Source organism: Actinoplanes sp. NPDC051537 (assembly GCF_055586105.1).
Map to the genome: position 1 here is coordinate 379,675 of NZ_JBVJIU010000005.1, position 55,616 is coordinate 435,290.

54 protein-coding genes are annotated in these 55,616 nt (G+C 71.8%); 41 read left to right on the plus strand and 13 right to left on the minus strand.

Annotated elements, in window-relative coordinates; genetic code table 11:
* Positions 1 to 158 precede the first annotated feature (158 nt).
* From ACZ6TB_RS14385 to ACZ6TB_RS14395, 3 genes are read right to left on the minus strand one after another with little or no spacing between them, the layout of a single operon-like run.
* Positions 159 to 1,874, minus strand: a complete 1,716-nt coding sequence (locus ACZ6TB_RS14385) for an urease subunit alpha (protein WP_465554323.1) — start codon at positions 1,872 to 1,874, stop codon at positions 159 to 161.
* Positions 1,871 to 2,266 carry an urease subunit beta gene (locus ACZ6TB_RS14390; protein WP_465554325.1) on the minus strand — a complete coding sequence of 132 codons (396 nt, stop codon included), beginning with the start codon at positions 2,264 to 2,266 and terminating at the stop codon, positions 1,871 to 1,873. The genes ACZ6TB_RS14385 and ACZ6TB_RS14390 overlap by 4 nt, the downstream gene beginning before the upstream one ends.
* On the minus strand, positions 2,263 to 2,565 hold the full coding sequence (locus ACZ6TB_RS14395) for an urease subunit gamma (RefSeq protein ID WP_465554327.1): 303 nt from the start codon (positions 2,563 to 2,565) through the stop codon (positions 2,263 to 2,265). The genes ACZ6TB_RS14390 and ACZ6TB_RS14395 overlap by 4 nt, the downstream gene beginning before the upstream one ends.
* Before the next feature lie 198 nt (positions 2,566 to 2,763).
* On the opposite strand from ACZ6TB_RS14395, the gene ACZ6TB_RS14400 reads away from it, so the two are divergent.
* Together ACZ6TB_RS14400 and ACZ6TB_RS14405 are read left to right on the plus strand one after the other, a co-directional pair.
* Complete coding sequence (locus tag ACZ6TB_RS14400) at positions 2,764 to 3,903, plus strand: FAD-dependent monooxygenase (RefSeq protein WP_465554329.1); 1,140 nt, start codon at positions 2,764 to 2,766, stop codon at positions 3,901 to 3,903.
* A 2-nt stretch (positions 3,904 to 3,905) separates the two neighbouring features.
* A complete protein-coding gene (locus ACZ6TB_RS14405; protein ID WP_465554331.1) occupies positions 3,906 to 4,460 on the plus strand; it encodes a TetR/AcrR family transcriptional regulator in 555 nt (184 codons plus the stop codon).
* On the opposite strand, the gene ACZ6TB_RS14410 is transcribed toward ACZ6TB_RS14405, so the two are convergent.
* Positions 4,439 to 5,011: a hypothetical protein gene (locus ACZ6TB_RS14410; protein ID WP_465554333.1), complete on the minus strand. Its 573-nt coding sequence runs from the start codon at positions 5,009 to 5,011 to the stop codon at positions 4,439 to 4,441. The two genes, ACZ6TB_RS14405 and ACZ6TB_RS14410, sit on opposite strands and share 22 nt — an antisense overlap.
* 3 nt (positions 5,012 to 5,014) lie before the next feature.
* On the minus strand, positions 5,015 to 6,112 hold the full coding sequence (locus ACZ6TB_RS14415) for a hypothetical protein (RefSeq protein WP_465554335.1): 1,098 nt from the start codon (positions 6,110 to 6,112) through the stop codon (positions 5,015 to 5,017).
* A gap of 54 nt (positions 6,113 to 6,166) precedes the next feature.
* Between ACZ6TB_RS14415 and ACZ6TB_RS14420 the strand changes: the two genes are divergently transcribed.
* Entirely contained in the window at positions 6,167 to 7,087 is a 921-nt protein-coding gene (locus tag ACZ6TB_RS14420) for an AEC family transporter (protein ID WP_465554337.1), read from the plus strand.
* Positions 7,084 to 8,283 (plus strand): MFS transporter, encoded by a 1,200-nt coding sequence (locus ACZ6TB_RS14425; protein WP_465554339.1) that lies wholly within the window; start codon positions 7,084 to 7,086, stop codon positions 8,281 to 8,283. Before ACZ6TB_RS14420 ends, ACZ6TB_RS14425 begins: the two co-directional genes overlap by 4 nt.
* 140 nt (positions 8,284 to 8,423) lie before the next feature.
* On the opposite strand, the gene ACZ6TB_RS14430 is transcribed toward ACZ6TB_RS14425, so the two are convergent.
* Genes ACZ6TB_RS14430 through ACZ6TB_RS14440 form a run of 3 tightly spaced genes read right to left on the minus strand, consistent with a single transcriptional unit; the run spans position 8,424 to position 11,258 of the window.
* Positions 8,424 to 8,801, minus strand: a complete 378-nt coding sequence (locus ACZ6TB_RS14430; protein ID WP_465554341.1) for a RidA family protein — start codon at positions 8,799 to 8,801, stop codon at positions 8,424 to 8,426.
* A gap of 1 nt (position 8,802) precedes the next feature.
* Positions 8,803 to 10,014, minus strand: coding sequence for an amidohydrolase family protein (locus ACZ6TB_RS14435; RefSeq protein WP_465554343.1), 1,212 nt, complete (start codon positions 10,012 to 10,014; stop codon positions 8,803 to 8,805).
* Positions 10,011 to 11,258 carry a transcriptional regulator gene (locus ACZ6TB_RS14440; RefSeq protein WP_465554345.1) on the minus strand — a complete coding sequence of 416 codons (1,248 nt, stop codon included), beginning with the start codon at positions 11,256 to 11,258 and terminating at the stop codon, positions 10,011 to 10,013. The genes ACZ6TB_RS14435 and ACZ6TB_RS14440 overlap by 4 nt, the downstream gene beginning before the upstream one ends.
* Here ACZ6TB_RS14440 and ACZ6TB_RS14445 point away from each other — a divergent pair.
* A complete protein-coding gene (locus tag ACZ6TB_RS14445) occupies positions 11,257 to 12,903 on the plus strand; it encodes a beta-N-acetylhexosaminidase (protein WP_465554347.1) in 1,647 nt (548 codons plus the stop codon). The two genes, ACZ6TB_RS14440 and ACZ6TB_RS14445, sit on opposite strands and share 2 nt — an antisense overlap.
* On the opposite strand, the gene ACZ6TB_RS14450 is transcribed toward ACZ6TB_RS14445, so the two are convergent.
* Positions 12,896 to 13,507, minus strand: a complete 612-nt coding sequence (locus ACZ6TB_RS14450) for a TetR/AcrR family transcriptional regulator C-terminal domain-containing protein (RefSeq protein ID WP_465554349.1) — start codon at positions 13,505 to 13,507, stop codon at positions 12,896 to 12,898. The genes ACZ6TB_RS14445 and ACZ6TB_RS14450 overlap by 8 nt on opposite strands.
* A 210-nt stretch (positions 13,508 to 13,717) precedes the next feature.
* Here ACZ6TB_RS14450 and ACZ6TB_RS14455 point away from each other — a divergent pair, with 210 nt between their 5' ends.
* The 6 genes from ACZ6TB_RS14455 (at position 13,718) to ACZ6TB_RS14480 (ending at position 19,697) form a co-directional block, all read left to right on the plus strand.
* Positions 13,718 to 14,659, plus strand: a complete 942-nt coding sequence (locus tag ACZ6TB_RS14455; protein WP_465554351.1) for a quinone oxidoreductase family protein — start codon at positions 13,718 to 13,720, stop codon at positions 14,657 to 14,659.
* Between the two features lie 28 nt (positions 14,660 to 14,687).
* Positions 14,688 to 15,869: an alanine racemase gene (locus ACZ6TB_RS14460; protein ID WP_465554353.1), complete on the plus strand. Its 1,182-nt coding sequence runs from the start codon at positions 14,688 to 14,690 to the stop codon at positions 15,867 to 15,869.
* A gap of 34 nt (positions 15,870 to 15,903) precedes the next feature.
* Positions 15,904 to 16,422: a GNAT family N-acetyltransferase gene (locus ACZ6TB_RS14465; RefSeq protein WP_465554355.1), complete on the plus strand. Its 519-nt coding sequence runs from the start codon at positions 15,904 to 15,906 to the stop codon at positions 16,420 to 16,422.
* A 46-nt stretch (positions 16,423 to 16,468) separates the two neighbouring features.
* Entirely contained in the window at positions 16,469 to 17,236 is a 768-nt protein-coding gene (locus tag ACZ6TB_RS14470) for a 2-phosphosulfolactate phosphatase (protein ID WP_465554357.1), read from the plus strand.
* Positions 17,237 to 17,384: 148 nt separating this feature from the next.
* Positions 17,385 to 18,860 (plus strand): MFS transporter, encoded by a 1,476-nt coding sequence (locus tag ACZ6TB_RS14475; RefSeq protein WP_465554359.1) that lies wholly within the window; start codon positions 17,385 to 17,387, stop codon positions 18,858 to 18,860.
* 447 nt (positions 18,861 to 19,307) lie between these two features.
* On the plus strand, positions 19,308 to 19,697 hold the full coding sequence (locus tag ACZ6TB_RS14480) for a RidA family protein (protein WP_465554361.1): 390 nt from the start codon (positions 19,308 to 19,310) through the stop codon (positions 19,695 to 19,697).
* A gap of 1 nt (position 19,698) precedes the next feature.
* Here the strand turns inward: ACZ6TB_RS14480 and ACZ6TB_RS14485 are convergent, their stop codons facing one another.
* Positions 19,699 to 20,727, minus strand: coding sequence for an Lrp/AsnC family transcriptional regulator (locus ACZ6TB_RS14485; protein WP_465554362.1), 1,029 nt, complete (start codon positions 20,725 to 20,727; stop codon positions 19,699 to 19,701).
* A gap of 128 nt (positions 20,728 to 20,855) precedes the next feature.
* Here ACZ6TB_RS14485 and ACZ6TB_RS14490 point away from each other — a divergent pair, with 128 nt between their 5' ends.
* The 5 genes from ACZ6TB_RS14490 to ACZ6TB_RS14510 all read left to right on the plus strand — a co-directional run bounded on the left by ACZ6TB_RS14490 (position 20,856) and on the right by ACZ6TB_RS14510 (position 26,056).
* A complete protein-coding gene (locus tag ACZ6TB_RS14490; protein WP_465554364.1) occupies positions 20,856 to 21,590 on the plus strand; it encodes a hypothetical protein in 735 nt (244 codons plus the stop codon).
* Positions 21,591 to 21,642: 52 nt separating this feature from the next.
* On the plus strand, positions 21,643 to 23,445 hold the full coding sequence (gene aspS, locus ACZ6TB_RS14495; protein ID WP_465554366.1) for an aspartate--tRNA ligase: 1,803 nt from the start codon (positions 21,643 to 21,645) through the stop codon (positions 23,443 to 23,445).
* 81 nt (positions 23,446 to 23,526) lie between these two features.
* Positions 23,527 to 24,126, plus strand: a complete 600-nt coding sequence (locus ACZ6TB_RS14500; protein ID WP_465554368.1) for a hypothetical protein — start codon at positions 23,527 to 23,529, stop codon at positions 24,124 to 24,126.
* A 79-nt stretch (positions 24,127 to 24,205) separates the two neighbouring features.
* Positions 24,206 to 24,421, plus strand: coding sequence for a hypothetical protein (locus ACZ6TB_RS14505; RefSeq protein ID WP_465554369.1), 216 nt, complete (start codon positions 24,206 to 24,208; stop codon positions 24,419 to 24,421).
* Positions 24,422 to 24,496: 75 nt separating this feature from the next.
* A complete protein-coding gene (locus tag ACZ6TB_RS14510) occupies positions 24,497 to 26,056 on the plus strand; it encodes a replication-associated recombination protein A (protein ID WP_465554371.1) in 1,560 nt (519 codons plus the stop codon).
* Between the two features lie 955 nt (positions 26,057 to 27,011).
* Here the strand turns inward: ACZ6TB_RS14510 and ACZ6TB_RS14515 are convergent.
* The gene (locus tag ACZ6TB_RS14515) at positions 27,012 to 27,185 is read right to left on the minus strand and encodes a hypothetical protein (RefSeq protein ID WP_465554373.1); all 174 of its coding nucleotides are present in this window, start codon (positions 27,183 to 27,185) and stop codon (positions 27,012 to 27,014) included.
* Between the two features lie 2,311 nt (positions 27,186 to 29,496).
* Between ACZ6TB_RS14515 and ACZ6TB_RS14520 the strand changes: the two genes are divergently transcribed.
* The 10 genes from ACZ6TB_RS14520 (at position 29,497) to ACZ6TB_RS14565 (ending at position 38,937) form a co-directional block, all read left to right on the plus strand.
* The gene (locus tag ACZ6TB_RS14520) at positions 29,497 to 30,141 is read left to right on the plus strand and encodes a hypothetical protein (RefSeq protein ID WP_465554375.1); all 645 of its coding nucleotides are present in this window, start codon (positions 29,497 to 29,499) and stop codon (positions 30,139 to 30,141) included.
* Between the two features lie 67 nt (positions 30,142 to 30,208).
* The gene (locus tag ACZ6TB_RS14525) at positions 30,209 to 30,658 is read left to right on the plus strand and encodes a DUF948 domain-containing protein (RefSeq protein ID WP_465554377.1); all 450 of its coding nucleotides are present in this window, start codon (positions 30,209 to 30,211) and stop codon (positions 30,656 to 30,658) included.
* A gap of 13 nt (positions 30,659 to 30,671) precedes the next feature.
* Complete coding sequence (locus ACZ6TB_RS14530) at positions 30,672 to 30,935, plus strand: hypothetical protein (RefSeq protein ID WP_465554379.1); 264 nt, start codon at positions 30,672 to 30,674, stop codon at positions 30,933 to 30,935.
* Positions 30,932 to 33,616, plus strand: a complete 2,685-nt coding sequence (alaS, locus tag ACZ6TB_RS14535; RefSeq protein WP_465554381.1) for an alanine--tRNA ligase — start codon at positions 30,932 to 30,934, stop codon at positions 33,614 to 33,616. Before ACZ6TB_RS14530 ends, alaS begins: the two co-directional genes overlap by 4 nt.
* A gap of 57 nt (positions 33,617 to 33,673) precedes the next feature.
* On the plus strand, positions 33,674 to 34,132 hold the full coding sequence (ruvX, locus tag ACZ6TB_RS14540) for a Holliday junction resolvase RuvX (RefSeq protein ID WP_465554383.1): 459 nt from the start codon (positions 33,674 to 33,676) through the stop codon (positions 34,130 to 34,132).
* A complete protein-coding gene (gene mltG / locus ACZ6TB_RS14545) occupies positions 34,129 to 35,319 on the plus strand; it encodes an endolytic transglycosylase MltG (protein ID WP_465554385.1) in 1,191 nt (396 codons plus the stop codon). Before ruvX ends, mltG begins: the two co-directional genes overlap by 4 nt.
* A 22-nt stretch (positions 35,320 to 35,341) precedes the next feature.
* Complete coding sequence (locus ACZ6TB_RS14550) at positions 35,342 to 36,184, plus strand: shikimate dehydrogenase (protein ID WP_465554386.1); 843 nt, start codon at positions 35,342 to 35,344, stop codon at positions 36,182 to 36,184.
* A gap of 67 nt (positions 36,185 to 36,251) precedes the next feature.
* A complete protein-coding gene (aroC, locus tag ACZ6TB_RS14555) occupies positions 36,252 to 37,430 on the plus strand; it encodes a chorismate synthase (protein ID WP_465554388.1) in 1,179 nt (392 codons plus the stop codon).
* Positions 37,430 to 37,933: a shikimate kinase gene (locus ACZ6TB_RS14560; protein WP_465554389.1), complete on the plus strand. Its 504-nt coding sequence runs from the start codon at positions 37,430 to 37,432 to the stop codon at positions 37,931 to 37,933. The genes aroC and ACZ6TB_RS14560 overlap by 1 nt, the downstream gene beginning before the upstream one ends.
* Before the next feature lie 47 nt (positions 37,934 to 37,980).
* A complete protein-coding gene (locus ACZ6TB_RS14565) occupies positions 37,981 to 38,937 on the plus strand; it encodes an NADP-dependent oxidoreductase (RefSeq protein WP_465554391.1) in 957 nt (318 codons plus the stop codon).
* Here the strand turns inward: ACZ6TB_RS14565 and ACZ6TB_RS14570 are convergent.
* The gene (locus tag ACZ6TB_RS14570; protein WP_465554393.1) at positions 38,930 to 39,646 is read right to left on the minus strand and encodes a Clp protease N-terminal domain-containing protein; all 717 of its coding nucleotides are present in this window, start codon (positions 39,644 to 39,646) and stop codon (positions 38,930 to 38,932) included. The genes ACZ6TB_RS14565 and ACZ6TB_RS14570 overlap by 8 nt on opposite strands.
* 123 nt (positions 39,647 to 39,769) lie before the next feature.
* On the opposite strand from ACZ6TB_RS14570, the gene aroB reads away from it, so the two are divergent.
* From aroB to nusB, 4 genes are all read left to right on the plus strand, one after another.
* The gene (gene aroB, locus ACZ6TB_RS14575) at positions 39,770 to 40,843 is read left to right on the plus strand and encodes a 3-dehydroquinate synthase (RefSeq protein ID WP_465554395.1); all 1,074 of its coding nucleotides are present in this window, start codon (positions 39,770 to 39,772) and stop codon (positions 40,841 to 40,843) included.
* The gene (gene aroQ, locus ACZ6TB_RS14580; protein ID WP_465554397.1) at positions 40,840 to 41,274 is read left to right on the plus strand and encodes a type II 3-dehydroquinate dehydratase; all 435 of its coding nucleotides are present in this window, start codon (positions 40,840 to 40,842) and stop codon (positions 41,272 to 41,274) included. Before aroB ends, aroQ begins: the two co-directional genes overlap by 4 nt.
* A gap of 57 nt (positions 41,275 to 41,331) precedes the next feature.
* Positions 41,332 to 41,889, plus strand: a complete 558-nt coding sequence (efp, locus tag ACZ6TB_RS14585; RefSeq protein ID WP_465554399.1) for an elongation factor P — start codon at positions 41,332 to 41,334, stop codon at positions 41,887 to 41,889.
* A gap of 69 nt (positions 41,890 to 41,958) precedes the next feature.
* Positions 41,959 to 42,369 carry a transcription antitermination factor NusB gene (gene nusB, locus ACZ6TB_RS14590; protein WP_465554630.1) on the plus strand — a complete coding sequence of 137 codons (411 nt, stop codon included), beginning with the start codon at positions 41,959 to 41,961 and terminating at the stop codon, positions 42,367 to 42,369.
* A 281-nt stretch (positions 42,370 to 42,650) separates the two neighbouring features.
* Here the strand turns inward: nusB and bldD are convergent, their stop codons facing one another.
* Positions 42,651 to 43,139, minus strand: coding sequence for a transcriptional regulator BldD (gene bldD / locus ACZ6TB_RS14595; protein ID WP_020517563.1), 489 nt, complete (start codon positions 43,137 to 43,139; stop codon positions 42,651 to 42,653).
* 324 nt (positions 43,140 to 43,463) lie between these two features.
* On the opposite strand from bldD, the gene pyrR reads away from it, so the two are divergent.
* The 11 genes from pyrR to rpoZ all read left to right on the plus strand — a co-directional run bounded on the left by pyrR (position 43,464) and on the right by rpoZ (position 55,583).
* Positions 43,464 to 44,039 carry a bifunctional pyr operon transcriptional regulator/uracil phosphoribosyltransferase PyrR gene (gene pyrR / locus ACZ6TB_RS14600; RefSeq protein ID WP_465554401.1) on the plus strand — a complete coding sequence of 192 codons (576 nt, stop codon included), beginning with the start codon at positions 43,464 to 43,466 and terminating at the stop codon, positions 44,037 to 44,039.
* Entirely contained in the window at positions 44,036 to 44,959 is a 924-nt protein-coding gene (locus ACZ6TB_RS14605) for an aspartate carbamoyltransferase catalytic subunit (RefSeq protein WP_465554403.1), read from the plus strand. Before pyrR ends, ACZ6TB_RS14605 begins: the two co-directional genes overlap by 4 nt.
* Positions 44,956 to 46,251, plus strand: a complete 1,296-nt coding sequence (locus ACZ6TB_RS14610) for a dihydroorotase (protein WP_465554405.1) — start codon at positions 44,956 to 44,958, stop codon at positions 46,249 to 46,251. The genes ACZ6TB_RS14605 and ACZ6TB_RS14610 overlap by 4 nt, the downstream gene beginning before the upstream one ends.
* Positions 46,251 to 47,390 (plus strand): glutamine-hydrolyzing carbamoyl-phosphate synthase small subunit, encoded by a 1,140-nt coding sequence (carA, locus tag ACZ6TB_RS14615; RefSeq protein WP_465554407.1) that lies wholly within the window; start codon positions 46,251 to 46,253, stop codon positions 47,388 to 47,390. Before ACZ6TB_RS14610 ends, carA begins: the two co-directional genes overlap by 1 nt.
* A gap of 3 nt (positions 47,391 to 47,393) precedes the next feature.
* A complete protein-coding gene (carB, locus tag ACZ6TB_RS14620) occupies positions 47,394 to 50,708 on the plus strand; it encodes a carbamoyl-phosphate synthase large subunit (protein WP_465554409.1) in 3,315 nt (1,104 codons plus the stop codon).
* 64 nt (positions 50,709 to 50,772) lie between these two features.
* Positions 50,773 to 51,804: a quinone-dependent dihydroorotate dehydrogenase gene (locus ACZ6TB_RS14625; protein ID WP_465554410.1), complete on the plus strand. Its 1,032-nt coding sequence runs from the start codon at positions 50,773 to 50,775 to the stop codon at positions 51,802 to 51,804.
* On the plus strand, positions 51,801 to 53,063 hold the full coding sequence (locus tag ACZ6TB_RS14630) for an adenosylmethionine--8-amino-7-oxononanoate transaminase (protein ID WP_465554412.1): 1,263 nt from the start codon (positions 51,801 to 51,803) through the stop codon (positions 53,061 to 53,063). The genes ACZ6TB_RS14625 and ACZ6TB_RS14630 overlap by 4 nt, the downstream gene beginning before the upstream one ends.
* A gap of 278 nt (positions 53,064 to 53,341) precedes the next feature.
* On the plus strand, positions 53,342 to 54,172 hold the full coding sequence (gene pyrF / locus ACZ6TB_RS14635) for an orotidine-5'-phosphate decarboxylase (RefSeq protein ID WP_465554413.1): 831 nt from the start codon (positions 53,342 to 53,344) through the stop codon (positions 54,170 to 54,172).
* A gap of 184 nt (positions 54,173 to 54,356) precedes the next feature.
* Positions 54,357 to 54,674 carry an integration host factor, actinobacterial type gene (gene mihF / locus ACZ6TB_RS14640; protein ID WP_203735220.1) on the plus strand — a complete coding sequence of 106 codons (318 nt, stop codon included), beginning with the start codon at positions 54,357 to 54,359 and terminating at the stop codon, positions 54,672 to 54,674.
* Between the two features lie 32 nt (positions 54,675 to 54,706).
* On the plus strand, positions 54,707 to 55,306 hold the full coding sequence (gene gmk, locus ACZ6TB_RS14645; protein WP_433294942.1) for a guanylate kinase: 600 nt from the start codon (positions 54,707 to 54,709) through the stop codon (positions 55,304 to 55,306).
* Positions 55,307 to 55,319: 13 nt separating this feature from the next.
* A complete protein-coding gene (gene rpoZ, locus ACZ6TB_RS14650; protein ID WP_020517552.1) occupies positions 55,320 to 55,583 on the plus strand; it encodes a DNA-directed RNA polymerase subunit omega in 264 nt (87 codons plus the stop codon).
* The last annotated feature ends 33 nt before the right edge of the window (positions 55,584 to 55,616 follow it).

Genomic DNA, 55,616 nt, shown 5'->3' on the forward strand with positions numbered 1-55,616 from the left:
CGGCTCGGGTCGGGCTGGCGGCTCGGGCTGGGCTGGCGGCTCGGGCTGGGCTGGCGGCTCGGGCCGGGCTGGCCGTGCTCCTACTGTTCCCCACCCCAAAACTGGGTGGGGTGAGACTACGGCCGGGGTACGACAACTTCGGGGCGGTTGTCCACATGTCAGAAGAGGAAGTAGCGCTGGGCCATGGGGAGCTCGGTCACCGGGTCGGGGTCGATGGTTTCGCCGTCCACGCGGACCGTGAAAGTGTCGGCGTCGACCTCGATGTGGGGGGTGGCGTCGTTGCGTGGGAGGTCGGCCTTGCCCACCTGGCGGGTGTCGGCCACGGGGGCCAGCGCGCGCTTCACGCCGATGCGGTCGCCGAGCAGGGCGTCGATCGCGGCGGGGGCCACGAACGCGACGGACGTCTGGGCGGGGACCGCGCCGTAGGCGCCGAACATCGGGCGGGGGAGCATCGGCTGGGGGGTGGGGATGGAGGCGTTGGCGTCGCCCATTTGCGCGTACGCGATCATGCCGCCCTTGATGACCAAGGCGGGACGGACGCCGAAGAACGCCGGGTCCCACAGCACCAGGTCGGCCAGCTTTCCGGGCTCGACGGAGCCGACCTCGGCCGCCATCCCGTGCGCCACCGCCGGACAAATCGTATATTTTGCTACATAGCGTTTCGCGCGGACGTTGTCGGCGGGGCCGTCGCCGGGGAGGGAGCCGCGCCGGGCCTTCATGACGTGGGCGGTCTGCCACGTTCGCATGATGACCTCGCCGACCCGGCCCATCGCCTGCGAGTCCGAGCCGATCATCGAGATCGCGCCGAGGTCGTGCAGCAGATCCTCGGCCGCCATGGTCGACGGCCGGATGCGGCTCTCGGCGAACGCCAGGTCCTCCGGCACCGCCGAGTTCAGATGGTGGCAGACCATCAGCATGTCGAGGTGCTCGCTGAGCGTGTTCCGCGTGTAGGGCCGGGTCGGGTTCGTCGATGACGGCAGCACGTTCGGGTGCGAGGCGACGGTGATGATGTCGGGCGCGTGCCCGCCGCCGGCTCCCTCGGTGTGGTACGCGTGGATCGACCGGCCCGCGATCGCCCGCAGCGTCTCCTCGACGAAGCCGGCCTCGTTCAGCGTGTCCGTGTGGATGGCGACCTGCACCCCCGACGCGTCGGCGACGCGCAGGCAGGCGTCGATCACGGCGGGCGTCGTACCCCAGTCCTCATGCAGTTTGAATCCGCCCGCGCCGCCGCGCAGCTGCTCCCACATCGACTCCTCGGACATCGTGTTGCCCTTGCCCAGCAGCAGCACGTTGATCGGGAACGAGTCGAGCGCCTCCAGCATGCGGGCCAGGTACCACTGGTTCGGCGTGACCGTCGTGGCCTTCGTGCCCTCGGCCGGGCCGGTGCCGCCGCCGACGATCGTGGTGATGCCGGTGGCCAGCGCGGTGTCCAGAATGGTGGGGCTGATCAGGTGGACGTGGCTGTCGATCGCGCCGGCCGTGAGGATCTTCCCGTTGCCCGCGATGATCTCGGTGCCGGGCCCGATCACCAGGTCGGGGTGCACGCCGTCCATCGTGTCGGGGTTGCCGGCCTTGCCGATGGCCGCGATCCGGCCGTCCCGGATGCCGATGTCGGCCTTGATGATTCCCCAGTGGTCGAGCACGACCGCGCCGGTGATCACCGTGTCCGGCGTGCCCTCGGCCCGGGTGGCCCGGGACTGTCCCATCGACTCGCGGATCACCTTGCCGCCGCCGAAGACCACCTCGTCGCCCGGCCGCGGCCCGGCGCTGCGGTCCTCCTCGACCTCGATCAGCAGGTTCGTGTCGGCGAGCCGGATGCGGTCCCCGGCCGTCGGTCCATAGAGGGCGGCGTAGCGGCCGCGGTCCAGGATCATCGCCCGCTCCCGTTCTCCGGCAGGTGCGGCGCGGTGAAGGACGGCGCGGCGGGCGGCGCTTCCGGCGATGAGAAGCCCGGGGCGGCGTCCAACGGCCCGCCGGCCAGGCCGCGCAGGCCCGGCACGATCCGGCGCCCGGCCAGCGCCACCAGCTCGACGTCGCGCGGCATCCCCGGCTCGAAGCGCACCGACGTGCCGGCCGGCACCGCGAGCCGGTGTCCCCAGGCCGCCTGCCGGTCGAACTCGAGCGCCGCGTTGCTCTCCGCGAAGTGGAAGTGTGACCCGACCTGCACCGGCCGGTCCCCGGTGTTACGCACGGTCAGCGCGACCACGGCCCGCCCGGCGTTGATCTCGATCGGACCGTCGCCCGCGATGACCTCGCCCGGGATCATGCGATCGGCCCGTGCACGGTGACGAGCTTGGTGCCGTCCGGGAACGTGGCCTCGACCTGTACCTCGCCCAGCATCTCGGGCACGCCCTCGAGCACGTCGTCGCGGGTGAGCACGCGCCGCCCGGCGTCCATGAGCTCGGCGACCGTGCGCCCGTCGCGCGCGCCCTCGAGCAGGAACGCCGTGATGATCGCCGTGGCCTCGGGGTGGTTGAGCCGCAATCCCCGGTCCTGCCGCCGGCGCGCCACATCGGCCGCGACGTGTATGAGCAGACGCTCCTGTTCGTGCTGGCTCAGGAACAAGCGAACCTCCCTGGATTCCCGCGATGCTCGCAGCCCGACGTTTCACACGCGTTACCGCTCGCTGTGCTGATCAAACCATGGCGGCTGATGGTTCTCCGTCCACTTCGGCGATCCGAGGTTCTTGCCAACAAGTGTTTGCCAACAGCTGTTGGCATCGAGTACCGTGATGCCAACAAGCGTTGGCAAACGGAGGATGTCATGGATACCGAGGTACTGATCGTCGGAGCGGGCCCGGTCGGGCTCGCCCTGGGCGCGTCGCTCGCGGCGCGTGGCACCGAAGCGCTCGTGGTCGACAAGCAGGCGGCGGGGGCCAACACCTCGCGGGCGGCGGTCATCCACGCGCGGACACTCGAGGCGCTCGACGAGATCGGCGTCAGCGGCGAGCTGGTGAAGCGCGGGCTCGTGGTGCCGCGGTTCGTCGTGCGCGACGGCGACCGGCCCCTGCTCACGGTCGACTTCGCCGGGCTGCCCACGCCGTACCCGTACACGCTGATGTTGCCCCAGAACGACACCGAGCGGATCCTCGCCGATCGCCTGCACCAGCTCGGCGGCCCGGTCCGCCGCGGGGCCGAGGTCACCGGGATCGCCCAGGACGCCGACGGGGTGACGGCGACGCTGGCCGGCGGCGAGACCATCCGGGCGCGCTACCTGGTCGGGGCGGACGGCATGCACAGCGTCGTCCGCGAGCTGGGCGGCATCGGGTTCACCGGCGACGCGTACGCCCAATCGTTCGTGCTCGCCGACGTGCGCATGGATTGGCAGCTCCCGGACGACGAGGTGATGCTCTACTTCGCCCCGGCCGGGCTGGCCGTGATCGCGCCGCTGCCGGGCGGCCGCCACCGGATCGTCGCCACCCTCGACGACGCGCCCGAGCAGCCCGGCCTCGCCGACGTGCAGGCGCTGCTCGACGAGCGCGGCCCGCGACGGCACCCGGCCCGGGTCCGCGAGGTCGTCTGGAGCTCCCGGTTCCGGGTGCACCACCGGCTCGCCGACCACTACCGGGCCGGGCGGATCTTCCTGGCCGGGGACGCCGCGCACGTGCACAGCCCGGCCGGCGGCCAGGGCATGAACACCGGCATCCAGGACGCGATGGACCTCGCCGCGGTGCTGGCCGCCGGCGCCGACCTCGACGGGTACGAGCGTCGCCGCCGCCCGGTCGCGGCCGGTGTCGTCGCGCTGACCGACCGGATGACGAAGGTCGCCACGACCCGGTCCCGGGCGAAGCGGGCCGCCCGCAACACCGTGCTCCCGATCGTGGGCCGGATCCCGGCCGTGCGCCGGGCCTTGGCGATGAACCTCTCCGAGCTGTCTACGATCCAGCGGGGGAAGGGAGCCTGACCATGGCCGAACGGCGCTCGGACGCGACGCGGGCCGCCATCCTGGTGGCGGCGCGGGAGCGGTTCGCCAGCGACGGCTACGAGCGAGCCACGATCCGCGCGATCGCCGCCGACGCCGACATCGACCCCTCGATGGTCATGCGCTACTACGGCAACAAGGAGAAGCTGTTCGCGGCCGCCGCCGAGTTCGACCTGCGGCTGCCCGACGTGTCGGCGATCGCGCCCGGCGAGCTCGGCACCGTACTGGCCGGCCATTTCCTGCGCCGGTGGGAGGGCGACGAGACGCTGACCGCGCTGCTGCGGGCGGCCGCCACCAACGAGGCCGCCGCCGGCCGGATGCGTGACCTCTTCGGCGTCCAGCTGCTGCCGGTGGTGACCGCGGTCTGCGCCGACCCGGCCGAGGCGCCGCGCCGGGCCGCCCTGGTGGCGAGCCAGATGCTCGGGCTGGCCCTGTGCCGGTTCGTGCTGCGGCTGCCGCCGATGGTGGCGATGCCCGCGGAGGAGGCCGCCGCCTGGGTCGGCCCGACCATCCAGCGCTACTTGACGTCGCCCTCCTGAACGGGCGGCGGGAGCAGGCCGCGCACCCAGTCGGGGAACCCGGACGCCGGGTCGAGCCGCTCGATCGCGTCGGCGTCGCGTCGGGCGGCCGGCTCGTCCCCGGCGTCGGCGGCCAGCGCCGCCCGCACCGCGACCCGGGCGCACGTTCCCGGCAGCGGACCGTCCTCGCGCAGCCGCCGGAGCAGCTCGGACCGGTCGGCGAGCGGCATCCACTCGGGCAGGGCGGCGGAGAGCTCGGCCGACACCCGGGCCGCGCAGAACGGGATCTCGTCGGGGCCGCACTCGAAGGTGGACAGCACCCCCTTGACCGCACCCTCGCGCGGCAGCGGATTGCGGACCTCGCGGGACTGCCGCAGCCAGGCGAGCCAGGGGATCGTCACGACGGCGATCTCGAGGGTGAAGCGGGCGTGGAAGCTCTGCGAGCCCGGGGCCGGGCGGAGGGCGGCCACCAGCGCGTCACCCTCGGGCGAGAAGAGGCGGAAGACCCGGCCCTTGCGCGCCAGCGGCGGGGCCGTCACCAGGCGGGCCACCTCGTCGAGAACCGCGGGCATGCCTCAGAACTCCCGCCACTCGGGGGCGATGTCGCTGATGTCGAGCCGGATGCCGGTGGCGTGGTACCGCTCCTCGATGGCGGCTGCCGCCCGGCGGTACAGCCCTTGGCAGACGAGCCAGCGCAGGGCCGGCAGGTGAGGCAGGGTGCGGCCGTCCATCCCGTACGCGCCAATGATCTTGAGGTCCGCCAGGAGTGAGAGGCCCGCCATGGCCGAGGTGTCGACCAGCTCGCCGGGGGCCGACCGCCAGGTCAGACACAGCCGCCGCAGGTCGCGCAGATCGCTCAGCTCGGCCGCCGAGATGGTGCCGTCACCGGTGAGGGCGAGCTCGCGCAGGCCGCCCACCCCGCCCGGCACGTGCGCCGCGTCGGCCGTCAGCTTCAGCCACCGCCCGTCGTCGGCCGCGATCACCGAGCGCACCCGCACGTCCTCGTCGAGCTTGAGCGTCTCCAGCCCGTCCGGCAGCCCGAGCAGGTCGACCTCGGCCGTCGACAGGCGCAGCCGGGTCAGCCGGGTCGCCCCCAGATCGATCAGCGGCGGCGCGTCCACCCAGGTCAGGTCGCTGATCATCGGATGCTCGGCGAGCGCCTCGATCAGGCCGCGCTCGGGACCCGACCAGACCACCGCCGTGCAGCGGGGCATCTCGTCGAGCTCGGCCCAGTTCCCGTACGCGGCGCCGGTCAGGTCGAGCACGCTGGTCTGCGCGCCGCGCGCCGCCCGGTAGGACCGTCGCGCCTCCTTCGGCATCTCCAGATCCCACCGCCGCTGGGCCGCGATCTGCGTCGCGAGCCACGGCCACGGCGCCCGGCCGTCGATGTGCACCGGGCCGCCCTCCGGCGGTTCGAGCCGGCCCAGCCATGTCCACCAGGGCGGGGGCGGCTCGTCCCCGATGATGTTGACTTCCGTCGACTGCCCGCGCAGGGCGTGGTGGTCGAGGATCAGCGGCCCGGCCGCGGCCAGCTGCCCGAGGGTGGGCGGCTCGACCGAGAACCAGTCCAGCGCGCACGCGGTCGGCCCGTCGCCGGTGACCTGGCAGGCGCCGTAGCCGCCCCGCAGGGGGATCGCCGCCACGTCCCCCACGCCGGGCATACGATCCGTCACTACGGCAGGCTACCGCGAACTTTCATCGACGGAGAGCCACGCTAGCGTCGGGTTATGATCTCGGCTCTCTCCGGCTTCGCGCTGATCGGCGTGATCGTGCTCGCCGGGTGGATCGCCCGGCGGTGGGCCGGCCTTCCGGAGAACGCCGAGGCCGCGATCGGCCGGCTCGTGTACGCGGTGCTGAACCCCTGCCTGCTGTTCACCGGCGTGTCCGGCGCCGACCTGCACGTGCTGTTCAGCGAGCCGCTGCTGGTCTCGACCGCGGCCTGCCTGCTCACCTTCGGCCTGCACCTGCTGTTCACCCGCGGGCGGGACGCCGGCACCAAGGTGATGGGCGCGCTCGCCGCCGGCTACGTCAACGCCAACTACATCGGCATCCCGATCGCCACGTACATCCTCGGCGACGCCGCTCTCGTGGTCCCGATCATCATGCTTCAGCTGCTGATCATCACGCCGGTCGCGCTGACCCTGCTGGAGATCGCCGAGACCGGGCACGCCTCCTGGCGGTCGACCGTGACCGCGCCGTTCCGCAACCCGATGATCGTGGCGGTACTGATCGGAGTTGTCTTCTCCGTGACCGGGCTGCGGCTACCCGCCGTCATCGCCGATCCGATCACCACGATGGGTCACGCCGCCGTGCCGGTGGTGCTGATCGCGTTCGGCATGTCCCTCTCCGGCCGGCGCGTGCTCGCACCCGGTCCCGACCGCGCGGCCACGGTCGCCGCGGTCGCGCTCAAAGTCGCCGGCATGCCGGCCATCGCTTTCCTCCTGGCCGTCGTGCTCGGCCTCAATTCCCGGCAGACGTACGCGGTGAGCGTCCTCGCCGCCCTCCCGACGGCGCAGAACGTGTTTCTCTACGGGCAGCGCTTCGATCGCGGGCTCGTCCTGGCCCGCGACGCGATATTCCTGTCGACGGTGCTGTGCGCGCCCGCGATGCTGCTGATCGCGCTTCTGCACACCTGGGGGTTGGTTTGACATCTCGTCGCGCGTGGGCCGCCCTCGTCGTCCTGTCGCTGTCCGCGTTCGCGTTCGTCGCCACCGAGCTGCTGCCGATCGGCCTGCTCACGCTGATGGCCGACGACCTCGGCCGGACCCGCTCGCAGGTCGGCCTGCTGGTCGGCGGGTACGCGATCGTGGTCGTGCTGGCCAGCGTGCCGCTCACGATGCTGACCCGGCGCATTCCCCGCCGCCGGCTGCTGGGCGCGACGCTGGGCCTGTTCGCGGCGGCCAACCTCGCCGGGGCGCTGGCGCCGACGTACGAGATCCTCGCCGTCGCCCGGCTGGTCACCGCGCTCACCCAGGCCCTCTTCTGGTCGGTCGCGCCCCCGGTCGTGACCGGCCTGTTCCCGGTGGAGATCCGCGGCCGGGTCGTCGGCCTCTTCGGCGCCGGCGCCACCCTCGCGCCGGTCGTCGGCGTCCCCCTGTGCACCTGGCTGGGCCAGCAGAGCGGCTGGCGCACGGCGTTCGCCGCGATGGCCGCGGTCGGCGTGCTGGCCACGGCGGCGGTGATCGCGCTGATCCCGTCCTACCGCCCCGACGCCGGCGGCGCCGCGCTGGGCACCGCCCCCGACCGCCGGGCGTTCGCCGCCCTGCTGGTCGTCACCGGCCTCGGCATCACCGGCCTGCTGGTCTTCAACACCTACGTGACCCCGTTCCTGCTCGACGTGGCCGGCTTCCCGGCCTCGGCCCTGGCCGCCCTGTTGTTCGTCTCCGGCGCCGCGGGCACGGCCGGCACGTTCGCCGTGGCCCGCACGCTCGATTCCCACCCGATCGGTTCGTTGCTGGTCCCGCTGGCCATCGGCGCGGTCGCGCTCCTCGGCCTGTACGCGCTGGGCACCCTCCCGGCGGTGACGGTGGTCCTGCTGGCGTGCGTCGGCCTCGCCTACGCGGCGTTCGCCACCGCCGTGCAGAGCCGCATGCTGCAGGTGGCCCCGGGCTCGACGGACATGGCGTCGGCGGGGGTGAGCACCGCGTTCAATGCGGGGATCGCCGCGGGTTCGCTGCTGGGCGGCTTCCTGCTGCCGGGGTGGGGTGCGCGGTCGCTGGCCCTGGCGGGCGCGGTGCTGGTGGTGGTCGCGCTGGCGACGATGGCGGCGTCGGCTCGGGTGGGTTCGCCCGGTCGGGGTGTCGGTGCGCCGTCGGGGGACCCGGCGCGGGAGAGCTTCGGATAGGGCCGGCCGGCCGCGCACCGCCAACCGGTGACGCGCCACGGCGCCGCCCACCGATGCTTCGCGCATCCGGTCGGCGAGGCACCCACGGTCGGGGGGCGGGGAAGGTGTTGCGCGGCCCTGCGCACAACACCTTCACCGCATCAGCCCACGTACAGGATGGCGTCGATCTCGAGGTCGAAATCGTCGAGCGGCACCGGCAGCGTCGTGCGTACGGGCAAGTTGTCGCCCTTGATGTACTGCTTGTAGATGTCGTTGAACTCGGCGAAGTTGCCGAAGTCGCGCAGGTAGACGCCGACCCGGACGGCGTCGTCGAGGGAGGCGCCGGCGGCCTCGGCCACGGCCTGGAGGTTGCGGAACGTGGCGTGCGCCTGCTCGGCGAAGCTTCCCGTCACGCGGGTGCCGTCGGGCAGTGCGGGCACGGCTCCGGCCAGGTAGATCGTGTCGCCGGCGATGACGGCGTGCGAGTAGGGGCCGCCGGGAGGGGCGGCTTTGTCGGTCATGATGGCGCGCTTGGGCATGTCAGGAACTCCTGGGATCTCGTGGGAACTGGTCGGCCAGGCCCTCCGCGCCCACCAGCGGGGTGCTGAGCAGGGCGCGGAGGTCGCGGTCGCGGCGATCGAGGGCCGCGCGTTGCGCGTCGGTGAGAGGAATCCACGGGGGTACGGGTGGGGAGAGCCGCGGGGGAAGAAGGCGACCGCGCACGTACGTCGCCCGGTTGATCAGCCGGATCGGGGAGCGGCGGGCCTGGAGATGGGCGTCGGTCACCTCGTGCTCCTCCTCGCGGACCTCGAAGACGGCCAGGTCGGCGGGCGCGCCCACGTCGAGCGTCCCGGCGGGCAGGCCGAGGGCGCGGGCGGGCCGGATCGTGGCGGCCTCGATGACCTCGGTCAGGGGCAGGCCGGCCGCGAGCATCTTGGCCATGGTCGTGGGCAGGTCGAAGGCGGGACCGTGCAGCGACCGGGCGTGCAGGTCGGTCGAGATCGTGGCCGGGCGCAGTCCCAGGTCGAGCTGCCGTTCGAGGATGTCGAAGGCGAAGCCGCCCGAGCCGTGCCCGATGTCGAGCAGCACGCCCCGCCCGGCCGCGGCCACGATCGCCGGACCGAGCGGCGAGGCGATGCCGCTGGCGCAGTGCGTGACGATGTCGCCGGGCCGCAGGAGCTCCAGCACCTCGTCGACCGCCGGTGGGGCGGATCCGATGTGGACCATCACCGGTACGCCCGTCCGCTCGCCCACGGTCAGCGCCCGGCGCAGCGGCTCGACCCCGTTGGCGCCGACCGTCTCCCGGTCGATGCGCACCTTGACGCCGCGGATCAGGTCGCGATGCCGCTGCACGGTGTCGATCGCGAGCGGGACGTCGCAGTTGGTCAGGTCGCGGCTCTCCCCGGTGCGCCCGGCGAGCCCGGTGGCCGCGATGTTCAGCAGCCCGTGGATCCGGACGTCGGCGGATCGTTCCCGGTCGCGCAGCCCGCTCAGCGTGTACGCCCCCGCCGAGCCGGCGTCGACCCAGGTCGTCACCCCGGTGCGCCAGGCGATCGGGTCGGGGTCGATTCCCCAGTAGCCCGGCCCGACGTGGGTGTGGAGATCGACGAGCCCCGGCGTCACCGTGAGCCCGGAGACGTCGACGGTCGTGGCGGCGGTGCGGGGCAGGCCGGGACCGGTCGCCGCGATGAGGCCGCCGGCGACGGCGACGTCGAACGGCTCGCCCCCGAAGAGCAGCAGGTCCCACGTCATTCGGCCGCCTCCAGCGCGCTGGTGATGGCCAGCCGGTAGAGCCGCGCCGGCCGTCCCTTCCGGGCGATCTGCTCGCTGCCCCCGCCGATCACCAGGTCGGCGTCGCTGAGCTTGCGGATCAGCCGCCGCCCGCTCGGATCGGTGATGCCCAGCGCGCGGGCCAGCTCGCCGGGGGAGACCGGCCGGCCGCCGAGACCGCGCTCGACCGCCGCCAGCCGGGACAGCGTCGCCGGGCTCAGCCCCGCGCGCACGGCCAGATCCTCGAGCCCGCCGTGCTCCCGGTGCGTGTAGGTCAGCGGCGATCCGGCCGCCCCCATCGGCCCGATCGTGATGCCGTCGTCGGTGAGCAGGAATGCGGTGCCGGGCGCGGCCCGGGTGGCGGCCTGCTCGGCGAGACCGACGCTGAGCCTGGCCGACGAGGCGATCCCGAAGCCGGCCGACGCCCGGATGCCCAGGGTGTCGCGGGCCTCGGCCAGCACCGGCGCGCTCCGCCACTGCCGGGTCGCGGCCTCGAAGACGCCGGCCGGCGCGAACGCCAGCAACGCCCGGTGACCGCGCTGGTCGATCCAGGCGTCGGCGAGCTCGGGGGTCTGCCGGATCAGCCGCTGGAGGGCCGGCCGGTCGTCCCCGCCGTCCCTCTCGCCGTCCATCAGGAACAGCCCGGTGGTGAAGCGGCGGCGATCGCGGGCCCGCAACGCCAGCTCGTGCAGGCCGGCCCGGATCGTCGAGGCGGCCGGCGCCGCGTGCACCACCGCCGGGAATCGCGCGGCCACCGCCGTACGGCCGGAAATCAGGTAGGGGGTGTCGTGCGAGCGGTGGAACGCCACGATCTCGTCGACCGGCCGATCGGGGTCGAACGGCAGCACCGCGATCTCGTCCCGGGGCAGGCCGAGCGCCGCCGCCACCTCGTCGACGGTGTCGCCTTCGAACGTGTCGACCGAGACCGGCGTCGCCGGCCACCCGTTGCCGCGGGCGGTCGCGAAGGCCAGGGCGAGATCGAGGGCGGCCGGCCGGGTGACGGCGATCGGCAGGGCCGGTGGCAGGAGATCACGGCTTTTCGCGTACGGCAGAAGGCCCAGCAGCAAGCCGTCCAGTCGCGTGTCGCGCAGCAAGCCGGCAACCAGCTCGCGGATCTCCTCGTCGCGCTCGTAGACCGCCCAGGCCAGCTCGACCCCGGCGAGAGCGGCGGCGGCGCCGGCGAATCGCCGCCGATGCGCCGCGTGCACGACGAGACCGATGATCATGCGGTCCACTCTCGTTGACATCCCCGACCGGACCAACGAACTATATCCGAACCAGCTTCGCCTCCTGGGGGTGCTCGTGATCCCACGGCCGTCGTCCGCCCACTTCGGTGGGGGTTTCCGCCCGTTCCGTCCGCCGGACCTCGACGACGTCCGGTCGACCGTCGATTCCCGAAGGCCACCCGAGTCGTACGCGCTGAGCATCGCCCCCGGCGGCATCGAGATCGTCGGTGGCTCGGACGCCGGCGTGTTCTACGGCCGCCAGACGTTGCGGCAGCTCGCCGGCGATCGCGGGGTGCCGCTGGGCCGGGTCGAGGACGAGCCCCGCTTCCGCTGGCGGGGCGTGATGCTGGACGTGGCCCGCCACTTCATGCCGGTCGCGGACGTGCTGCGGTTCATCGACCTGGCCGCGCTCCACAAGCTGAACGTGCTGCACCTGCACCTGACCGACGACCAGGGGTGGCGGTTCGAGGTCCCCGGCCGGCCACGCCTGACGACCGTCGGCGCGTGGCGCTCGACGTCGATGTGGGGCGCCCGGCAGCACGGCCGGTACGACGGGCGGCCGCACGGCGGGTTCTACACCGACGACGACCTGCGCCGGATCGTGACGCATGCGGCCGCGCGCCACGTGACGGTCGTGCCCGAGGTCGACATGCCCGGTCATATGCAGGCGGCGGTCGCCGCGTACCCGTCGCTCGGGAATGGCTACGCCGGCCCGGTCCGCCCGTCGTGGGGCATCTCCACCCACGTCCTGAACATGACGCCGGAATCCGACGCCTTCTGCCGCGACGTGCTCGCCCACATCTGCTCGATCTTCCCGTCCCCCGTGATCGGCATCGGCGGCGACGAATGCCCGGTGGACGAGTGGAGGGATCGGCCGGAGGCGTCCTCGTTGCAGGCTTCGTTCACCGCTTCGATGGCTGTGTTCCTGGCTTCGCTGGGCCGCCGCGTCTTCGGCTGGGACGAGATCGTCGCCCGCGGTGCCCCGGCCGACGCCGTGATCGCCGCGTGGCGCGGTCCTGCTGCGACCGTCGCCGCCGCTCGCGCCGGGCGGGACGTCGTGGCTTGTCCCGATATTTCGTGTTATCTCGATTACCGCCAGTCGGACGACCCGGGCGAGCCGACGCCGGTGGGCACCCTGCTGACGCTGGCGGACGTCTATGCCTTCGACCCGGTGCCGCCGGGGCTGGACGCGGATCGCATCCTGGGCGGGCAGGCCAACATCTGGACCGAGCACATGGAGTCTCCGGCCCGGGTCGACTACATGGCCTTTCCCCGTCTGTGCGCCTTCGCCGAGAAGGTCTGGTCGGCGCCGTCGGACGACTACGACGGGTTTCTGGCTCGCCTTTCGGGTCATCTCCCGCTGCTGGATGCGCTCGGGGTCAACTATCGGCCGTTGTCGGGGCCGCGGCCGGCCGATGGCCGGCCCGGCGCTCCGGGGCATCCGCGGTCGATGCCGGACCGCTTGGCCGAGCTGCACGAGATGACGGCCGATTTGCGGTTGCTCTCGGAGGGGGGTTCTCGAGGTCGTCACGCTCGGGGCGGACTCGGCCGCGACGTTGCGCCGGACGCGCTCGCGCTACCTCCGGCCGGCGAGCAAGATTCTGGGCAACATCCCGCTCATCGGGCGGGTGAGCCGCTCAGGTGAGGCGCGGGCCCTCGACGGTGAGGGTGACGCACTCGCGGAACAGGTCGTCCACCGTGCGGCCCGGCTCGAAGTACTCGGTGATGCCGGCGATCACCGTCGGGTAGGCGCTGGTGAACTCGGCCATGTCGAAGTCCTTCAAGGACTCCTCGTCGGGGCGCGGGCCCTGCTCCTCCAGGACGAAACCGATCGTCACCCGCTCGACCGTCAGCACGATCACGCGCGCCTGATGCAGCGGCACGCCCTTCTCCACCAGGCTGCTCATCGCCAGCTCGGAGAGGGCGGCCATCTTCCGGGACAGCTGCGCCATCGAGACGACCCGGGCGCCGTCGGGGTGGGCCAGCAACGCCGCGCGCAAGGACGTTGCCAGGTCGATCAGCCAATCCTGCCAGCGCTCGGCCGGGGCGGGGCGCGACGTGGGCAGGGGCGCCAGGATCTCCTCGGCTATCGCGGTGATCAGGGCCGCCTTGTTCGGCACGTGCCAATACAGCGTGGGGGCCTGCACGCCCAGGCGGGCCGCGAGCTTGCGCAAGGTCACATGGTCGAGGCCCTCGGCGTCGAGCAGGGCCACGGCCTCGTGCACGACCCGGTCCCGACTCAGCGCCACACCCCCGACTCTATCAGTGTTAGAGTCCTCTAACACTGTAAGAGGCGCGCATCCCGACCCCCACCCTCTTCGGGTGGGGGTGGACTCAACCAGCGGGGTACGACGACTTTTCTCGGTTTTCCACAGGGAGTTGGTTTTCCACAGGGACTTGGTTTCGACAGGGACTTGGTTTCGACAGGGACTTGTTTCCACAGGGGAGGGGCGGCGGCGATGAAGGCGGCGGTTCTGCACGAGCGGGACGGTGTTCCGCGCTACGAGGAGTTTCCGGAGCCGGTGGCGGGCGACGGTGAAGTGATCGTCGACGTGGTGGCGGTGCCGGTCGAGAACGTCGATCGGGCGGTGGCGGCGGGCACCCACTACGCGGCCGGCGAGATGATGCCGGAGCTTCCCGCCATTCCGTGCTTCGACGGGGTCGGGACGCTGCCGGACGGGCGGCTCGTGGGGTTCGGCGGGATCCGGCCGCCGTACGGGGCTCTGGCCGAGCGGGCGGTGATCAAGGAGGGGGCGTTCGCGCCGGTTCCGGAGGGGATCGATCCGGCGGTCGCGACCGTGCTGGGCAGCGCGATCAGTGGCATGTCGATGCAGGTGGCGGCCGGTCTTCAACCGGGGGAGACGGTGCTGGTGCAGGGGGCCACCGGCGTCGCGGGGCGGCTTGCCGTGCAGGTCGCGCGCCTGCTGGGGGCGGGACGGGTCATCGCCAGCGGGCGGGACGACGCGCAACTCGGCGAGCTCGGCGCCGACGAGGTGATCAACACGAGCCTGCCCGATCAAGAGCTGATTCGCGCGTACGGGGAAATGCGCAGTGATGTTGTTGTTGATTTCCTCTGGGGCCGGCCCACCGAGCTCCTTCTGCGGGCCATGGTGCCTACCTCCTTCTCGTTCGCCCGGCCGGTTCGTCTGGTGTCGATCGGACAGTCCGCGGGCGCGGGGCTCCACCTTGCGGCCGAGAGCCTGCGGACCTCGGGGGTGGAGATCTATGGCGCCGCGAAGGGGCTCGACGGCGAGACGATCGGGGAGGCATATGGGCAGGTCGTGCGGTGGACGCTGGCCGGCGAGCTCACGTTCGGGCTTCTCAAGGCGCCGTTGAGCGACATCGAGGCGGCCTGGCAGCGGACCGATCTGCGCGGGCGGCGGCTGGTCGTGCAACCCTGATCGGGAGCAGAGCCGAGAGGGGACGGACGTGGACGTGCCGGAGGCGCGGGTCGACTGGCGCAGCAAGGGATTCTTCCTGCCCGATCGGGAGATGACGGCCGGTGAGTTCGCCGCGAGCGAGCCGGGCCTGTTCGACGGCGGCTTCACCTGGCCGGTGCTCGTGCTGCGCCGGGAGGCGGCCCTCGCGAACATCGCGACCATGGCCGAGTACAGCAAGCGGCACGATCTCGACTTCGCCCCGCATGCCAAGACCACGATGGCCCCGGGCCTGATCGCGGCCCAGTTCGCGGCCGGTGCCTGGGGCATGACCGTCGCCACCCCGAACCAGGCGCTGGTGCTGCGCCGGCTCGGCGTCGAGCGGATCCTGATCGCCAACGAGGTGCTCGACCCGGTCGCGCTGCGCTGGCTGGCCGGCCAGGAGGGCATCTACTTCCAGGTCGACTCGCTCGCCGGCGTGGCCGCGGCGGCCGCCGTGCCCGAGGGGCGCCTGCGCGTCTTCGCCGAGCTCGGGCACGCGAACGGCCGCACCGGGGTGCGCACGCTCGACGAGCTGGAGGCCGTCGCCCGGGCCGCGCACGACGCCGAGCGTCTCGAGCTGGTCGGCGTCACCGCGTACGAGGGTCAGCTGCAGACCCAGCTCGAGGTGGACGACTTCCTCGACCAGGTCGTGGCCGGGGTGGTGCGGCTGAAGGCGGCGGGGATCGCGTTTCCGCTGGTCTCGGCGGGTGGGAGCGCATGGTTCGACCGGGTGGTCGTCCGGCTGGCGGCGCTGCCCGGCGACGTGCGCGTGATCCTGCGCAGCGGCGCGTCGGTCACCCACGACGACGGTTTCTATTCCGAGCGGACGCCGTTCCGCCGGGTTCCGGCGGAGGGGCCGCTGACCGCGGCGCTGGAGATCTGGGCGCAGGTGCTGTCGGCGCCGGAGCCGGGGCTCGCGATCATCGGGATGGGCAAGCGGGACGCGCCGTTCGACGAGGGGCTGCCGGTGCCGTTCGAGGTGCGGCGTGACGGAAAGTCGCTCGAGGCGGCCGGCATCTCGGTGATCAAGCTGAACGACCACCACACGTACCTGGCCGCCGACGGGCTCACGCCGGGCGACCTGATCCGGTTCGGCATCTCGCACCCGTGCACGGCCTTCGACAAGTGGCGGCACATCCCGGTCGTCGATCGGGACCACCGGGTCGTCGACGTGCTGGAGACGTACTTCTGAGAAATTGTCGTACCCCCGGAGCAGCATGCCGGCCATGACGAACTTCTGGCTGGAGCCCTGGGACGAGCGGGGCCCGGCGCTCGAGCGCCGGGCCAACACACCCGAGATGCAGGCCTACCTCGGCGGCGTCGAGTCCGAGGAGTCGATCATGTCGCGGCATCGGCGCATCGTCGGCAACGCCCGCGACGGCACCGGCAGCATGCTGCTGATCATGGTCGACGACGAGCCCGACCCGGTCGGCTCGGTCGGCTTCTGGGATCGGGAGTGGCTCGGCCAGACCGTCTACGAGATGGGATGGAAGGTGCTGCCCGGCTTCCAGGGCCGCGGGCTGGCGGTCGGCGCCACGGTCGCGGCGGTCGGGCTGGCCGCGGCCGAGGGGCGGCACCGCTGGGCGCACGCCTATCCCAAGATGGCGCACGAGGCGTCCAACGCGATCTGCCGCAAGGCCGGGTTCGAGCTGCTCGGCGAGACCGATTTCGAGTACCCGAAAGGCCATCCGATCCGCTGCCACGACTGGCGCTTCGACCTGAAGGAGGTGGGCGGGCCCGGGTGAGAGATTCATTCGCGGCGATGCCTGCGGTGCTGGCAGACTGCGAGCCATGAGCCTCGCTGACGGGCAGGGCGGCTACCGGGTCCGGTTCGACTGGGGTCCGGTCGGCGCCGACGCGGTGTCGCCCGAGGCGGCCTACGTCGCGGTGGTCGACGTGCTGTCGTTCACCACGACCCTGACCGTGGCGATCGAGCAGGGCCTGCACGTGCTGCCGTACCGGTGGCGCGACGACTCGGCGGTCGACGTGGCCCGGCGCCACGGCGCGATGCTCGCGGTGCTGCGCAAGGAGGCCGGTCCCGGCCAGGTGACGCTCTCGCCGGAGAGCATCCTGCACGCCAACCTGCGGGCCGAGGGCATCGACCGGCTCGTGCTGCCCTCGCCGAACGGGTCGGCCATCTCGGTGCGGCTCGCCGACGCCGGGGTGACGGTGGTCGGGGTGTCGATGCGCAACGCGGCGGCGGCCGCGGCCTGGGTGCGGGAGCGGGCCGGCGACCGGCCGGTCGGCGTGGTGGCGTCGGGGGAGCGGTGGCCGGACGGGTCGCTGCGGCCCGCGATCGAAGACCTGCTCGGCGCCGGGGCGTTCCTCGACGGGTTCGCCGACGGGCCGCCGCAAGGGTTCTCGCCCGAGGCGGAGGCGGCGCTGTGGGCGTACCGCGGCGTCTCGGAGGGCCTCGGTGACGCCCTGCGCGAGTCGGTCAGCGGCCGTGAGCTGCGCGGTTTCGGCTTCTCCGGCGATGTCGAGGTGGCCGCGGCGGTCGGCGCGAGCAAGGCCGTGCCGGTGCTGCTGGACGGGTGGTTCGTCGATGGCGGTTCTTGAGCCCCTGGTCCCGTGACGCGGCGGATTCCGCGCTACCTGCGACGGCGATGACGGAATAGGCCGGATCGGCGCTGCTGGCTGGGTGTTTGCGCGGGCGGGGACCGACAGTGGGGGCGGAAATCAACCGCGTCCTAAGGAAGTACCTGCCATGCGTAAATGGTGGCCCCTGGTGACCGTGTGTCTCGGCACCTTCATGCTGCTCATCGACGTGACCATCGTGAACGTGGCGCTGCCGCAGATGGCCATCGACCTGAGCACCTCGTTCAGCTCGCTGCAGTGGGTGATCGACGGGTACGCCCTGTCGCTCGGCGTGCTGCTGCTCGGCGCCGGCGCGCTCGGCGACATGTACGGGCATCGCCGCTTCTACGTCGGCGGCCTGATCGTCTTCGCCCTCGCGTCGCTGGCCTGCGGGCTCGCCGCCGGCCCGGCGCTGCTCGTCGGGGCCCGGATCGTGCAGGGCGCCGGCGCCGCGGCGATGTTCACCACGACGTTCGCCCTGCTCAACAGCTCCTACCAGGGGCGGGACCGGGGGGTCGCGTACGGCATCTGGGGTGGCGTCTCGGGCGCGGCCTCGGCCGTCGGCCCGATCCTCGGCGGCCTGCTCACCGAGGGCCTGAGCTGGCGCTGGATCTTCCTGGTCAACCTGCCGATCTGCGTGGCCGCCGTGATCATGTGCTTCCGCACACTGGGGCACGACGGCGTGGTCCGGCGCCAGAAGTTCGATCTCTGGGGCACGGTCACCTTCACGGTCGCGGCCGGGGCGCTCACCTTCGCCGTGATCCGGGCCAACGACGAGGGCTGGTCGTCGATCAACACGTGGGGGCTGCTCGTGGTCTCGGCCGTCGCCCTCGCCGCCTTCGCGCTCATCGAGCTGCGGACGCCGTACGCCATGTTCGATCTGAAGCTTCTGAAGAACCGCTCGTTCTCCGGCATCCTGCTGGCCGGCCTGCTGGTCAACTTCGCGGCGTTCGCGGCCTTCACCTACACGTCGATCTGGCTTCAGTCGGTGGTCGGGCTGTCCCCGCTCCAGGCCGGGCTCACCGGCCTGCCGATGTCGATCTGCTCGGTGCTCGCCTCGGGCATCGCCGGCGCCCGCCTGCACGGCCGCTCCCCGCGCCTGGTCATCGGTGGCGGCATGCTGCTGATCGGCCTGGGCAGCCTGCTCTCCGGCCTGCTGGTGCACGCCGGCTCGAGCTGGCCGGCGCTGATCGCCGGGTACTCGGTCGTCGGCCTCGGCGTCGGCCTGGTGATGCCGTCGCTGGCGTCCTCGGCCATGGGCGCGGTGCCGCACGAGCGCGGCGGCATGGCGGCGGGTTCGCTGACCACGTCGCGGCAGCTCGGGTACGCGATCGGCATCGCCGTGCTGGGAACGGTCTTCGCCTCCCGCGCCGCCGACCACCTCGGGTCGGCGGAGGCGGCGCACGCCGTCGCGGGGGGCCAGGCCGCGCGGCTCGCCGATCAGATCCCGTCGTCGGTGATCCACTCGGCGGCGGCGGCCGGTCTCGACGCCGGGTTCTCCATCAGCGGGGCGGTCGGGTTGCTGTGCGCTCTGGCCGTCTTTGTGCTGGTACGTCCGGCGCCGGCGGCCCCGGTCGAGAAGCCGGAGCTGGTCGAGGTCGGTTGACCGACGCAGCGGCCCAGGCGCGCCGGCGGCTGGGCCACTGCGGCTGGGCGGCTTCGGCCCGCGGTTCATGGTCCCGGTCCCGGTGGTCGAGGGCGTGGTCGTCCTCGATGATCGGGAACGGGATCGCGGCGCTGGATGACAACAATCTCCCGTTTGGCCGGGCCGCACCCGTTCTGGGGTGTGAGCTTTCTCGTGAGTGCGAACATTCGCAGGGCAGGCGGTCCCGGGATCGGGCTGACCGGACACGGCCGAGAGGCCCCGGCCAGGTGAAGGCGCCGCGACTTCTGCGGAGGGCGTGTCGGTGCATCTCACCGAACGGGCGTCGGGGCGTCGGCTGTCGGGCGAAGGAGCGACGCGGGGTCCGGGCGACCGTGCGCCGCGGCATCGGGGCGACAGAGCGTCGCGAGGCCTGACGCGGTCCACAAAGGAGTAAGTAGCGTGAGCCGGGTGACTGAACGACAGGTGATCCTCAGCGGTTCGACGTTCGAGGAGCAGATCGGGTACGCGCGGGCGGTCGTCGACGGCGACCAGGTGCACGTGTCGGGGACGACCGGGTTCGACTACGCGACGATGACGATCTCCGGCGACGTGGTCGAGCAGGCCCGGCAGTGCCTGCGTAACATCGGGGCGGCGCTGGCCGAGGCCGGCTGCGACTTCGGGAACGTCGTCCGCGTGCGCTATCTGCTGCCCGACCGCGCCGACTTCGAGCCCTGCTGGCCGGTGCTGCGGGCCGCGTTCGGCGACATCCGGCCGGCGGCCACGATGATGGTGTGCGGCCTCGCCGACCCACGGATGAAAATCGAGATCGAGGCGTACGCCCGGAAGCCGCGGCCCTGACTCAGCGCGGTGGCTCGCCGACGCGGCCGTCGCGCATCAGGGAGTTGGACTGCTTGAGGCGGGTCAGCTGGGGCACGATCTCGACGCTCTGGATGCCTTCGATCTCGGCCACCTTGGTGGTGATGTAGCGGTACATCCCCTCGGCGTCGGCGAACAGGGCCGACGCCATCACGTTGGTCTGGCCGGTCATCGCGGCCACGAAGGCGATCTCGGGGTGGTCGGCCAGCCGGGCGCCGACGGCGGCCAGGTGGGCGGGGGCCACCGTCAACCACAGGTTCGCCACCGTGTGCATGCCGGTCGCCGCGTTGGCCACGTCCAGGTGGAAGTAGATCGCCCCGGCCGCGGTCAGCTCGTTGACCCGGTGGGCGACCTGCCGCTGGCTCCAGCCGGTCGCCGCCGCCAGCGTCGCCCAGCTCGCCCGGCCGTCGCGGCCCAGCTCGTCGAGCAGCGGCAGGTCCTCGTCGGTCAGGGCGGCGTCCGATGTCGGGTTCATCACCGGGCGGATCGTGGCCGGCACCGACGCGCCCTCGACCAGGAAGTCACGCTGCCCGGGCGACAGGTCGTGGTCGGGCGCCACCCAGTCGACCTCACCCCGGCCGGGGAAGCGGTGCATCATCTGGTGCGCCCGGAAGGTCAGCACGCTCGACGTCTTCTGCAGGTGGTGCAGCAGGCCGGTGGGCTGCCCGGAGACGACCTCGGCCTGGCAGGTGATCTCGGCGCCGCCGGCCCCGATGCTGACCCACGACGTGTCCTCGCGGCGGGCCAGGGCGTCGGCGAGCGGGCCGGCCGCGCCGGGGCGGCAACCGATGCGCAGCGTCCAGTACGAGGTGCCGGGCCGCTGGATCGGCTCGGAGCGGGCCAGGACCCGGACGACGCCGGCGCCCCGCATCCGCTGAAATCGGCGGGCGACCGTCTGCTCCGACACCTCGAGCACGGTGGCGACACGGGCGAAGGGCGCACGCGGGGCGACCTGGAGGGCGTGGAGGATCTGGCGGTCCAGGGTGTCGAGCGTGCGGGATTCGGACGCCACCCGGCGATTCTACGGCGGTGTCGCCCGCAGAGGTGAGTCGCCTCGGCGGGGGATGGGATCGAATGATCCCACTGCCTAGGGTCCCCTTTACGCCTTTTGCCGGTCGAGGGAAACTCCGGAGCTGCCATATGTCCGTGTTTCGAGCCGCCAACAATGTCAACTCACGGAACAACCCCGCGAAGACCGGCCCGGGCAACGTGGGCCCGGGTAACGCGGGCCCCCGCCACCCGTACCCGATCAATCGCCCTCGCGAGGACGGCATCGACGGTCCCACCGAGCCGATCGAGGATCATCATTCCCGGGTACGCGACCGGCTCGCCGGGCTGGCCCTGATGGTCGCCGTCTTCGCGTTGCTCACCTCCGCCGTCGCGGTGCTGGCCGGCTGGCGTGCGCTGACCGTCGCCAAGCTCGTCGCGCTGAACGGTCCGGCCGCGACGGCGACGCACGCCGGCGGCGACACGGGCTTCGATGTCACGTACGCCCAGGAGCCTTTGCGTGTGCAGGTCGGTTGCGCCGCCGTGCTCTTCCTCGACCTCGACGAACCCCGCTCGAACGCCGACGAGAAGGTCAGCGATCTGCGCTACGACAGCCGCTGCGGCCAGGACGTCCCCCGCCTCACGCTCGGCCCGGGCGCGGTGGCCGGCGCCGAGGTCAAGGACGCCGACCTCGACGCGGACGGCTGCCAGCGGGCCATCCGGACCAGCCCGATCGGGCCCGGCGGGAGCGTCCAGGTGCGCAAGGGCGCCGTGTTGTGCGTGTTGACCGCCGCCATCCCGGCCTCGATCTCGCTCGTGGAGATCACCGACGTCGGCACGACCGGCACCGCCGGCATGCGCGCCACCTCATGGAAAGTGACCGGCTGACTCCTGACAGAATGGCCGTTGCGCATTGTGACAAGTGAGGAGTCGAGTTCCCGTGATCCGTACCCATGACGCCGGCAGCCTCCGCGCGAGCGACGCCGGCACGACGGTGACGCTCGCCGGGTGGGTGGCCCGCCGGCGCGACCACGGCGGGGTCATCTTCGTCGATCTCCGTGACGCCTCCGGGGTGGTGCAGGTGGTCTTCCGCGAGGAGGACGCGCACGCCCTGCGCAACGAGTTCTGCGTGAAGGTCGCGGGCCAGGTGAACCCGCGCCCCGAGGGCAACGAGAACCCCGACCTCGCCACCGGCGCGATCGAGGTCGTCGCCAGCGAGCTGACCGTGCTCTCCGAGGCCGCGGCGCTGCCGCTGCCGGTCGACGACACGATCACCGCGGCCGACGACCTCCGCCTCAAGTATCGCTACCTCGACCTGCGCCGGTCCGGCCCGGCCGCGGCGCTGCGCCTGCGCAGCCGCGCCAACCAGATCGCCCGCGAGGTGCTGCACGCCCGCGACTTCAACGAGATCGAGACGCCGACGCTGACCCGGTCGACGCCCGAGGGCGCGCGTGACTTCCTGGTGCCGGTACGCCTGCAGCCCGGCACCTGGTACGCGTTGCCGCAGTCCCCGCAGCTGTTCAAGCAGCTGCTGATGGTCGCCGGCATGGAGCGGTACTACCAGATCGCCCGCTGCTACCGCGACGAGGACTTCCGCGCCGACCGCCAGCCCGAGTTCACCCAGCTCGACATCGAGATGTCGTTCGTGACCCAGGACGACATCATCGAGCTCGGCGAGGAGATCGTCGCCAAGCTGTGGAGCGAGCTGGCCGGCTACCAGGTGCAGCTCCCGATCCCGCGGATCACCTGGACCGACGCGATGAACCGGTACGGTTCCGACAAGCCGGATTTGCGGTATTCAGTCGAACTGACCGAATTGACGGACTATCTCCGCGGCACCGAGTTCCGGGTGTTCGCCGGCGCGATCGCGGCCGGTGGCTACGTCGGCGCGGTCGTGATGCCGGGCGGCGCCTCGCAGACCCGCAAGGAACTCGACGGATGGCAGGACTGGGCGAAGGCCCGCGGCGCTCGCGGCCTGGCCTACGTGGTGCTCGACGAGTCGACCGGCGAGGCCCGCGGACCGGTCGCGAAAAATCTGTCAGAAGCGCATTTGTCCGGCCTGGCCGACGCGGTCGGGGCCAAGCCCGGTGACGCGATCTTCTTTGCCGCGGCCAACGAGCGTCGCGAGGCCCAGGAGCTGCTCGGCGCGGCCCGCATCGAGATCGCCAAGCGGGCCAAGCTGGTCGACGAGAGCGCCTGGGCATTCTGCTGGGTCGTCGACGCCCCGATGTTCGAGAAGACTGACGAGGGCGGCTGGACCGCGGTCCACCACCCCTTCACCTCGCCCAACAACGAGTGGCTCGACCGGTTCGAGGAGGCGCCCGACCAGGCCCTCGCCTACGCGTACGACATCGTCGTGAACGGCAACGAGATCGGCGGGGGCAGCGTCCGTATCCACCGCGCCGACGTGCAGAGCCGGGTCTTCGACCTGCTCGGCATCACGCCGGAGGAGGCGCAGGACAAGTTCGGCTTCCTGCTCGAGGCGTTCAAGTACGGGCCGCCGCCGCACGCCGGCATCGCGCTCGGCTGGGACCGCACCTGCATGCTGCTGTCCGGCAACGACTCGATCCGCGAGGTCATCGCGTTCCCGAAGACCCGCGGCGGCTACGACCCGCTGACCACGGCGCCGACGCCGATCACCGCGCAGCAGCGCCTCGAGGCCGGCATCGACGCGAAGCCGAAGGCGACCGCGGGCAAGCCCGGCACCGACGGCCAGGCCGCGCCGGTCGAGCACTCGAACTGAGCGACCGAGATCGAGCCCGGCAAGCTTCCGGCCTGGCGGCGCCACACCGAGGGTGAGCGCCGCCTGCCGGTTGCCGTCGCGATGGTGGCGATCATCGCGATCCAATGGTTCCTGCCCGACCGGCTCACGCTCGGCCCGCGCTGGGTGTTCCCGCTGGTCGAGGTGGTGCTCGCGGCGGTGCTGATCGCCGCCGACCCGGGGAAGATGAAGCGGGACACCCCGGTGCTGCGGATGCTCGCACTCGGCCTGATCACGGTGGCCAGCCTCGGCACCGTGTGGTCGGTGGCGATGCTGATCCGCGACATCGTCACCGGGTACGACACCGGCAGCGCCGCCCAGCTGCTCGGCACCGGGGCCGGGATCTACCTGATGAACGTGCTCACCTTCGCGGTCTGGTTCTGGGAGCTCGATCGCGGGGGACCGGTCGCCCGGGCGCACGGCTCCGACCCGTACCCCGACTTCTTGTTCCCGCCGATGACCTCGCCGGACATGGCCCACAAAGAGTGGGAACCGCGGTTTCTCGATTACCTGTATGTCGCGTTCACCAACGCGACCGCGTTCAGCCCGACCGACACCCTGCCGATGACCCGCGGGGCGAAGAGCGGCATGGCGCTGGAGTCGGCGATCTCGCTCGCCACGGCGGCCTTGGTCATCGCGAAGGCGGTGAATGCGCTCGGGTAGATCCACGGTGGAGTTTGACGGCCACCCCCACTGGGGTATCTGCACGTCAGAAGGCTCTCAACCCCCCCGGAGGCTACCCATGCTCGCCATTGCCGCAGCCGTCGTTTTCGGCATCGCCCTCCTGCTCGACCTGTTCGACACCGACCTGGGCGCCCACGATCTGCTCAACTTCCAGACCCTGACCCTGCTCGGTCTGCTGCTCATCGCGCTCTACCTGGCCGGCGTCGGCAGCGGGCCGCGCGCGGGCTCCGGCTCGGGCCGCCGCTTCTACGGGCGTCGCCCCGGTCGCGGCTGACCGCTTTCCGTGACCGGCCCGTTCCGCGTTGTGACAATTCGGGCAACGCGGGCCGGGCCGGTACTGTCGGTGCCGATGGAAATGGACGGGCTGTTCGCGTTGAGCCAGCCGAGCGGCGCACCGGCGGCCAACTCGGCCACCGGCTTCAGCGCACCCTCCGCCGACTCGCCGCTGCCCGTCCGCATGCGCCCCGCCGGCCTCGACGAGCTGGTCGGCCAGGAGCATCTGCTCGCGCCCGGCAGCCCGCTGCGCCAGCTGGTGACCGGCGACAGCCCGATGTCGGTGATCCTCTGGGGCCCGCCCGGCACCGGCAAGACCACGATCGCGCACCTCGTCGCGGCGGCCACCAACCGCAAGTTCGTCGCCATGTCGGCGCTCACGGCCGGCGTCAAGGACGTGCGCGCGGTGATCGAGACGGCCCGGCGCGAGCGGCGCCACGGCGGCCCGCCCACCGTCCTGTTCATCGACGAGGTGCACCGCTTCAGCAAGACCCAGCAGGACTCGCTGCTCGCGGCGGTCGAGGACCGCACGGTCACGCTGCTCGCGGCGACGACGGAGAACCCGTACTTCTCCATCATTTCGCCTCTTCTGTCGCGCTGCGTGCTGCTCACCCTCCAGACGCTCGGTGACGAGGACGTCCGCCGGTTGCTGCGCCGCGCGATCACCGACGAGCGCGGGCTGGGCGGGCGGGTCACGCTTTCCGACGAGGCCGAGGACCATCTCGTACGCCTGGCGTCGGGCGACGTGCGCAAGGCGCTGACCGCCCTCGAGGCCGCCGCTTCGACGGCCGCTGCTTCGACCGCCGCTGCTTCGACCGCCGCCGGCCCGGCCGCGCCGGTCATCGACCTCGAGACCGCGGAGCGGGCCGTCGACGTGGCGGCCGTGCGCTACGACCGGGACGGCGACGCGCACTACGACGTGACCAGCGCGTTCATCAAGAGCATGCGCGGCAGCGACCCCGACGCGGCGCTCCACTACCTGGCCCGGATGCTGGTGGCGGGGGAGGACCCGCGGTTCATCGCCCGGCGCATCGTGATCTTCGCGAGCGAGGACGTGGGGATGGCCGACCCGCAGGCGCTGGTCGTGGCGACGGCGGCGGCCCAGGCCGTACAACTGATCGGCCTGCCCGAGTGCCAGCTGAACCTGGCCCAGGCGGTCGTGCATCTGGCCACGGCACCCAAGTCCAACAGCGTCACCACGGCGTTGGGTTCCGCGATGGCAGACGTACGGGCGGGACGTGGCGGCGCGGTGCCGGCACACCTGCGAGACGCGCACTATCCCGGGGCACGTGGCCTAGGTCACGGTCGCGGATATCGGTATCCCCACGACGACCCGCGCGGCGTCGTGACCCAGCAGTACATCCCCGACGATCTGACCGCCGCGGAGTACTACCAGCCGACCGACCACGGGGCCGAACGCGCAGTCAGCGACCGTGTTCCGCGCCTGCGCCGGATCGTCCGCGGCCTGCCCGCCCCGGCCCGCCCGGCGTCCGCACCGGTCCCCGGCGCGGACGCTTCGGCCGAGACAGCCGACCGCGCGGCGGGTGGTGGATCGGGCCCCGATGCGTCACGCTCTTCGGTTAGCTCCTCGGTTACCGACGACAGCGGCGAAGCCGCCGGAAGGGAACAGCCGTGAAATCGCGCGGTGCCGAACGGCCCGACGACGAGGCCGACCTGCGCAACGATGCCGCCGCCCGCAAGGGCCGGCGGTTCGGTCGTGGCCGTCCCGAGCCGACGGAGCCCGTGGAGGTGCCGCGGGAGGAAACCGGCTGGCTGGACGACTTGCGCACGGCCAAGCAGGAACGCGGCGCGATCGGCCCCGGCACCCTGGCCGGCGAGACCCGTTTGAGCAAGTCCGGACGCCTGGCCCCCGGCCCCGACGACCACCCTCCGCAGGACGACCTCCCCTTCGGCGGAGGCGCCGCCGGGTGGCAGTCCTCGAGCGGCTCCTTCCCGACGGCTGATTCCCCCGAGGACCCCGCCGGCGCTCCCGCTCCCGGTCGGGGCCCGGCCCCGGATGCTCCCGGTCGTGGCGGCGTGGCCGGCGCTCCCGGTCGCGCTCCGGCCACGGATGCTCCTGGTCGTGGTCCGGCTTCGGACGCCCCGGCTCGTGGTGGCGCGCCCGGCCGCGTGGGTTCGCCCGGTGGCGCCGCGCCCGGACGGCCGGACGGGCCTCGTGGGAGCGCTCCTGGCCGTCCCGACGGCTCCCGTGGCGCCATGCCCGGCCAGCCCGACGGCCCCCGCGGCGCCGTGCCCGGCCAGCCCGACGGCTCGCGTGGCCCCACCCCCGGCTGGCAGGAGCCGAGCGGCGCCCATCCCGCGGCCGCGTGGGTCGATCAGGCCAACTCCGGTCCGGTGAACTCGCCCGCCGCCCGCGCCGGGCGTTCCGCCCCCGCGCCGCGTCAGGCGCCCGGGCCGATGCCGCCGTCGCAGCAGACTCCGCCGCCGGGCCGGCCCCCGATGGGTCCGGCGCCGGTTTCGGCCCCCGAGGGCGCCCGCCGCGCCGCTCCGGCCGGGCCGCCGCAGGTTCCCGGGCAGGTCCGGGGCCGTGGCGACCAGGCCGCCTACGCGACGCCGCCCACCCCGGGCCGCTACGCCGACGGCCGCCAGCTCGACCCGTCGACCTCCGGCCCGATCCCGGCCGTCCCGCTCTCGGGCAACGCCCCCGAGGTGCCGGCGCCGCGCCCGGTCTCGCCCGCGTCGCGCCCGGTCTCCCCGGCGTCCCGCCCCACCTCATCGGCCGGCCCGCGCGACCGCTTCCGCACCGAGGGCATGCCCGGCGGCGGCGCCGCCCGGCCCGCGTCTCCCGCCGGTGGCGCTGCCCGGTCCGGGCCACCCGCCGGTGGCGTCCCCAGGTCCCCGTCTCCCGCCGGTGGCGCCGCCCGGCCGGCGTCTCCCGCCGGTGGCGCTCCCCGCTCCGCGTCACCCGCCGGTGGTGCCGCGCGGCCCGCGTCTCCCGCCGGTGGCCCACCCCCGACCGGCCGCCACGGCGGCGGCGCGCCCATGCCCGGCGTGCCCGCCGACGGCCCGGCTCCGACCGGTCGCCACGGCAGTGTGCCCCCCGACGGCCCGGCTCCGACCGGCCGTCACGGTGGCGCGCCCGCGGATGGTCCGGCTCCGGGTGGTCGTTACGGTGGCGCGCCCGCGGATGGTCCGGCTCCGGGTGGTCGTTACGGCGGTGCGGCGCAGCCTTCTTCACCGGCCGGTGGTCCGCCTTCGGGTGGTCGTTACGGCGGTGCGGCGCAGCCTTCTTCGCCCGCCGGTGGTCCGCCTTCGGGTGGTCGTTACGGCGGTGCGGCGCAGCCTTCTTCACCGGCCGGTGGTCCGCCGCCGGGTGGTCGTTACGGCGGTGCGGCGCAGCCTTCTTCGCCCGCCGGTGGTCCGCCTTCGGGTGGGCGTTACGGCGGATCCGTGTCGCCGGCGAGTGGGCCGCCCTCGGGTGGTCGCTATGCCGGTGGCGGGCCCGCGTCGCCGGCCAGTGGGCCGCCTGCTGGTGGGCGCTTCGGCGGTGGGGGTTCGGGGTCGAGCTTCCCGGGCGGCGGGCCCGGCTATCCGGGTGACGAGCCGACCGGCCGGCATGGTGGCGAGTCCACCGGGCGGCACAGCGGCCCCGCCGACGGCGAGAGCACCGGACGCCACGGCGCGGCCGAGCCCGGTCGTCGTCGTTCGCAGGATCTTTCCGGGACGCCCGGGACCGGGTCGCGCGGTCGTGGTGGCCGCGGGGTGCCGGCACAGGGCGGACCCGGTGGGCCCGGCGTTGGTGGGCCCGGCGGCGGAATCGGCGTTGGTGGCCCCGGCGGCGGAACCGGCGTTGGTGGGCCCGGCATGGGTGGCCCCGGCGCGGGTGGCCCTGGTGGTGGCCCCGGCGTTGGTGGGCCCGGCATGGGTGGCCCCGGCGCGGGTGGCCCCGGTGGTGTGCCCGGCAAGGGCGGGCCTGGCGGTCCGGGCGGGACCGGGCCGGTCGGCCCCATGGCCGGTGGGACGGCGCGGGCCGCGGCCAAGGTCGTGCCACCGGTGGTGCCTGGGCGGCAGGGCGCGCGCACGCCGGCCGTGCCGGGGCGGGCCGGTGCCATGGCGGGTGGGGCCGCGCAGCGGCCCGGTGAGACTTCGGGACCGATCAACCGCGGCCGGGGACCCCGCAAGGGCCCGGGCACTCCGCCGCCGGGCGTCGACGGGATGCCGTCGGGGCCGATCGGTGTGGACGGTATGCCCTCGGGCCCGATCGGCCCGGACGGCATGCGCTCCGGCCCGATCGGTGTCGACGGCCCGGTGGGCGTGGACGGCATGCGCTCGGGGCCGGTGGGCGTGGACGGCATGCGCTCGGGGCCGGTGGGCGTGGACGGCATGCGCTCGGGACCGGTCGGCGCGGATGGCCGGCGGCCGGGGCCCGGTGGGCGCACGGCCGGCGGGATGCGTCCGGGCTCGGATCCGATGCAGGACAGTCAGGCTTTGCCGGGGCGGCCGGTCTCGGGTGGGCAGCATGGGCTGCGTGATCCGCAGGACAGTCAGGCTTTGCCGGGGCGGCCGGTCTCGGGTGGGCAGCATGGGCTGCGTGATCCGCAGGACAGTCAGGCTTTGCCGGGGCGGCCCGTCTCCGGTGGGCAGCGTGGCCAAGCTCTGCCGGGGCAGCCGGTTTCGGGGCAGCACGGGCAGCCTCTTCCGGGGCGGGTCGGTGCGGCGCAGGCCGGGCCCCCGCCGGGCGGTCGTGGCGGGCGCAACGGTGGGCCGGGCGGTGGCCCGGGACCGGTGGGCGCGGCGTCGGCGGCGATGGGCGCGACCCAGGTCGGGGCGGCTCCGGTGGGCACAGCCTCGGTCGGGGCGGCATCCGTCGGTGCGGCCTCGGTGGGGGCGGCGTCGGTGGGGGCGGCGTCGGTCGGTGCTGCCTCGGTCGGTGCGGCCTCGGTGGGGGCGGCGTCCGTGGGCGCGGCCTCGGTCGGGACGGCTCGGGCGGGAGCGGCGGTCAAGGCGCCCGCTGGTCTGCCGCGGGGTGGAGCTCCGGGCGTACGGGCCGCTGGTGAAGAGCGACCCGGCAGTGAGAAAGAGCTTGGCGGGGGTCTTCGCGGAGCCTCCGAGGAGTTGCGCAACAAGATGCGCAGCCGGCGGCAGCTGAGGGTGGTGACGCTGCTCTCGCTGGCGGTCGTCGTGCTCGTGGTGCTTCCGGCTCTGTTCGGGTTGCGGTCGGCCAGCAAGGACCCGGTCTTCGGCTCGCTCGACTCGCTGGACGTGCCCTCCTGGGCGTCGCAGCAGGTGGAGGACAACGGCAGCGGCAGCCGGTGGTGCTTCCTGGACTGCCGGTTCCGGGAGCGCGAGGCCCAGTCGGCCAAGCCGTTCAAGGAGACCACGGCGGCGTACACCACCGCCCTGACCGATGCGGGCTGGACCAGCTGGAAGGTCGGCGAGTGCCCGGAGGTGCCGGTCGCCGCGGATCAGGGGACCTACAGCTGCTGGAAGCGCGACGAGTTCACTCTGGATCTCTGGGTACGCCTGCCCGAGTGTGCCGTCGACCAGGTGGCCGCCCAGGACCCGGGCGCGCTGCCCTCGGCGAACGCCACACCGTCCACCAAGAAGTGCGTCGGGTCGACGGTCAGCATCAAGGTGCAGAACGCGATCACGGACACCCGGGGCAAGCCGGAGCGGCAGGACAAGCCGCAGCTCGGCGAGACGCCGGACCCCGGATTGTCGAACGATCCCCTCTTGGAGCCGACACCCGCGGCGTCATGAGGCGGGCGGATGTCACGGACGGTAGGGTCTGCACGTTGACCTGCCACCCGTAGAGGAGAAGCGCCTGATGGACGCCGGAGAAATCGCAGGACTGATCGCGGCGGGCGCCTTCCTGATGCTCGTCATCGTGCTGGCCGTGCCGATTCTCAAGCTCGGCCGCACCGTCGATGCCGCCACCCGCGCGATCGACGACCTCACCGTGCGGACCGGCCCGCTGCTGAGCAATGTCAACACGACCGTGGACAACGTGAACGCCACTCTCGGCCAGGTCCAGGTCTCTTTGGACGGTGTGAACATCCAGCTGGCCAAGGTCGACACGATCACCGAGCACGCCGCCCACGTCTCCGCCAACGTGGCCAACCTGTCCACCGTCGTGGCGGCCGCCGCGGCCAACCCGCTGGTCAAGGTGGCCTCGTTCGGGTACGGCCTGCGCAAGGCCGTGAACAACCGGCGCAACGCCGACGAGGACCGCGAGGTCCGGGCCACGATCAAGCAGCGCCGCAAGGCCCGTAGCTAATAAAGGGGAAAACATGAAGCGCCTGCTTTGGCTGGGCGTCGGCCTGGCCGTCGGCGCCCTCGTCGTTCGCAAACTCACCCGCAAGGCGAACGAGTTCACCCCGTCCGGCATCGCCACCTCGCTGTCCCAATCCGCTGGCGGCCTGGTCGAGTCGATGCGTAGCTTCGTGGATGACGTCCGCGACGGCATGACGGAGCGGGAACAGCAGATCCAGCAGGCGTTCGCCGAGGGCGAGCTGTATGACGACGGCCAGGACGGCCAGGAGGGGACCCGATGAAGACGGCGGAGATCAAGCGGCGCTATCTGGCGCATTTCGAGGCCAACGGGCACACGGTCGTGCCGAGCGCCCCGCTGCCGGCCATCGACGACCCGAACCTGCTGTTCATCAACGCCGGCATGGTGCAGTTCGTGCCGTACTTCCTGGGTCAGCGCACCCCGCCGTTCCCGCGCGCGGTGAGCGTGCAGAAGTGCATCCGGACGCCCGACATCGACGAGGTCGGCAAGACGTCCCGGCACGGCACGTTCTTCCAGATGAACGGCAACTTCTCGTTCGGGGACTACTTCAAGGAAGGCGCGATCAAGCTCGCCTGGGACCTGGTCACCAACCCGGTCGACCAGGGCGGCTACGGCCTCGACCCGGAGCGGATCTGGCCGACCGTCTACCTCGACGACGACGAGGCCTTCGGGTTCTGGAAGGCGATCGGCGTGCCCGAGGCGCGGATCGTGCGCCGCGACAAGAAGGACAACTACTGGTCGATGGGCATCCCGGGCCCGGCCGGTCCGTGCTCCGAGATCTTCTACGACCGCGGACCCGAGTACGGCCGCGAGGGTGGCCCGGCGGTCGACGAGGACCGCTACATGGAGGTCTGGAACCTGGTCTTCATGCAGTACGAGATCACGGACGTGAAGTCGAAGTCCGAGTTCACGATCGTCCAGGAGCTGCCGAACAAGAACATCGACACCGGCATGGGCCTCGAGCGCATGGCCTCGATCCTGCAGGGCGTCGACAACCTGTACGAGATCGACGAGGTCCGCCCGATCCTCGCCCGCGCGGCCGAGATGACCGGCAAGAAGTACGGCGCACACTCGGGGCACGTGGCCGGCGAGTCGCATCCCGACGACGTACGCCTGCGGGTGATCGCCGACCACGTGCGGACCGCCCTGATGCTCATCGGCGACGGCGTCACGCCCTCGAACGAGGGCCGCGGCTACGTGCTGCGGCGGATCATGCGCCGGGCGATCCGGTCGATCCGCCTGCTCGGCTGGCAGGCGCCGGCGCTGCCCGAGCTGCTGCCGGTGGCGCGCGACTGCATGGCCCCGTCGTACCCGGAGCTGGCCGAGGAGTTCGGCCGGATCTCCGAATACGCGTACGCCGAGGAGGACTCGTTCCTCACCACGCTGCGGTCCGGGACGACGATCCTGGACACGGCGATCGACGATGCCAAGAAATCCGGAAAGTCGGATTTGTCGGGTGCGCAGGCGTTCCAGCTGCACGACACGTACGGCTTCCCGATCGACCTGACCCTCGAGATCGCGGGCGAGCAGGGCCTGTCGGTCGACGAGGACGGCTTCCGGCGGCTGATGGCCGACCAGCGGGCTCGCGCGAAGGCGGACGCGGCCGCGCGCAAGACCGGTCACGCCGACCTTTCGGCGTACCGCGGCGCCCTGGACAACGGCGGCCCGGTCCAGTTCACCGGCTACCAGGAGGTGACCCGCGAGTCGCGGGTGCGCGCCCTGATCGGTGACGGCGGAGCCAAGACCGTGGCCGGCGAGGGCGACTTCGTCGAGCTGGTGCTCGACGCGACCCCGTTCTACGCCGAGGGCGGCGGCCAGCAGGCGGACAGCGGCGTGATCAACGTCGGCGCCGGCCAGCTCGAGGTCGTCGACGTCCAGCAGCCGATCCCCGGCCTGATCGTGCACAAGGCCCGGGTCATCCGGGGCGAGGTGCGCACGGGCGAGACCGGCTACGCCGAGATCGACGTGACCCGGCGGAAGGCGATCTCGCGCTCGCACACCGCGACCCACCTGATCCACCAGACCATGCGGCACTTCCTCGGCGAGTCGGCGACCCAGGCGGGCTCACTCAACGCGCCGGGCCGCCTGCGGTTCGACTTCAACACCCCCGGGGCCGTCTCGCCGGTGGTGCTGCACGACGTCGAGCAGCAGGTGAACGAGGTTCTGCTCCGTGACCTCGAGGTCCACGCGTTCGTCACCTCCCAGGAGGAAGCGCGCCGGCTGGGCGCGATGGCGCTCTTCGGGGAGAAGTACGGAGATGAGGTACGCGTGGTTGAAGTCGGCGACTACGCGCGTGAGCTCTGCGGCGGCACGCACGTGGCCCGCTCGGGCCAGCTGGGCCTCGTCAAGATCCTCAACGAGTCCTCGATCGGCTCCGGCGTGCGCCGGGTCGAGGCGCTGGTCGGCATCGACGCGTTCGGCTTCCTGGCCAAGGAGCACCTGCTGGTGAGCCGCCTGGCCGAGCTGTTCCGGGTGCCCGGCGACCAGGTCGCCGACCGGGTCGAGCAGACCGTGACGGCGCTGCGCGACGCCGAGAAGGAGCTCGAGAAGATGCGGGCGCAGATGGTGCTGGGCGGGGCGGGCGCGCTCGCCGGCCAGGCCCGCGACCTGCACGGCGTGGCGTACGTCGGCACCGAGGCACCCGAGGGCGCGGCCGGCAACGACGTGCGTACCCTTGCCCAGGAGATCCGCGGCAAGATCGACAACTCTCGACCCGCGGTCGTCGCGGTGGCCGCCCGGTCGAACGGCAAGGCCTCGCTGATCGTGGCGATCAACGCGGCGGCCAAGTCGCGCGGGCTGTCGGCGGCCGATCTGGTCAAGGGCGCGCTTTCCGGCCGGGGCGGCGGTAACGCCGACCTCGCGCAGGGTGGCGGCCTGCCGGCGGATCAGGTTCCGGCGTTGCTCGCGGCCGTGGAGAAGGCGGTGGGCGACGCCGCCGCGTGACTTTTGGCTGTGCCTTAAGTCCTGATTAAGGGCGGTAGGGATGCGGAGGGTGGCCGGATGAGCGCGCTGTCGCGGGGTAGGCGGCTGGGCGTCGATGTCGGTAAGGTGCGCGTCGGGGTCGCCGTCAGCGACCCTGACGGGATCCTGGCCACCCCCCTGGTCACGGTGCCCCGTGACATGGGTGCGGCACCCGATGCCGTGCCTGGCGACATAGCCGAGCTCGTTCGTCTCGTGGGGGAACACGAGGCGGTCGGGATCGTGGTGGGGCTTCCCGTGCGCCTCAATGGGCGCGAGGGTCCTGCCGCCATCGACATTCGTGCGTACGCTGGGCGACTGGCGGAGGCGGTCGGCGAAGTGCCGGTCGACCTGGCGGACGAGAGGATGTCAACCGTGGTCGCAACTCGACGGCTCGCCGAGCGTGGCGTCCGGGGCAAGCGGCAGCGGGCGGTCGTCGACCAGGCGGCCGCGGTGGAGATCCTGCAGAGCTGGCTGGACGCGCAGCGGAGGCAGAGATGATCGACGAGCTGGACCTGGCGTTCGACGAGCACGCCGACCGCACCAGACCCCGCCATCGGCGGGGCGGCCGCGGTGGCAAGAAGGGCTCGGGTAAGTCCGGCGTCGCCTTTTTGATGGCTTTTATCCTGTTGGCGCTCCTGGGCGGCGGCGTTTTCTTCGGATACAACAAGGTGAAGGACTTCTTCGTCGCGGCCGACTACGACGGCCCGGGCACGACAGCCGTTCAGGTGACGATCGAGAAAAACTCCACTCTCACCGAAATCGGCAACACCCTGGTCGATTCGGACGTGGTCAAGAGCACCAAGGCCTTCGTGAACGCCGCCAACGAGAACCCGCGCGGCAAGAACATCCAGTCCGGCACGTACAACCTGCGCAAGCAGATGTCCGGGAAGAACGCCGTGGCCCTGATGCTCGACCCCAAGTCGCGCATCACCTCCGGGGTCACGATCAAGGAGGGCCAGACCGCGCTCCAGGCGTTCGCGACGCTGTCCAAGGCCACCGGCATCCCGGTCAAGGACTTCCAGGAGGCGGCCAAGGACCCGGTCGCGCTCGGCGTGCCCGACTACTGGTTCAAGCGCCGGGACGGCAAGCCGGCGGCCACCAAGAGCATCGAGGGTTTCCTCTTCCCGGACACGTACGAGTTCGACCCGAAACTGAACGCGGAACAGATCCTCGGGGTCATGGTCCAGCGATTCCTGACCGTGGCCGGTGACCTCGGGTTCGCCGACAACGTGCAGAAGAACCTGTCGGTGTCGCCGTACGAGTCACTGATCGTGGCGTCGCTCGCCCAGGCCGAGGCCGGCGTGCCGGAAGACCTGCCCAAGATCGCCCGGGTGGCGTACAACCGGGCGTACAAGGCGCACATGCCCCTGCAGTTCGACGTGACGGCCAACTACTGGCTCGAGCTGAACGGCAAGCTGGCCAAGCACTCCGGCAAGCTGACGGCGCAGGAGCTCGACGACCCGAAGAACCCGTACAACACCAAGAGCAAGCTGGGCCTGCCGATCGGGCCGATCGACAGCCCCGGCAAAGCCGCGCTCCAGGGCGCCATGACGCCCGCGGCCGGCAACTGGCTGTACTTCGTGGCGATCGACAAGGCCGGCCACTCCGCCTTCACCGACGACGCCAACCAGCACAACCGGAACATCACCCAGGCCTGCCGGAACGGCGTCCCGCTCTGCGGCTGACCCCACCGGCTACGGTGTGTCGGTGAACGCCGCCGACACACCGTCGCGCCGGGCCGCCGTGCTCGGCAAGCCGATCGCGCACTCGCTCTCCCCGGTGATCCACAACGCCGGTTTCGCGGCGGCCGGGCTGTCCGGCTGGAGCTACGTCGCGATCGAGTGCGCCGAGGCCGAGCTGGCGGCGCTGATCGACGGACTCGACGCGTCCTGGGCGGGCCTGTCGCTGACCATGCCGCTCAAGGAGGAGGCGCTTCGCCTGGCGGCGACGGCGACGTCGGTCGCGCGGGCGACGGGTGCGGCCAATACGCTCGTACGCGATGAGCACGGCGCCTGGCACGCGGACAACACCGACGTGGCGGGCATGGTCCGCGTCCTGCGCGAGGCGGGTCTCGGCGCCTCCCCGTCGGTGACCGTCCTCGGCGGCGGCGGCACCTGCCGGGCGGCCCTCGGCGCGGCGGCCGAGCTCGGCGCCACCGAGGTGACCGTGGTGACCCGCCGCCCCGCGGCGTACGAGGAGCTGCGGCCGGCCGCCGACGCGCTCGGTCTCGCGCTGGCCGGGGCGCCCTGGACCGCCGCCGAGTCGCATTTCGCCGCCGATGCCGTGATCTCCACGGTCCCCAAGGGCGCGGCCGACGTTTTCGCGGGCACGGTGGCATGGCGGCCCGGCACGGTGCTGTTCGACGCGATCTACGACCCGTGGCCCACCCCGCTCGCGGCCGCGGCCTCGGCGGCCGGGGTGCCGGTCGTCTCCGGCCTCGACCTGCTGCTGGGCCAGGCGCTGAGCCAGTTCGAACAGTTCACCGGCGTGATGCCGGCGCCCGAGGCGGCGATGCGGCAGGCCCTGTTCGCGGCCGCGAACCGCCGCTGACATTCCGGTGTGCGGGACGCCGCCATGCCTGCGGCGACCGGTGTGACGGCCGTGCGAGACTTCATCCGTGTTGCGCTGGCTTACCGCAGGTGAATCCCATGGCCCGGCGCTCGTCGCGATGCTCGAGGGCGTTCCCGCCGGGGTGGAAGTGACGAGCGAGGAGATCGGGCGCGATCTCGCGCGCCGCCGGCTCGGCTACGGCCGCGGCGCCCGCATGTCCTTCGAGCAGGACGTCGTGGAGGTCGTCGGCGGTCTCCGGCACGGGCTCACGCTGGGCAGCCCGGTCGCGATCCGGATCGCCAACTCCGAGTGGCCCAAGTGGCAGACCGTGATGGCGGCCGACCCGGTCGACCCCGAGGAGCTGGCCTCCCAGGCCCGCAACGCGCCGCTGACCCGGCCCCGGCCCGGCCACGCCGACCTGGCCGGCATGCAGAAGTACGGGCACACCGACGCCCGGCCGATCCTCGAGCGCGCGAGCGCCCGCGAGACGGCGGCCCGGGTCGCCGTCGGCGTGGTCGCGAAGGCGCTGATCAAGCAGGCGCTCGGCATCGAGATCGTCTCGCACGTGATCGAGCTCGGCTCGGTGGCCGCCAAGACCGGCCTCATCCCGGCCCCCGAGGACGCCGGCCGCATCGACGCCGACCCGCTGCGCTGCCTCGACCCCGAGGCGAGCGCCCGCATGGTCGCCGAGGTCGACGCGGCGAAGAAGGACGCCGACACGCTCGGCGGCATCGTCGAGGTGCTGGCTTACGGCGTACCCCCTGGTCTCGGGTCTCATGTGCAGTGGGACCGCAAGCTCGACGGTCGCCTGGCCGCCGCCCTGATGTCGATCCAGTCGGTCAAGGGCGTCGAGATCGGGGACGGCTTCACCCAGGCCCGGTCCCGTGGCTCGGTCGCCCACGACGAGATCATCCCGACCGCCGACGGCGTGCGCCGGGTGACCGACCGGGCCGGCGGCCTCGAGGGCGGCATCACCAACGGCGAGCCGCTGCGGGTGCGGGCCGCGCTCAAGCCGATCTCGTCGCTGAACCGGGCCCTGCAGACCATCGACGTGACCACCGGCGAGCCGGCCACCGCGATCAACCAGCGCTCCGACGTCTGCGCGGTCCCGGCCGGCGCGGTCGTCGCCGAGGCCATGGTCGCGCTGGTGCTGGCCGAGGCCGCGACCGAGAAGTTCGGCGGCGACTCGGTGGCCGAGATCCGCCGCAACCTGACCGGGTACCTCGATTCCCTGGTGATCCGCTGATGGCGCCGGTGGCCGTGGTCGTGGGCGCGCCCGGCGCCGGCAAGTCGACCGTCGGCTCGCTGGTCGCCGCTGCTCTGGGCGTGCCGTTCGTCGACTCCGACGCGCTCATCGAGGCTTCGGCCGGCAAGCCGATCCCCGAGATCTTCTTCGATGACGGGGAGGATGCGTTCCGCGCCCTGGAGCGCTCGGAGATCGCCACCGCGTTGGCCGAATACGACGGGATCTTGTCCCTCGGCGGCGGGGCGATCCTGGACGCCGGAACGCGGGAGCTGCTGAGCGACCAGACCGTGGTGTACCTGTCGGTCGAGCTGTCCGACGCGGTGAAGCGGGTCGGCCTGGGCGCGGGCCGGCCGCTGCTGTCGGTGAACCCGCGGGCGACGTTGAAATACCTGCTCGACCAGCGCCGCCCGCTGTACGCCTCGGTGGCCACGCACACGGTGGCGACCGACGGGCGTGACCCGGAGGAGATCGCGGCCGAGGTGGCCGGCCTGCTCAAGGTGTGACCCACCAGACCACGCGTCGGCGTGGCCGGCGGGGTAGATCTGATGGCATGACACGAGCGGTTCGTTTCGATCAGTACGGTGACGTCGGCGTCCTGCGCATCGAGGACGTCCCTCCGCCCGAGCCGGCGGCCGACCAGGTCCTCGTCGAGGTGGTCGCGGCCGGCATCAACCCCGGCGAGATCGCGATCCGGTCGGGCCTGCTGCACGAGCGCTGGCCCGCGACGTTCCCCTCCGGCCAGGGCAGCGACTTCGCGGGCCGGGTCGTCGAGGTGGGCACCTCGGTGACCGAGTTCGCGATCGGCGACGAGGTGCTCGGCTGGTCCGACGGTCGGTCCTCGCACGCCGAGCACGTCGTGGTCGCCGCCGATCATCTGACCCGCAAGCCCCTGGCGCTGGACTGGATCCGGGCCGGGGGCCTTTTCGTCGCCGGCGTCACCGCGTACGCCTCGGTCCGCGCCGTGCAGCCGACGGCCGGCGAGACCGTGGTGGTCAGCGGCGCGGCGGGCGGCGTCGGCTCGCTCACCGTCCAGCTGGCCCGCAACGCCGGCGCCACGGTCGTCGGCATCGCGAGCGAGAGCAACGCGGCCTGGTTGCGCTCGGTCGGCGCCATCCCCGTCACCTACGGCGACGATCTCGGGGACCGGTTGCGCAAGGTGGTCCCGTCCGGCATCGACGCTTTCCTGGACACGTACGGCAACGGGTACGTCGACCTGGCCGTCTCCCTGGGCGTCGACCCGTCCCGGATCAACACCGTGATCGACTACGCGGCGGCGCAGAAGGCGGGGGCCAAGGCCGAGGGCAGCTCGACGGCGAGCGACGCCGAGGTGCTGGGGTTCGTGGCGGAGGAGCTGGCGTGGGGCCGCATCGTGCTGCCGATCGCGGCGGTGTATCCGCTCGAGGGCGTGCGCGAGGCGTACACCGAGCTGGCCGCCCGGCACACGCGCGGCAAGATCGTGCTGGCCATGGGGTTGGCCGCCGACGCGGGGCGGCAGCCGGCTAGTTGAGGCGGGTCTCCAGGCGTTCGATGCGCTGGATCAGCGGGGCCAGCTCGGCGCGCACCGCCGTCAGGATCCCGGTCGGCAGGGCCGCCGGGGACGCCGCCGTGCTGGCGCGCAGATGGGCGTACCCGGCGATCGCCGCCGCGACCGCCCGGCGGGTGGCCCGGCCGTCGGCGCCCCGCGCCCGCAGCAGCTCGCCCGCGAGGCCGTCCGGCTCGGAGGACAGCGCGATCAGCATGTGCTCGCAGCCCACGTAGTTGTGGCCCAGCCCGATCGCTTCCCCCACGGCCAGCTCGATCGCGACCGCGGCCGCGTTGCTGAACCGCAGGCCGGGCTCCGCGGAACCGGCCTCCGCCCCGGACGGCAGGTCGAGCGTGGCCGGGTCGACCTCGACCGCGATCAGGATCTGCAGCGCCAGGTTGCCGCCCTCGGCGACCATCCCGGCCAGCAGGTCGCCGGTGGTTACGTTGGCGCCGCCGGCGGCCTTCGCGCGGTCGGCGGCCAGCGTCACGGCATTCACCAGGCGGGCGGTGAAGCTGGGCAGGCGGGCGGCGAGCTGGTCGGGCTTGATGTCGTCGAGCAGAGCATGGCGAATGGCGGTGGTACGGCGAACGGCCTGCTCCAGGGCACGCTGGCAGATCGCGGAGACGGGCAGCCCGGCGTCCCGGACCGCGTCGGCCAGGTCGTCGGGCAGGTACACGTTGATTTTCGGCATGAGCCAGTTGTAACCCGTCTGGGGGTAGAAAGATATAACCCCATGGCGGCCCGAGTGTCCGAGGGATGGAACCCCACCCGGGCGGGGCGATTTCCGTCGTACGCCGCGGCTAGTGTTTCCGCCGTGGTGACACGCATACACGTGGGTGGTGACCGGGAGTATGACGTCCTGGTCGGTCGCGACCTGACCGGCGAGCTGCCGGGGCTGGTCGGCGATGCCGCGCGGGTCGCGGTGCTCTTCTCGGCGCCCCTGCGTGCGCGCGCCGAGCAGGTGGCGAGCGCCCTGAAAAGCTCGAGAACCGCGAAGATCACGATGATCGAGGTGCCCGACGCCGAGCGCGGCAAGACGGTCGAGGTGGCGGCCCGCTGCTGGGATTCGCTGGGCGAGGCCGGCTTCACCCGCAGCGACGTGGTCGTCGGCGTCGGCGGGGGCGCGGTCACCGACCTGGCCGGGTTCGTGGCCGCCTCGTGGCTGCGCGGGGTGCGCTGGGTGCCGGTGTCGACGTCGCTGCTCGGCATGGTCGACGCGTCGGTGGGCGGCAAGACCGGGGTCAACATCGCCGCCGGGAAAAACCTGGTCGGCGCGTTCCACCCGCCGGCCGGCGTGCTGTGCGATCTCGATGCGCTCGGGTCGCTGCCGGCCGACGACCTCACGGCGGGGCTGGCCGAGGTCATCAAGTGCGGGTTCATCGCCGATCCGCGGATCCTCGAGCTCGTCGAGGGCGACCCGGCGGCGGCCGCCGACCCGCGCGGCGACGTGCTGCGCGAGCTGGTCGAGCGGGCGATCCGGGTCAAGGCCGAGGTGGTCAGCGTCGACCTCAAGGAGTCGGGGCTGCGCGAGATCCTCAACTACGGGCACACGCTCGGCCACGCGATCGAGAAGCGCGAGAGATACACCTGGAAGCACGGCCATGCGGTGTCGGTCGGGCTGATCTTCGCGGCCGAGCTGTCGCGGCTCTCCGGCCGCCTCGATGACGAGACGGCGGCCCGGCATCGCGCCGCCCTCGCGAGCGTGGGGCTGCCCACGGCGTACGGGCAAGAGGCCTGGAACGACCTCTTGAGCGCGATGCGCGTCGACAAGAAGACGCGGGCCGACACCTTGCGTTTCGTTGTTCTCGACGGCCTGGCCAAGCCGGGCATCCTCACCGGGCCCGACGAGGGGCTGCTGCGCGAGGCCTATGCGGAGGTGACGCGATGATCTACGTGCTCAACGGGCCCAACATCGGGCGGCTCGGCACGCGGGAGCCGTCGATCTACGGGTCGACGACGTACGACGATCTCGTCCGCCTCTGCCTCGACACCGGCAAGCGGCTCGGCCTCGAGGTCGAGGTGCGGCAGACCGACGCCGAGTTCGAGATGATCCGGTGGCTGCACGAGGCGGCCGACGCCGGCGCCGACGTGGTGATCAACCCGGGTGGCTGGACCCACTACAGCATCGCCGTGCGGGACGCGTGCGCCATGCTCGACGGGCGGCTCGTCGAGGTGCACATCTCCAACATTCACCGGCGCGAGGAATTCAGGCACAAATCGGTCATCACGGCGGTTGCCACCGGCGTGATCGCGGGTCTGGGCGTCGACGGCTACCGGCTGGCGCTGGAGCACCTGGCCCAGGTGGGCGGCGCGGCCTGACCGCCGGTAAACTCGGTCGGTCACCGATACGTATCGAAAAAGGGTTCTCAAAAAACTATGGCTTCCACGAACGACCTGAAGAACGGCCTGGTGCTCAACCTCGACGGCGATCTGTGGTCCGTCGTGGAGTTTCAGCACGTGAAGCCGGGTAAGGGTGGGGCGTTCGTGCGCACCACGCTGAAGAACGTGCTCTCCGGCAAGGTCGTCGACAAGACGTTCAACGCCGGCACGAAGGTTGACACCGCCACGGTCGACAAGCGCACCATGCAGTACCTCTACCAGGACGGCGAAGACTTCGTCTTCATGGACCTGGACACGTTCGACCAGATCACGGTCCCCGGCGGCACCGTCGGCGAGAACGCGAACTACCTGCTCCCCGAGGCCGAGGCCACGGTCGCCACGCACGAGGGCGTCCCGCTCTACATCGAGCTGCCGACCAGCGTCTTCCTCGAGGTCACCTACACCGAGCCGGGCCTGCAGGGCGACCGCTCGACCGGCGGCACCAAGCCGGCCACGGTCGAGACCGGCGCGACGGTCAACGTTCCGCTGTTCATCACCACCGGCGAGAAGATCAAGGTCGACACCCGTGACGGCCGCTACCTCGGTCGTTCCTGATCCCGTCCCGCCGGCCCGCCACCACCCATAACCGGAATGAAGGCCATGCCTGAGGCCCCCAAGACGCATATGCCCGCACGCCGGAAGGCGCGTAAGCGGGCGCTGGACGTGCTCTACGAGGCCGACCTGCGCGACCTGCCGCCGAGCGAGGTGCTGCGCACCTACCTCGAGCGGATAGAGAAGCCGCGACCCGACCACATGGACTACGCGGTCAGCCTGGTCGAGGGCGTGGCGAAGAACCTCGACCGGATCGACGAGCTGATCGCGAGCTACGCCGAGGGGTGGACGCTCGAACGCATGCCCGTGGTCGACCGCAACCTGGCGCGCATCGCGGTGTACGAGCTGCTCTACGTCCCCGAGATCGACGACCCGGTCGCCATCACCGAGGCGGTGGAGCTGGCGCGGCAGATGTCGACCGACGACAGCCCGCGCTTCCTGAACGGCATCCTCGGCCGGATCGCGGAGTTCGCCTCGCGCTGACCGTTGCTTGATCGTTGATGAGGCCGCCCGGAAATTCTCCGGGCGGCCTCTGCGCGTAGTCGTCGCGATCAGGCCACGGAAAGTGAGTGGGCACGGGTGGGGGTTCGCGTTCGCTTAGTGTGCGAAAACGGGCGTTGGTGTGAGGGTCGGCCCGGTCCGTCGGCACTAACGGTGATATCGAACCTCGTGCCGGCCGGAGGGGTCGTGACGGGGTGTGGCCAGGATAAGGAAAACGAAAGGCCCGCGGGGTCCCCGCGGGCCTTTCGTGGTGCGTCGGTGGATCAGCTGGCGAAGAAGGCGCGCGGGTCGGCCACCAGGACACCCTGCTCCGTGAGGCGCTCGATGAGGCCCGACGGCGAGATGTCGTAGACGATGGCGAGCGCGCGCAGGTCGTCGGCTCGGATGGAGAGGACGCGGCCGTTGTAGTCGCCGCGCTGCTGCTGGATGGCCCGGGCGTACCGCGCGACATAAGCGAGATCCTCGCCCGTGGTGTCGTACAGCTTCTCCAGGTCGAGCACGATCTTGTTGGTGGCCTCGAGGCGGACGCCGCTGCCGTCGGGCAGCAGCTCCGAGACGGGCACGCGATAGAAGTCGGCCAGCTCGGCGAGGCGCGACACGGTGACTGCGCGGTCGCCGCGCTCGTACGAGCCCACCACGACGGCCTTCCAACGGCCGTTCGACTTCTCTTCCACACCCTGCAGGGACAGCCCCTGCTGCTGGCGGATGGAGCGCAGGCGGGCGCCCAACGACTTGGCGTACTCAGACGGCATTCGGAACACTCCCAGTACTGTGCTGGCCCGGAGGGTTCTTCCTCCGCGATCGCTACGCAGCGTGACGGTACGCAGTGTGAGGCGGCCGGTCAAGTGTTGGTTACCGATGAGTCGCGCGGCCCACGGGGGACTTGCCGGATTCGTCCGTCTGATGAGGGCCGATACGGACCGGCGCGAGCGTCGGCCAGGTCACCATGGTCAGCGCCGCGTCCACTGGTAACGTAGCGTCAGCCATCGGGAAGCCCTTCTGAAAAGAAGTCCGGCAGGGGTTCCCGTCGACGTCCTTTAACGACCCGTCCCGTGAGGCGGGGAAGGAGGTCTGCCGTGGCTTCGCCGCGCGCCGACACGACCAGCAAGATCATCTTGAGCGAGTCCGACCTGCATCGGGTCGTCGACCGCATCGCTCATCAGATTCTCGAGAAGACGTCGGGCGCCACCGGCACCGTGCTTCTCGGCATTCCCACCCGAGGCGCCCCGCTCGCGAAGCGGCTGGCCTCCCGCATCCACGCCTTCGAGGGCATCGACGTCCCGGTCGGGTCGCTCGACATCACGCTCTATCGCGACGACCTGCGCCTGCACGCCACCCGCGCGCTCGGCAAGACCGAGCTTCCCGGCGGCGGCATCGACGGGCGGCGGGTCATCCTGGTCGATGACGTGCTCTTTTCCGGCCGTACGGTGCGGGCGGCGCTCGACGCGCTGAACGATGTCGGCCGTCCGAGCTCGGTGCAGCTCGCCGTCCTGGTCGACCGGGGTCACCGCCAGCTGCCGATCCGCGCCGACTACGTGGGCAAGAACATCCCGACCGCGCTGGAAGAGAGCGTGCGCGTGTCGCTGTCCGAGACCGACGGCCTGGACGAGGTCCGGCTGACGGGCGGCGGCGAAAATGGAGGCGGACTGTGATCAAGCACCTGCGCTCGGCGGCCGACCTCGACGCGGCCACCGCCACCCTGATCCTGGACACCGCGGGCGAGATGGCCGCGCTCGCCGGCCGCGAGGTCAAGAAGCTTCCGACGCTCCGCGGCCGCACCGTGGTGAACCTCTTCTACGAGGACTCGACCCGCACCCGGATCTCGTTCGAGGCGGCGGCCAAGCGGCTCTCGGCCGACGTCATCAATTTTTCCGCAAAAGGCTCCAGCGTCTCGAAGGGTGAGAGTCTGAAGGACACGGCTCTCACATTGCAGGCGATGGGCGCCGACGCGGTCGTGATCCGGCACGCCGCCTCCGGGGCGCCGCACCGGTTGGCGAGCTGGGTCGACGGTTCGGTGATCAACGCCGGCGACGGCACGCACGAGCATCCGACGCAGGCGCTGCTCGACGCGTACACGATGCGCTCGCGGTTGGGAAAGATCGAGGGGCTGAAGGTCGCGATCGTCGGGGACGTGCTGCACAGCCGCGTCGCCCGGTCCAATGTGCTGCTGCTCGCGACGCTCGGCGCCGAGGTCACGCTGATCGGCCCGCCCACCCTCATCCCGGTCGACATCGCGGCCGCGCTCGATCACCAGGCAAAAGTGTCGTACGACCTCGATAGCGTCCTGCCCGACATGGACGTCGTGATGATGCTGCGAGTGCAGACCGAGCGCATGCAGGACTCGTACTTCCCCTCCGCGCGGGAGTACAGCCGCCGCTACGGTCTCGATCTCGCGCGCATGCGCAAGATGCCCGAGCACGCGATCGTCATGCACCCGGGCCCGATGAACCGGGGCATGGAGATCACGCCCGAGGTGGCCGACTCGTCCCGTTCCACGATCGTCGAACAGGTCGCCAACGGGGTCAGTGCCCGCATGGCGGTTCTCTATCTGCTGCTGGGGGGCAAGGCATGACCGCGTACGTGCTGAAGGGTGTCTCGGTTCTCGGAGGCGCGCCGGCCGACCTCTTCGTGACCGACGGCGTGATCGCGTCCGGGCCGGCCGCCGGGGCGGAGACCATCGACGCGGCCGGGCTCGTCGCGCTCCCGGGCCTCGTCGACCTGCACACCCACCTGCGCGAGCCGGGCCGGGAAGACGCCGAGACGGTCGAGACCGGCTCCCGGGCCGCGGCGCTGGGCGGCTACACGGCGGTCTGCGCGATGGCGAACACGTCGCCGGTCGCCGACACCGCGGGCGTGGTCGAGCAGGTCTGGCGCCTCGGCCGCGAGGCCGGCCTGGTCGACGTGCAGCCGATCGGCGCGGTCACCGTCGGGCTGGCCGGCAAGCAGCTGGCCGAGCTGGGCGCGATGGCGACGAGCGCGGCCAACGTACGGATCTTCTCCGACGACGGCTTCTGCGTGGCCGACCCGCGCCTCATGCGCCGCGCCCTGGAGTACGTGAAGGCGTTCGACGGCATCATCGCCCAGCACGCCGAGGAGCCGCGCCTCACCGAGGGCGCCCAGATGCACGAGGGCGAGGTCAGCACCCGGCTCGGCCTCACCGGCTGGCCCGCGGTCGCCGAGGAGGCGATCATCGCGCGCGACGTGCTGCTCGCCGAGCACGTGGGCAGCCGCCTGCACGTCTGCCACGTCTCCACGGCCGGCTCGGTCGAGGTGCTGCGCCAGGCCAAGGCCCGCGGCGTGCGGGTCACGGCCGAGGTCACCCCGCATCACCTGCTGCTCACCGACGAGCTGGCGGCCTCCTACGACCCGGTCTTCAAGGTCAACCCACCATTGCGTACGGCGTCCGACGTCGCCGCCCTGCGGCAGGCCCTGATCGAGGGCGTCATCGACGTGGTCGCGACCGACCACGCGCCGCACGCGGTCGAGGACAAGGAATGCGAGTGGGCGTACGCCCGGCCCGGCATGCTGGGCCTGGAGACCGCGCTCCCGATCGTGCTCAGCGTCCTCGGCGAGCGGTGGGATCTGATCGCCGACCGGATGTCCCGCACGCCGGCCCGCATCGCGGGGCTGGACCGCCAAGACCCGAAGAGCCTCAAGAGGGACGGGCACGGCACCGACCTGTCGGCCGGCGCGCCGGCCAACCTCACGCTGGTGGACCCGTCCGCCCGCCGGGTCGTCGACCCGAGCGAGCTGGCGAGCCGCAGTCGCAACACGCCGTACACGGGCACCACCCTGCCGGGTCGCATCGTCGCGACCTTCCTCCGGGGAGAGCCGACGGTCCTGGACGGGAAGGCTGTGAAGTAATGAGTAAAGCGATCCTCGTGCTCGAGGACGGGCGCACGTTCTGGGGTTCCGCCTATGGCGCCCCGGGGGAGACCTTCGGCGAGGCGGTCTTCACCACCGGCATGACCGGTTATCAGGAGACGCTGACCGACCCGTCGTATCACCGGCAGGTCGTCGTGCAGACCGCCCCGATGATCGGCAATACGGGCGTCAATGGGGAAGACGACGAATCCGACAAAATTTGGGTTGCCGGATATGTCGTGCGCGACCCGGCGCGACGGCCGTCGAACTGGCGCTCCACGGGCGACCTCGGTGATCGGCTCGCGGCCGAAGGGGTCGTCGGGATCAGCGGGATCGACACCCGAGCGCTGACCCGCCACCTCCGGTCGCGGGGGGCCATGCGGGTCGGCATCTCGAGCGTCGACCTCGACCCGGCCTCGCTGCTGACGCGAGTGCGCGCCGCGCCGCAGATGGCCGGCGCCGACTTGTCCGCCGAAGTCACGACTTCGGCGAAATATACGGTCGAGGCGGTCGGGGAGCACCGGTACACGGTCGCGGCCCTCGACCTGGGCATCAAGCGCAACGTCTCGCGTCGGCTCGCCGAGCGCGGGGTGACCACGCACATCTTCCCGGCCTCCTCGACGATCGAGGAGCTGCTCGCGGTCGGCCCCGACGCGGTGTTCTTCTCGCCCGGCCCCGGCGACCCGGCCACCGCCGACGGGCCGGTCGCGCTGGCCCGGGAGGTCATGCGCGTACGCAAGCCGCTGTTCGGAATCTGCTTCGGCAGCCAGATCCTGGGCCGCGCGCTCGGCTTCGGCACCTACAAGCTCGGCTACGGCCACCGCGGCATCAACCAGCCGGTGCTCGACAAGACCACCGGCAAGGTCGAGGTCACCTCGCACAACCACGGCTTCGCGGTCGACGCCCCGCTCGGCACGGTGATCGACACCGAGTTCGGCGGCGTCGAGGTGTCGCACGTCTGCCTCAACGACAACGTGGTCGAAGGCCTGCGGGGCCTGGACGTCCCCGCGTTCACCGTCCAGTACCACCCCGAGGCCGCCGCCGGGCCGCACGACGCCGACTACCTCTTCGACCGTTTCGTGGAACTTGTGGAACGAAAAGGCAAGCCCAGTGTCGAGCTCGTGGAAAAGAAGGGCTGACGCATGCCGAAGCGTGAAGATCTCAAGCACGTCATGGTGATCGGCTCGGGGCCGATCGTCATCGGGCAGGCCTGCGAGTTCGACTACTCCGGCACCCAGGCCTGCCGGGTGCTGCGGGCCGAGGGGCTGCGCGTCTCGCTGGTCAACTCGAACCCGGCCACGATCATGACCGACCCCGAGTTCGCCGACGCCACCTACGTCGAGCCGATCACCCCGGAGTTCGTCGAGCTGGTCATCGCCAAGGAGCGGCCGGACGCGATCCTGCCCACGCTGGGCGGGCAGACCGCGCTGAACACGGCGGTCGCCCTGCACGAGAACGGCGTCCTGGAGAAGTACGGCGTCGAGCTGATCGGCGCCAACATCGACGCCATCCGGCGCGGCGAGGACCGTCAGCTCTTCAAGGAGATCGTGGCGCGCGCGGGCGGCGAGACGCCGCGGTCCCGGGTCTGCCACACGATGGACGAGGTGCTCTCCACCGTCGAGGAGCTCGGTCTCCCGGTGGTCATCCGGCCCTCGTTCACCATGGGCGGGCTGGGCTCGGGCATGGCGCACACGCCGGAGGACCTGTCGCGCATCGCCGGCGACGGCCTGGCCGCGTCGCCGGTGCACGAGGTGCTGATCGAGGAGAGCGTGCTCGGCTGGAAGGAGTACGAGCTCGAGCTCATGCGCGACAAGCACGACAACGTCGTGGTCGTGTGCTCGATCGAGAACGTCGACCCGATGGGCGTGCACACCGGCGACTCGGTGACCGTGGCCCCGGCCATGACCCTCACCGACCGGGAGTACCAGGACCTCCGCGACCTCGGCATCGCCGTGCTGCGCGAGGTCGGCGTCGACACCGGCGGCTGCAACATCCAGTTCGCGGTCAACCCGAGCGACGGCCGCCTGGTCGTCATCGAGATGAACCCGCGGGTGTCGCGAAGCAGTGCGCTGGCGTCGAAGGCCACCGGCTTCCCGATTGCGAAGATCGCCGCGAAGCTGGCCATCGGCTACACGCTCGACGAGATCCCGAACGACATCACGCTGAAGACGCCGGCCGCCTTCGAGCCGGCCCTCGACTACGTGGTCGTCAAGATCCCGCGGTTCGCGTTCGAGAAGTTCCCGGGCGCCGACCCCGAGCTGACCACCACGATGAAGTCGGTGGGCGAGGCGATGTCGCTCGGCCGCAACTTCGCCGAGGCGCTCAACAAGGCGATGCGGTCGCTGGAGACGTCGGCCGCCGGTTTCTGGACCGCGGCGGAGGACTCCTCTTCCTTGGATGAGGTTTTGTCGGCCCTGCGCACGCCCCATGACGGCCGGCTCTACACCGTCGAGCGCGCGCTGCGCATGGGCGCCACGATCGACCAGGTCTTCGAGGCCAGCGGCGGGATCGACCCCTGGTTCCTCGAGGAGATCCAGGCGCTGGTCGAGCTGCGTGCGGACATTTCGGACGCGGCCGTGCTCGACGAGGAACTGCTGCGCCGGGCCAAGCGGGCCGGCCTCTCCGACCGGCAACTCGCGGCGCTGCGACCCGAGCTCGCCGGCGAGGACGGCGTGCGTACGCTGCGGCACCGGCTCGGCGTCCGCCCGGTCTACAAGACGGTGGACACCTGCGCCGCCGAGTTCGAGGCGAACACCCCGTACCACTACTCGTCCTACGACGAGGAGACCGAGGTCGCGCCCTCCGACCGGCCCAAGGTGCTGATTCTCGGCTCGGGACCGAACCGCATCGGCCAGGGCATCGAGTTCGACTACTCGTGCGTGCACGCGGTCATGGCGCTGCGCGGGGTCGACTACGAGACCGTCATGGTCAACTGCAACCCGGAGACGGTCTCGACCGACTACGACACCGCCGACCGGCTCTACTTCGAGCCGCTGACGTTCGAGGACGTCCTCGAGGTCTTCCACTCCGAGGACTCCAGCGGCAAGGCGGCCGGCGGCCCGGGCGTGGTCGGCGTGATCGTCCAGCTCGGCGGCCAGACCCCGCTCGGCCTCGCGAAGCGGCTCAAGAAGGCCGGCGTCCCGATCGTCGGCACCTCGCCCGAGTCGATCGACCTGGCCGAGGACCGCGGCCAGTTCGGCGCCGTGCTCGGCAAGGCCGGCCTGCGCTCGCCCGACCACGGCACCGCCACCAGCTTCGAGGAGGCCAAGGGGATCGCCGACGCGATCGGCTACCCGGTGCTGGTCCGCCCGTCGTACGTGCTCGGCGGCCGGGGCATGGAGATCGTCTACGACGAGCCGACGCTGGCCGGCTACATCGAGCGCGCCACCCAGATCTCGCCCGACCACCCGGTGCTGGTCGACCGGTTCCTCGACGACGCCATCGAGATCGACGTCGACGCGCTCTGCGACGCCACCGGCGAGGTCTACCTGGGCGGCGTGATGGAGCACATCGAGGAGGCCGGCATCCACTCCGGCGACTCGTCCTGCTCGCTGCCCCCGGTGACGCTGGCCGGCTCGCACCTGGCCGAGGTGCGGCGCTACACCGAGGCGATCGCCCGCGGCGTCGGGGTGCGCGGCCTGCTCAACGTGCAGTACGCGCTCAAGGACGACACCCTCTACGTGCTCGAGGCCAACCCGCGCGCGTCCCGCACCGTCCCGTTCGTCTCCAAGGCGACCGCGGTCCCGCTGGCCAAGGCCGCGGCCCGCATCATGCTCGGCGCCACGATCGCCTCGCTCCGCGAGGAAGGCCTGCTGCTCCCGTCCGGCGACGGCGGCACGGTGCCCGAGAACGCGCCGATCGCCATCAAGGAGGCGGTGCTGCCGTTCAAGCGGTTCCGCACCCCCGCCGGCAAGGGCGTCGACAGCCTGCTCGGGCCCGAGATGAAGTCGACCGGCGAGGTGATGGGCATCGACGCCGGCTTCGGGCAGGCGTTCGCCAAGTCGCAGGCCGCCGCGTACGGCTCGCTCCCGACCGGCGGCAAGATCTTCGTCTCGGTCGCCAACCGCGACAAGCGCTCGATGATCTTCCCGATCAAGCGGCTCGCCGACCTCGGCTTCACGATCGTCACGACGGCCGGCACCGGCGAGGTGCTGCGCCGCCACGGCATCGCCTGCGAGGTCGTCCCGAAGCATTACGAGAGCCCCGGCCAGAACGCGGTGGCGCTGATCCTGGCCGGCGAGATCGCGATGATCATCAACACGCCGCAGGGGTCGGGCGCCAGCGCCCGCTCGGACGGCTATGAGATCCGCAGCGCGGCGGTCACCGCCGACATCCCGAGCATCACCACGACGCAGGGCGCGGCGGCGGCGGTGATGGGCATCGAGGCCCTCATGCGCGGGGACATGACGGTGCGCCCGCTGCAGGAGCTGCACGCCGCCCTCCGGGGCGCCGAGTGAGCCGGTCGCGCGGGGTCTTGGCGGGCGGCGTTGCCTGCGCGGTGCCGCGGTTCGAGGGGGCGGTGTGACGGCGTTCGAGCGGGCGCTGCGGCCGGTTCTCTTCCGGATCGGCGGCGGGGACGCGGAGAAGGCGCACGAGTTCACGCTCGGGCGCCTCGCGCGGCTGGGCGAGCGGACCCGGCGGCTGGCGCGCGGGCGCTACGCGGCCGGCGCGCCGGTCGAGGCGTTCGGGGTGCGGTTCCCGAACGCGGTCGGGCTCGCGGCCGGGATGGACAAGAACGGCGTCGCGCTGTCCGCGTGGCCGGCGCTCGGGTTCGGCTTCGTCGAGGTCGGCACGGTCACCGCGCACGCGCAGCCGGGCAACGACAAGCCACGGCTGTTCCGGCTGCGGGACAGCGAGGCGATCATCAACCGGATGGGCTTCAACAACGCGGGGGCGGCCGCGCTGGCGTCCCGTCTCGAGGCCTTGGGACCGATCGGCGTACCCCTCGGCGTGTCGCTCGGCAAGTCCAAGGTGACGCCGCTGGAGGACGCGGTCGAGGACTACCTGACGTCCTATCGGCTGCTCCACCCGTACGCGGACTACATCGCGGTCAACGTCTCCTCGCCGAACACGCCCGGCCTGCGCACCCTGCAGGACAAGACGGCGATCGGGAACCTGCTGGCCGCGCTCGTCGGCAAGACGCCGGTGCTGGTGAAGATCGCCCCCGACCTGACCGAGCCGGCCATCGCCGAGCTGCTGGAGGTCTGCCTGAGCCACGGCGCGGCCGGGGTGATCGCCACGAACACGACGCTGGCCCGGGACGGTCTCGCCCCGGCCGACCAGCCGCGGGCGACCGAGGCCGGCGGGCTGTCCGGCCGGCCGCTGACCGAGAAGGCCCGCAAGGTCGTCCATTTCGTCGCCACCGAGACGGGCGGGCGGCTGCCGATCATCGGCGTCGGCGGCATCATGTGCCCCGACGACGCGGCCCGGATGCTCGACGCGGGCGCCGCGCTGGTCCAGCTCTACAGCGGCTTCATCTACCACGGGCCGGCGCTGGTGCGGGGGGCCGCGAAGGCGGCGGCCGCTCACCGGGAGCGCACGGGGGCGCGGTGAGCGACCTCCTCGCACGCGACCGGGCGCACGTCTGGCATCCGTACGGCCCGATGCCGGGAAAGAGCGACCCCTACCTCGTCGAGAGCGCGGAGGGGGTACGGCTCCGGCTCGCCGACGGGCGGGAGCTGGTCGACGGGATGTCGTCGTGGTGGGCGGCCATCCACGGCTACCGGCATCCCGTCCTCGACGAGGCGCTGATCGGCCAGTCGCGGCGGATGAGCCACGTGATGTTCGGCGGGCTCACCCACGAGCCGGCCATCGAGCTCGCCACCTCGCTCGTCGAGCTGGCGCCGGACGGGCTCGAGCACGTCTTCCTCTGCGACTCCGGCTCGGTCGGGGTCGAGGTCGCGATCAAGATGGCGTTGCAGGCCCAGCTCGCCCTCGGGCGGCCCGGCCGGCGGCGGCTGCTGACCTGGCGCGGCGGCTATCACGGCGACACGTTCCACCCGATGACGGTCTGCGACCCGGTCGGCGGCATGCACTCGCTGTGGACCGGGGTGCTGCCGGTGCAGGTCTTCGCGGACGTGCCGCCGGCGGCCTTCGACCCGGACTACGCGGCCTCGCTCGTGGCGCTCATCGACGAGCACGCGGACGACGTGGCGGCGGTGATCGTCGAGCCGGTCGTGCAGGGCGCCGGCGGGATGCGGTTCCACCACCCGGCGTACCTGCGCGTGCTGCGTGAGGCGACCGCCGAGCGCGGCATCTTCCTGATCTTCGACGAGATCGCGACCGGCTTCGGGCGGACGGGCGAGTTCTTCGCGGCCGGGCACGCCGGCGTGAGCCCCGACATCATGTGCGTCGGCAAGGCGCTCACCGGCGGCTACCTCACGCTCGCGGCGACCCTCTGCACCCGGCCGGTGGCCGAGGCGATCTCGGCGGGGGAGGGCGGCGGCCTCGCGCACGGGCCGACGTTCATGGGCAACCCGCTGGCCTGCGCGGTGGCCAACGCTTCCCTCGGCCTCCTGGTGGAGGGTGGCTGGCAGTCCCGCGTACGGGTGATCGAAAGCGGTCTGCGGGAGGGCCTGGCGCCGTTGCGTGGGTCGTCCGGCGTGGCCGACGTGCGGGTCCTGGGCGCGATCGGAGTGGTGCAGCTGGACCGCCCGGTGGACATGGCGAAGGCGACCGCGGCGGCCGTCGACGCCGGCGTGTGGCTGCGCCCGTTCCGGGATCTGATCTACACGATGCCGCCGTATGTGACCGGGGAAGCGGACGTGGCCCGCATCGTCGCGGGTGTCGCCGCCGCCGTCGCGGCCACCTGAGGGCCGATTTCAAGCAGGGCGATGAGCGGGCCGCGCGTATCGGTGAGCAGAGCTGTGAACCGGCCGCGCGTATTGGTGAGCAGAGCTGGGGACCGGCCGCGCGTATTGGTGAGCAGAGCTGGGGACCGGGCCGCGCGTATTGGTGAGCAGAGCTACGAGTGCCCGTGGAAGCGTGGCCGCGGGGCCATCAGACAACGGAATCCGATCATCCGGCCGCACTACACCGCGGATCGCCGCGGCGGTGGCGGCTACCCGACACGGAAGGGGTACGCACACCCATGGAGAGCTTCGGGCAACGCCTCACCGACGCCGTCGCGAAGCGGGGGCCGCTGTGTGTGGGCATCGATCCGCATGCCGCCCTGCTGACTCGCTGGGGGCTCACCGATGACGTCGCCGGCCTGGAACGCTTCGCCCGTACGGTGGTCGACGCCCTGGCCGATCGGGTGGCCGTGGTGAAGCCGCAGTCGGCGTTTTTCGAGAGATTTGGGTCACGTGGCATCGGCATTCTTGAGTCAACTATCCGACAGTTGCGCGAGGCCGGAGCACTCGTCCTGCTCGACGTGAAACGGGGCGACATCGGCTCCACGATGGCGGCATATGCCTCCGCATATCTTGATCCGTCAAGTTCTCTGCGTGCTGACGCGATTACTCTCAGTCCCTACCTCGGAGTCGGGTCGTTGCAGCCGGCATTCGACCTCGCGGCCGCGAACGGGGCCGGCGTCTTCGTGCTCGCGCTGACGTCCAACCCGGAGGGAGCGAGCGTCCAGCATGCGGTCGCTTCGGACGGCCGCACCGTCGCGCAGACCGTAATCGATGAGATTTCCCAGCTCAACAAGGGTGCCCAGCCGCTCGGCTACCTCGGTCTCGTGGTCGGCGCGACGATTGGACGGACGGGCCACGACCTGTCCCAAGTGAACGGTCCGCTGCTCGCTCCGGGGCTCGGCGCGCAGGGTGCGACCCCCTCCGACCTGCGCTCCGTCTTCGGCGAAAGCCTGCGCAACGTGCTGCCGTCGTACTCACGGGAAGTTCTCAACGCGGGACCTTCCGTGTCCGCGCTGCGGGCCGCCGCGGAGCGCGCCGTCGACGACTGCCGCACCGCTCTCGGGTGAAACGGGCCTGCTTATCAGGCCGCCGGACACCAGGGTCGGGGGTACCCCCACGTTGCCGAAAGCGCCGTTGACCGCTAGTTTTCCCCGCGCCGGGAACCACATGCCCCTTTGGTTCCCTGGCACACCACGTTTCACAGAAGCGCCGGTATTCGACTACGGCGCGATAGGGACCTGAGGAGAACTGGTGCCGCTCCCGTCACTGAGCCCCGAGCAGCGCGCTGCAGCGCTGGAGAAGGCCGCGGAAGTTCGCAAGGCTCGGGCTGAGCTGAAGGAACAGCTCAAGTCCGGCAAGACCACCCTCGCCGCCGTGCTCGACCGCGCGGAGCAGGACGAGGTCGTCGGCAAGCTGAAGGTCTCGGCCGTGCTTCAGGCGCTGCCGGGCATCGGCAAGATCCGTGCGACCCAGATCATGGAGAAGCTGAAGATCGCTGACAGCCGCCGGCTGCGCGGTCTCGGCGACCAGCAGCGCAAGGCCCTCCTGGGGGAGTTCGCTGCGAACTGACTCATGGGCTCGTGTTGAATGAGCCTGTGAGCATGGATGACGACGCGCGCCCGGCAGCCCGCCTCACCGTCCTCTCCGGCCCTTCCGGGGTCGGGAAGGACAGCGTGATCGAGCTGATCCGGGCGCGCTCGCCTTGGATCAAGCTGTCGGTGTCGGTCACGACCCGGAAGAAGCGCGACTACGAGACCGACGGCGAGCACTACCACTTCGTGACTCGCCCGGAGTTCCAGCGGCTGATCGACGGCGGTCAGCTGCTCGAGTGGGCCGAGTTCGCCGGCAACCTCTACGGCACGCCCCGCGCGCAGGTCGAGGGCTGGCTGAGCCAGGGCCGGCCGGTCCTGCTCAAGATCGATCTGCAGGGCGCGCGCCAGGTCCGGGCCGCGATGCCCGAGGCGCAGCTGGTGTTCCTCGCGCCGCCGAGCGTCGAGGAGCTCAAGCGTCGCCTGATCGGGCGGGGGACCGACGACGAGGAGACGATCCGCCGCCGGCTGGCCCACGCCGACGAGGAACTGGCCGCCGAGAAGGAGTTCGACCGCACGGTGGTCAACGACTTCGTCGAGCGCGCGGCGGACGAGCTGGTAGGATTGCTCGGTTCATCGTTTCTGACGCCCGCACAAGCTCCAGAACATTAAGGATCTCTAAACAGTGGGAACCGTAGCCAACCCCGAAGGCATCACCAACCCGCCGATCGACGAGCTGCTCGACAAGACCTCGTCGAAGTACTCGCTGGTGATCTTCGCGGCCAAGCGCGCCCGTCAGGTCAACGCCTACTACAGCCAGCTCGGTGAGGGTCTGCTGGAGTACGTCGGCCCCCTGGTCGAGACCACCCCGCAGGAGAAGCCGCTCTCGATCGCCATGCGTGAGATCAACGCCGGCCTCCTGACCGCGGAAGCCACCGATAATCCGTAGGTGATCGGGTGCTTTGTGCTCGCGGAAAGCGCG

What these genes read in the sequence shown, in the direction of transcription:
- ACZ6TB_RS14385 (WP_465554323.1), bottom strand. Translation starts at nt 1,874, where the DNA reads ATGATCCTGGACCGCGGCCGCTACGCCGCCCTCTATGGACCGACGGCC.
- ACZ6TB_RS14390 (WP_465554325.1), bottom strand. Translation starts at nt 2,266, where the DNA reads ATGATCCCGGGCGAGGTCATCGCGGGCGACGGTCCGATCGAGATCAAC.
- ACZ6TB_RS14400 (WP_465554329.1), top strand. Translation starts at nt 2,764, where the DNA reads ATGGATACCGAGGTACTGATCGTCGGAGCGGGCCCGGTCGGGCTCGCC.
- ACZ6TB_RS14405 (WP_465554331.1), top strand. Translation starts at nt 3,906, where the DNA reads ATGGCCGAACGGCGCTCGGACGCGACGCGGGCCGCCATCCTGGTGGCG.
- ACZ6TB_RS14410 (WP_465554333.1), bottom strand. Translation starts at nt 5,011, where the DNA reads ATGCCCGCGGTTCTCGACGAGGTGGCCCGCCTGGTGACGGCCCCGCCG.
- ACZ6TB_RS14420 (WP_465554337.1), top strand. Translation starts at nt 6,167, where the DNA reads ATGATCTCGGCTCTCTCCGGCTTCGCGCTGATCGGCGTGATCGTGCTC.
- ACZ6TB_RS14430 (WP_465554341.1), bottom strand. Translation starts at nt 8,801, where the DNA reads ATGCCCAAGCGCGCCATCATGACCGACAAAGCCGCCCCTCCCGGCGGC.
- ACZ6TB_RS14435 (WP_465554343.1), bottom strand. Translation starts at nt 10,014, where the DNA reads ATGACGTGGGACCTGCTGCTCTTCGGGGGCGAGCCGTTCGACGTCGCC.
- ACZ6TB_RS14445 (WP_465554347.1), top strand. Translation starts at nt 11,257, where the DNA reads ATGCGGTCCACTCTCGTTGACATCCCCGACCGGACCAACGAACTATAT.
- ACZ6TB_RS14440 (WP_465554345.1), bottom strand. Translation starts at nt 11,258, where the DNA reads ATGATCATCGGTCTCGTCGTGCACGCGGCGCATCGGCGGCGATTCGCC.
- ACZ6TB_RS14455 (WP_465554351.1), top strand. Translation starts at nt 13,718, where the DNA reads ATGAAGGCGGCGGTTCTGCACGAGCGGGACGGTGTTCCGCGCTACGAG.
- ACZ6TB_RS14465 (WP_465554355.1), top strand. Translation starts at nt 15,904, where the DNA reads ATGACGAACTTCTGGCTGGAGCCCTGGGACGAGCGGGGCCCGGCGCTC.
- ACZ6TB_RS14470 (WP_465554357.1), top strand. Translation starts at nt 16,469, where the DNA reads ATGAGCCTCGCTGACGGGCAGGGCGGCTACCGGGTCCGGTTCGACTGG.
- ACZ6TB_RS14475 (WP_465554359.1), top strand. Translation starts at nt 17,385, where the DNA reads ATGCGTAAATGGTGGCCCCTGGTGACCGTGTGTCTCGGCACCTTCATG.
- ACZ6TB_RS14490 (WP_465554364.1), top strand. Translation starts at nt 20,856, where the DNA reads ATGTCCGTGTTTCGAGCCGCCAACAATGTCAACTCACGGAACAACCCC.
- ACZ6TB_RS14500 (WP_465554368.1), top strand. Translation starts at nt 23,527, where the DNA reads ATGGTGGCGATCATCGCGATCCAATGGTTCCTGCCCGACCGGCTCACG.
- ACZ6TB_RS14505 (WP_465554369.1), top strand. Translation starts at nt 24,206, where the DNA reads ATGCTCGCCATTGCCGCAGCCGTCGTTTTCGGCATCGCCCTCCTGCTC.
- ACZ6TB_RS14510 (WP_465554371.1), top strand. Translation starts at nt 24,497, where the DNA reads ATGGAAATGGACGGGCTGTTCGCGTTGAGCCAGCCGAGCGGCGCACCG.
- ACZ6TB_RS14525 (WP_465554377.1), top strand. Translation starts at nt 30,209, where the DNA reads ATGGACGCCGGAGAAATCGCAGGACTGATCGCGGCGGGCGCCTTCCTG.
- ACZ6TB_RS14530 (WP_465554379.1), top strand. Translation starts at nt 30,672, where the DNA reads ATGAAGCGCCTGCTTTGGCTGGGCGTCGGCCTGGCCGTCGGCGCCCTC.
- alaS (WP_465554381.1), top strand. Translation starts at nt 30,932, where the DNA reads ATGAAGACGGCGGAGATCAAGCGGCGCTATCTGGCGCATTTCGAGGCC.
- ruvX (WP_465554383.1), top strand. Translation starts at nt 33,674, where the DNA reads ATGAGCGCGCTGTCGCGGGGTAGGCGGCTGGGCGTCGATGTCGGTAAG.
- mltG (WP_465554385.1), top strand. Translation starts at nt 34,129, where the DNA reads ATGATCGACGAGCTGGACCTGGCGTTCGACGAGCACGCCGACCGCACC.
- ACZ6TB_RS14560 (WP_465554389.1), top strand. Translation starts at nt 37,430, where the DNA reads ATGGCGCCGGTGGCCGTGGTCGTGGGCGCGCCCGGCGCCGGCAAGTCG.
- ACZ6TB_RS14565 (WP_465554391.1), top strand. Translation starts at nt 37,981, where the DNA reads ATGACACGAGCGGTTCGTTTCGATCAGTACGGTGACGTCGGCGTCCTG.
- ACZ6TB_RS14570 (WP_465554393.1), bottom strand. Translation starts at nt 39,646, where the DNA reads ATGCCGAAAATCAACGTGTACCTGCCCGACGACCTGGCCGACGCGGTC.
- aroQ (WP_465554397.1), top strand. Translation starts at nt 40,840, where the DNA reads ATGATCTACGTGCTCAACGGGCCCAACATCGGGCGGCTCGGCACGCGG.
- efp (WP_465554399.1), top strand. Translation starts at nt 41,332, where the DNA reads ATGGCTTCCACGAACGACCTGAAGAACGGCCTGGTGCTCAACCTCGAC.
- nusB (WP_465554630.1), top strand. Translation starts at nt 41,959, where the DNA reads ATGCCCGCACGCCGGAAGGCGCGTAAGCGGGCGCTGGACGTGCTCTAC.
- bldD (WP_020517563.1), bottom strand. Translation starts at nt 43,139, where the DNA reads ATGCCGTCTGAGTACGCCAAGTCGTTGGGCGCCCGCCTGCGCTCCATC.
- ACZ6TB_RS14610 (WP_465554405.1), top strand. Translation starts at nt 44,956, where the DNA reads ATGACCGCGTACGTGCTGAAGGGTGTCTCGGTTCTCGGAGGCGCGCCG.
- carA (WP_465554407.1), top strand. Translation starts at nt 46,251, where the DNA reads ATGAGTAAAGCGATCCTCGTGCTCGAGGACGGGCGCACGTTCTGGGGT.
- carB (WP_465554409.1), top strand. Translation starts at nt 47,394, where the DNA reads ATGCCGAAGCGTGAAGATCTCAAGCACGTCATGGTGATCGGCTCGGGG.
- pyrF (WP_465554413.1), top strand. Translation starts at nt 53,342, where the DNA reads ATGGAGAGCTTCGGGCAACGCCTCACCGACGCCGTCGCGAAGCGGGGG.
- gmk (WP_433294942.1), top strand. Translation starts at nt 54,707, where the DNA reads ATGGATGACGACGCGCGCCCGGCAGCCCGCCTCACCGTCCTCTCCGGC.